Raw genomic sequence first — 57474 nt, forward strand, 5'->3', positions numbered from 1 at the left:
GGTCGATGGGGCGCTCGTTCAGGGTGGCGTGGACCCGCACATTCGCCTCGTCTGCCAACCAGTCACGGACGCGTCGGTTGGCAGCAGCACAATCGAGCAGCAGCCCCGTGCCCTTCATCCGGGTCAGCAACGGGTTGTAGAAGCTCTCGCGGAAGTAGCGATTGAAGCGCTCGACCTTGCCTTTGGTCTGGGCCCGATACGGGCGACACAGCCGGATCCGGAACCCCAGGTCATCGGCCAGTTGAAGCAAGCCGGGGTGAAAACGGTGCTTGCCGTCACCGTAGGCATCGCGTTCCAGCACCACGGTCTTCATGTTGTCGAACAACACCTCGCGGGGCACACCGCCCAGATAGTCAAAAGCCAGCAACAGGGAGTCCCGCACGGACTCGAAGGATTCGTCCGGTACGAAGGTGACAAACGTCATGCGGCTGTATCCCAGCGTGGCGACGAAGGCCGACATGGGGGATCTGGCCCGGCGCAAGACCACGAAATCAGCCTGCAACTGCCGTCCGGGCTCGGTCTCGAAACGGACGGCCGGACCTGCTTCGCGGCGGGCGGGCTTGAGCGTGGCGAGGAAGGCGCGCAATAACGAGAGACCGCCGCCATACCCTTGAGCGCGGATTTCCCGATTCAGGACGGTGGCAGGCAGCCAGATGGGGTGGGCCTGCTCGACCCGTTGCCGCAGATAAGATTCAAATGGCCCCAGTTTGGTGGGGCGTGGTTCACGGGGCTGGTATCGCGCTACCGACGGATCGCGGAGGTAGCGGCGCACGGTATTGCGCGAGACCCCCAACGTGCGGGCGATGTGCCGGATGGAGTGGCCCTGTCGGGCAAGAACTCTGATTTCCACGGTTTGCTCCTGGGTCAACATCGACGGCCTCGAAAAGGCCGCCAAACTAGCCCAGGTGGATCAGTTTTACTTCGCTGGGGTGGGTCAGTTTTACACTGCTGCTAACACGGAACCGCTGAAAATTCCGTCACTCCAGTTCCAGGCCTGCGACGATCGCATCGAGATCGATCGTCTTGCCGCTGCTTTGAAAGGTGTAGTGCCCGTTGAGCAGGATGTGCCGCCATGCCGCAGGCGAAATTTTTGTGATGAGTGCCAGCGCCTTGCTGTTGCCGGCCGCCTCGTACTTGGTCACCAGCCGCGACAAGATTGCCGAGTTGTAGAAAATGATCGTGTTGGCGATCAGCCGTGCGCACTGGTTGCTGATCTCGATTTCAATGTCGGTGCGACCGGTCAGTTCCTTCTTACCGCCGACCTGGGCAATGGCCGAGCGTAGCTGATGGTAGGACTCGAGGCGATTTTGCGAGCGGTGCACGTTGCGTTCCAGTTGCGGATCGCGCAGGTAGCGAAGCGTGTAGATGCTGCGGATGAGCTTGTCGAACTCGAAGATCGCGCGCCGCGTCGGGTTCGTCGTGGTGTAGGTGCACAGCTTGCGGATCAGCGTGCCCTGCGTCATTTCCTTCAGCCCGAGTGTGGCGACGATCCGGTCGATGTTCGGCTTCTCGCGATGGATGAGATCGCAGTCGATTTTCCCGACTGGCCGAATCAGGCACGCCTGATACTGTGCTGGATCGTCAGCGCAGTAGAGTTCTTTCAATTGCGCGTTGAGGTCGGTGAAGCGCGGCTCGAACCGCCGGCCAAACCAATGCAGGATGGCGAAGTTGGCCTTGTTGACGCTGTGCATGTCGCCGGTGATCGCGGTCGGCATGATGTCCGACGTGTTGCGATACCAGATGTCGAACACGTGGTGGGCCTCGTAGTCGTGCGCGCCGATCAGGTAGCCGTTGAGCGGGATGTGGTTGCACAGCAGCGTGTAGGCGACCACGCCCTTGCCGCGCCCGAAGTACTTGCGCGAATAGCGCGCCTTCACGGTCGGCCGTTCGACGCTGAATTTCTGCCCGTCGACGGCACCGTACAGCGTTTCGAGGTCGAACGAGTAGTATGGGAAGATCGGTAGCGTGGCGATGGCGTTGCTGATGCAGTCGTTGGCCGCGTGCAGCGTTGCCTGGCGCAGGTACTGCTGGTAGCCGCTATCCAGCACGTGGTACGGGATGTCGCTGGTGCGCGCCATGACGTGGTTGCCGTGGTTCATCGCTTGCGCGATGATGACCGCCATCAGGCTGTCAGCGTCGGCGACCTTCTTCGCGTAGCGCGGCTGCATGGGCGTGAACGCCGACAGAAACTTGCACTCGTCGTTGACGAAGCGAAACACGTCGGCCACGTCGCAGAACGGAAGCTTCTCGTAGAATGCCTTTTCGCGCGCTTTCTCATTCTCGCTCTTGGGCTTGCGCCAGGTCAGTTTCTGCGTGTCCTTGTTGTATTCGAGGTGCGTCAGCTTGCCCTGTTTCAGCTCGCGGTTGAACGCCAGCCACTGCGTGCGCAGTTCGGCAGTCAGCGCATCGAGTTGGGCATGGACGGGTTGCTGCAGGAAGGGGATCTCCATTTTTGCGAGCACATCGATCTTCCTGTCCATCTCAACCAGTTCATCTGAGAAGTGCCGGTGTTGCAGGCTGTCGTCGAGGTAGAGTTCACCCGATTGGAGACGCTTCCTGATCTGGCGGTACAGCCAGAACTCGTAGCGGTCAGCGTGCAGGCCGGTTGGTTTACCGTCGGCGTCGAAGGTCAGCAGGTACGGCCGCAAGCGTTTCGGAAGTGTCGCCGCGGGCCACTCGTCGAGTGGCCGTTGCGACAGCCGCTGCTGCTTGGCAAAAACACCTTTGGCCCAGGCCAGCGCGGCAAGCCATGGACTGTCTGGATTGGAGCCGGAGAGGTCGAGCGCAACGTACAGTGGACGAAGATGGCGGCGCATGCGGTCGGCCAGCCCGTCCACCGCCTGCCACTGCAAGGCCAGCTTGCTCGCCGGCTTCACGCTCATACGCTGCGCCGTGGTTTGCAGCGTATCGCGAGGCATGATCTTGTAGGCGCGCTGCCGCACCTCGCCGAAGGGCGTGGGATCGGCCACGCTATCATCAACGTAGAGTGACAGCAGGCGGCCTACCCGCGGCGTTTCCTGCTGACGGCGCACCTGCTCGTCGGCAAAGGATTGTTTGGCACCAGCGCTGCTTTCGTCCTCCAACTGCTTCATGTGGTACGCCATCGCATCGACCAGGTTGTCGGAGAGCTGCCGGTAGCGTACCCAGGCATAGCACAGCAGGTAGAGTTGGGTCTGATCGGCCTTCAGATTGCGCAGGTCGTGGACGGTGTAGAAGTTTGCCAGGCTCGCGTAGTACAGCAGGTTCTGCTGCGAGACGTCGAGTTTAGGCAGCAGTGTCTTGGCGATTGCGTGCAGCGGCTCCAGCGTGGCGCGCTTTTCGCGCTCGCGGACCATCTGGCGCCAGCCGAAATTCTTGGCGTCCTGCTTGAGCGCCGCCAGTTGCGACAGGGTGTCATCACGGACCAGAAGCTGGCTCAGCGCGGCCTTGGCAGATTCGTCCAACGCTTGCTCCAGCAGATTGCCCAGGCGCCGGCGCTCGGCGGATAGCGTTTCGCTGACCAACTCTTGCAAGGTCGTATAGCCGGGCCGGATAATCTTGTGCTCATTGAGCCAGACGATCAGCTCGGCGGCGACGAACCCCGGCGTTACGTCACGCCGCACGGTCCGTGCGGCCTGCTGCTCGAGCTGCGGCAGGAAGGCGGCCGACCACGGCCAGTAGCCGAATAGTTTGGCGATCTGCTCGCGCTGGGTGTAGCGTTCATGCTTGGTGATCGCCTTGGGTTCGAACACCTCGCCGTGGAAATAGCGGCTCAGCACGAAAGCGCAATCGTCCTCGACTTCGTCCCAGTCGAAACTGAAGAAGGCATGCTTGGCCTTGAAGTAGCCGATCTGCAAGAGGCAATAGACCTTGGCATGAAGACTGGGCCGGCTGTTGGCAAGCGCCAACTCGGTTTCTGTCACAGCCAGATATTCCAGCTGCTGCGCATCATCGAACTCCGGCAGGCCATACAAGGCCTCCTGTTCGGCGTCGGATAGGACGCTGAGTAGCTTGTTCTTCTTGCTCATGGCCCGTTCTTGCTATCTTGAGGTTTCGTAGAAACATGGGGCATTTTCGATTCTACTGAAATAATCGTTATTATCGCGTTACTCGCTTTTCGAATCGCAACCTGTCCATATGAAAACGGGCCAGACTACGGCTTCGAGTTCTACCCCAGTCGGCTTTCCCGATGCGGATTCGCTGGCTGCCTTGCGCGGCTGGTACGCGGGACTCAGCTCTCGCGCGGCCGTTGAACACTACCTGGCGGCACGCAAGGCCGCCGGTCAATCAGCGCGAGGGATGCTGGGGCATATCCGCCGCCAGCTCATCGTTTTCGCCAACAGCCGCCACCGGCCGGATCTGGCCGACGTGTTCCAGCACGCCCCCGAAGAGCGACAGGGGCGCGCGGGTGCCGTCGAACGCGCGATCCGGCTCTTGCCCACGCTGCCGGCGCCGAAGCCCCAGATCAGCGACAGCATCGACCAGTGGCTGTCTCCGAGGACCGTCAGGGCACTGCAGGCGTACGGTATCCACACCCTCTCGGCGCTGACCGTGCGCATTCCCCGCCGGCGTGGCTGGTGGAAAGCCATCGAGGGACTCGGCATGACAGGCGCCCGGCAGGTCGAGGCTTTCTTTGCCGCACATCCGCAGCTCACCGAGCGCGCCCGGGCCCTGATCCCGATTATTCAGCCCAGCGGCATCGTGCCGTGGGAGCAGTTGCGTCTGCCGAACGAAGTCGACGGCTCGCAGGGCAATTTCCGGGCCCCGCGCAACGCTTGCACGCTGAATGCGACCAACGACTACGAGGCCGTGCAGGCCTGGCTGGCGCTGCACGAGACTGTCGCCACACAGCGCGCCTATCGCAAGGAGGCTGCGCGGCTAATCCTGTGGGCCATCGTCGAACGCGGACGGGCGCTATCATCCCTGACCACGGACGATGCAATCGCGTACCGGGCCTTTGTCCGGCACCCGACCCCGCGCGAGCGTTGGGTGGGGCCACCTCGACCACGCGATTCGGTGGAATGGCGCCCCTTCTCGGGCGGCTTGTCCGCACGCTCGGCAGCGTATGCGCTGACGGTGCTCTCGGCGCTGTTCCGGTGGCTCATCGAGCAGCGCTATGTGCTGGCCAACCCTTTCGCCGGCGTCAAGGTACGCGGTCACGCCTTGCGGCCCGCACTGGATACGGCGCGAGGCTTTACCGAGGGAGAATGGCTACTGCTGCGCGCCATTGCAGACGGCCTGGAATGGTCCTACGGCTGGTCCGAGCCGGCAGCACAACGCCTGCGCTTCATGCTCGACTTCGGCTATGCCACGGGCCTGCGCGCTAGCGAACTGGTCGGCGCCGTCCTGGGTAATGTCCGCCTCGACGAGCACGGTGACCACTGGCTGCATTTGGTTGGCAAAGGTGGCAAACCAGGTAAGGTGGCCTTGCCGCCGCTCGCGTATACGGCGCTGGACCAATACTTGGCACAGCGTCAACTGCCAGTCAGCCGGGAACGGTGGAATCCGAAAACGCCCCTGGTGGGCAGTCTTGGGGAAGACGGTAATGCCGGCATCACCGGCCCTCACCTTTGGTGCGTGTTGCGAAGATTCTTTACGCAAGCCGCTGAGGCCATTGAGGCCGATCATCCGGTCGCCGCCGAAAAGCTGCGCCGTGCCACGCCTCATTGGATGCGTCACAGTCATGCCAGCCATGCGTTGGCCCGGGGAGCTCAGCTCACCGCGGTGCGCGACAACCTACGCCATGCGTCGATCGCCACGACGTCGATGTATTTGCATGGCGATGAGCTCGAGCGCGCCAGGCAGATGCGGCAGGCTTTTGGCGCTCGTCACGTCAAGCGAGGAGTCGACTGAATTTTCATCATACGGAATGACGGAATTTTCTGGGATTCCCGCTTAGAACCCCAGAACGTCCAATGCATCATCCAGCGCCAGCGTTTCCCATGCAAGGACAAAGGCAACCAGAACCGCCATCCTTTTCTGCGGTGACATCCTGGCAATATTGAACACCGAAGTCATACCAGCATAACGTGCGAGATTTTTCAGGCGCACAGCCGGGAGTGTACTCAGGTTTTCAGCATGCAGGCCAAAATCGTTCAGAGTTTTCCAGCGTTCAATTGCTTCATTAAACGCCGGACCACTGATGGTCACAGGGCCCTTTTTCAGTGATTCCAGTAAAGACAGGCGGCTGCAATCAGTTGGCCCCAGCAGCATCTCCAGCTGTGAACGCTGTTCGGCTGACGGTATCAGTGCCAGTTTGTTCCACAGGCGCAACGTCGCCTTTTCCCTTACCTCTGAAATCAACCGGGTCAGCGTAGTGGCTCCGGGGAGAATAATACGATGTTGCATAAGCCACCCTGTCGCCAGATCGAAAAGCAGGCCAGGACGTTCGTTGCTTATCCAGCTCCGGGTATATAAAAGACGGGTAAGGCGAAATGTCCAGGGCCAGGCAAATTCACGATACTGATAGTGCTGACGTATCAGCGCTGCATGCTCACGGCGGGTATTTTCCCTCTGACCGTATTCTGCAAGAACGGTGATATCACGAATCCCGAGCTGTCTGGCGGTAAAATGCCGGACGCCGGAAGGAATATGATTCATATCGGTGAGGAAGGTGCCCAGAAAACGGACACATCCAATTTGCAGGGCAATGCCCAGACGGTTGTGATCACCTCTGCTTTTTCCGATAAATTCCTTGTCTGCTTCATCAAGGTGAAAATATCGTGCCAGCTGAAGCTCATCCGGTTCACCGGTGAATCTGCCATAGCTTTCAGTCTGCTCAGTGGTCAGAAAGTCAACGGGCATATCGGCCTCCCTGCCTGACGGGCATTTAGTAACATTTTTCCAACCGTACGAAATGTTATAAATTATCAGACATAGTAAAACGGCTTCGTTTGAGTGTCCATTAAATCGTCATTTTGGCATAATAGACACATCGTGTCTGATATTCGATTTAAGGTACATTTTTATGCGAATTTTTGGTTATGCGCGGGTCTCAACCAGCCAGCAGTCCCTCGATATTCAGATCAGAGCGCTCAAAGATGCAGGGGTAAAAGCTAACCGCATCTTTACCGACAAGGCATCCGGCAGTTCAACAGATCGGGAAGGGCTGGATTTGCTGAGGATGAAGGTGGAGGAAGGTGATGTCATTCTGGTGAAGAAGCTCGACCGTCTTGGCCGCGACACCGCCGACATGATCCAACTGATAAAAGAGTTTGATGCTCAGGGTGTAGCGGTTCGGTTTATTGACGACGGGATCAGTACCGACGGTGATATGGGGCAAATGGTGGTCACCATCCTGTCGGCTGTGGCACAGGCTGAACGCCGGAGGATCCTAGAGCGCACGAATGAGGGCCGACAGGAAGCAAAGCTGAAAGGAATCAAATTTGGCCGCAGGCGTACCGTGGACAGGAACGTCGTGCTGACGCTTCATCAGAAGGGCACTGGTGCAACGGAAATTGCTCATCAGCTCAGTATTGCCCGCTCCACGGTTTATAAAATTCTTGAAGACGAAAGGGCCTCGTGATACGCCTATTTTTATAGGTTAATGTCATGATAATAATGGTTTCTTAGACGTCAGGTGGCACTTTTCGGGGAAATGTGCGCGGAACCCCTATTTGTTTATTTTTCTAAATACATTCAAATATGTATCCGCTCATGAGACAATAACCCTGATAAATGCTTCAATAATATTGAAAAAGGAAGAGTATGAGTATTCAACATTTCCAAACAAAGTTAGGCATCACAAAGTACAGCATCGTGACCAACAGCAACGATTCCGTCACACTGCGCCTCATGACTGAGCATGACCTTGCGATGCTCTATGAGTGGCTAAATCGATCTCATATCGTCGAGTGGTGGGGCGGAGAAGAAGCACGCCCGACACTTGCTGACGTACAGGAACAGTACTTGCCAAGCGTTTTAGCGCAAGAGTCCGTCACTCCATACATTGCAATGCTGAATGGAGAGCCGATTGGGTATGCCCAGTCGTACGTTGCTCTTGGAAGCGGGGACGGATGGTGGGAAGAAGAAACCGATCCAGGAGTACGCGGAATAGACCAGTCACTGGCGAATGCATCACAACTGGGCAAAGGCTTGGGAACCAAGCTGGTTCGAGCTCTGGTTGAGTTGCTGTTCAATGATCCCGAGGTCACCAAGATCCAAACGGACCCGTCGCCGAGCAACTTGCGAGCGATCCGATGCTACGAGAAAGCGGGGTTTGAGAGGCAAGGTACCGTAACCACCCCAGATGGTCCAGCCGTGTACATGGTTCAAACACGCCAGGCATTCGAGCGAACACGCAGTGTTGCCTAACCCTTCCATCGAGGGGGACGTCCAAGGGCTGGCGCCCTTGGCCGCCCCTCATGTCAAACGTTAAACATCATGAGGGAAGCGGTGATCGCCGAAGTATCGACTCAACTATCAGAGGTAGTTGGCGTCATCGAGCGCCATCTCGAACCGACGTTGCTGGCCGTACATTTGTACGGCTCCGCAGTGGATGGCGGCCTGAAGCCACACAGTGATATTGATTTGCTGGTTACGGTGACCGTAAGGCTTGATGAAACAACGCGGCGAGCTTTGATCAACGACCTTTTGGAAACTTCGGCTTCCCCTGGAGAGAGCGAGATTCTCCGCGCTGTAGAAGTCACCATTGTTGTGCACGACGACATCATTCCGTGGCGTTATCCAGCTAAGCGCGAACTGCAATTTGGAGAATGGCAGCGCAATGACATTCTTGCAGGTATCTTCGAGCCAGCCACGATCGACATTGATCTGGCTATCTTGCTGACAAAAGCAAGAGAACATAGCGTTGCCTTGGTAGGTCCAGCGGCGGAGGAACTCTTTGATCCGGTTCCTGAACAGGATCTATTTGAGGCGCTAAATGAAACCTTAACGCTATGGAACTCGCCGCCCGACTGGGCTGGCGATGAGCGAAATGTAGTGCTTACGTTGTCCCGCATTTGGTACAGCGCAGTAACCGGCAAAATCGCGCCGAAGGATGTCGCTGCCGACTGGGCAATGGAGCGCCTGCCGGCCCAGTATCAGCCCGTCATACTTGAAGCTAGGCAGGCTTATCTTGGACAAGAAGATCGCTTGGCCTCGCGCGCAGATCAGTTGGAAGAATTTGTTCACTACGTGAAAGGCGAGATCACCAAGGTAGTCGGCAAATAATGTCTAAAACAAAGTTATGCACCTATTAAGCGCACAGCGGAGCAATGAAGGATACCTTGATGAAAAAAATTTTGCTGCTGCATATGTTGGTGTTCGTTTCCGCCACTCTCCCAATCAGTTCCGTGGCTTCTGATGAGGTTGAAACGCTTAAATGCACCATCATCGCAGACGCCATTACCGGAAATACCTTATATGAGACCGGAGAATGTGCCCGTCGTGTGTCTCCGTGCTCGTCTTTTAAACTTCCATTGGCAATCATGGGGTTTGATAGTGGAATCTTGCAGTCGCCAAAATCACCTACGTGGGAATTGAAGCCGGAATACAACCCGTCTCCGAGAGATCGCACATACAAACAAGTCTATCCGGCGCTATGGCAAAGCGACTCTGTTGTCTGGTTCTCGCAGCAATTAACAAGCCGTCTGGGAGTTGATCGGTTCACGGAATACGTAAAGAAATTTGAGTACGGTAATCAAGATGTTTCCGGTGACTCGGGGAAGCATAACGGCTTGACCCAGTCATGGCTGATGTCGTCGCTCACCATATCTCCCAAGGAGCAAATTCAGTTTCTTCTACGCTTTGTCGCGCATAAGCTGCCTGTATCCGAAGCGGCTTATGACATGGCGTATGCCACAATCCCGCAGTACCAGGCAGCCGAAGGATGGGCTGTACATGGAAAAAGCGGCAGCGGCTGGCTTCGGGACAATAACGGCAAGATAAATGAAAGTCGTCCGCAGGGCTGGTTCGTGGGCTGGGCTGAAAAAAACGGACGGCAAGTTGTTTTCGCCCGATTGGAAATAGGAAAGGAAAAGTCCGATATTCCCGGCGGGTCTAAAGCACGAGAGGATATTCTCGTGGAATTACCCGTGTTGATGGGTAACAAATGATATGTGGCGTCATCGAGAGCAGATGCATAACCCTGCGCTCGAGCGGACCTCGCGCATAAAGCCGCGCGAGTCCGCTCACCTTGAACGTTAGATGCACTAAGCACATAATTGCTCACAGCCAAACTATCAGGTCAAGTCTGCTTTTATTATTTTTAAGCGTGCATAATAAGCCCTACACAAATTGGGAGATATATCATGAAAAGAGTTTGATGCTCAGGGTGTAGCGGTTCGGTTTATTGACGACGGGATCAGTACCGACGGTGATATGGGGCAAATGGTGGTCACCATCCTGTCGGCTGTGGCACAGGCTGAACGCCGGAGGATCCTAGAGCGCACGAATGAGGGCCGACAGGAAGCAAAGCTGAAAGGAATCAAATTTGGCCGCAGGCGTACCGTGGACAGGAACGTCGTGCTGACGCTTCATCAGAAGGGCACTGGTGCAACGGAAATTGCTCATCAGCTCAGTATTGCCCGCTCCACGGTTTATAAAATTCTTGAAGACGAAAGGGCCTCGTGATACGCCTATTTTTATAGGTTAATGTCATGATAATAATGGTTTCTTAGACGTCAGGTGGCACTTTTCGGGGAAATGTGCGCGGAACCCCTATTTGTTTATTTTTCTAAATACATTCAAATATGTATCCGCTCATGAGACAATAACCCTGATAAATGCTTCAATAATATTGAAAAAGGAAGAGTATGAGTATTCAACATTTCCGTGTCGCCCTTATTCCCTTTTTTGCGGCATTTTGCCTTCCTGTTTTTGCTCACCCAGAAACGCTGGTGAAAGTAAAAGATGCTGAAGATCAGTTGGGTGCACGAGTGGGTTACATCGAACTGGATCTCAACAGCGGTAAGATCCTTGAGAGTTTTCGCCCCGAAGAACGTTTTCCAATGATGAGCACTTTTAAAGTTCTGCTATGTGGCGCGGTATTATCCCGTGTTGACGCCGGGCAAGAGCAACTCGGTCGCCGCATACACTATTCTCAGAATGACTTGGTTGAGTACTCACCAGTCACAGAAAAGCATCTTACGGATGGCATGACAGTAAGAGAATTATGCAGTGCTGCCATAACCATGAGTGATAACACTGCGGCCAACTTACTTCTGACAACGATCGGAGGACCGAAGGAGCTAACCGCTTTTTTGCACAACATGGGGGATCATGTAACTCGCCTTGATCGTTGGGAACCGGAGCTGAATGAAGCCATACCAAACGACGAGCGTGACACCACGATGCCTGCAGCAATGGCAACAACGTTGCGCAAACTATTAACTGGCGAACTACTTACTCTAGCTTCCCGGCAACAATTAATAGACTGGATGGAGGCGGATAAAGTTGCAGGACCACTTCTGCGCTCGGCCCTTCCGGCTGGCTGGTTTATTGCTGATAAATCTGGAGCCGGTGAGCGTGGGTCTCGCGGTATCATTGCAGCACTGGGGCCAGATGGTAAGCCCTCCCGTATCGTAGTTATCTACACGACGGGGAGTCAGGCAACTATGGATGAACGAAATAGACAGATCGCTGAGATAGGTGCCTCACTGATTAAGCATTGGTAACTGTCAGACCAAGTTTACTCATATATACTTTAGATTGATTTAAAACTTCATTTTTAATTTAAAAGGATCTAGGTGAAGATCCTTTTTGATAATCTCATGACCAAAATCCCTTAACGTGAGTTTTCGTTCCACTGAGCGTCAGACCCCGACAAACAAGCCGGTCAGCGTGAGGGCTGCAATACCCCAGTGCTCCCCGATGAACGCGCCGGCCGTCGTGCCGGCTAGCACAATGGCGAGAATCGGCAAATGGCAGGGACAGGTGAGCACGGCCAGCGCGCCCCACAAGTAGCCGGTGATCGGTTTGTGCGTCTCAGACGGCAAGTGCTCTGGGCTGTTCATGGCAGACTCTCCGCGTGCTGTGCCGGTTCGGTTGGCATGGCGGCCAGTTGCATTTCGAGGCTGGCCAGGGCCTCGCGCCGACGCTCGACGAGTTGCCGCAACACGGCAAGCTGCGCAGACGCACCGTCACCGTCCGCAGCATCCAGCGCCCGGCACAGCCGCGCCAGTGCGTCCAGGCCGATACCCGCTTCGAAGGCAGCCCGTACAAAGCGCAGCCGTTGCAACGCGGTGTCATCGAACAAGCCGTAGCCGCCCGTGGTGTACGCGACCGGCCGTAGCAATCCGCGCAGCAGGTAGTCGCGCACGATATGCACGCTCACCCCGGCATCAAGGGCCAGCCGGGACACTGTGTAGGCGCTCATTGAACACCTCCTTTTCCTCATCCGGCGCAGCACGAAAGCTGCTTCACGTCCTTGCTGAAGGTCTGCGCCGCGAGCTTCAGCCCTTCGACCATGGTCAGGTAGGGGAACAATTGGTCGGCCAGTTCCTGCACGGTCATACGGTTGCGAATGGCGAGCACCGCCGTCTGGATCAGTTCACCCGCTTCCGGGGCCACCGCTTGCACGCCGATGAGCCGTCCGCTACCTTCCTCGATGACCAGCTTGATGAAGCCGCGTGTGTCGAAGTTGGCAAGCGCACGCGGCACGTTATCCAGTGTTAGCAGGCGACTGTCGGTCTCGATCCCGTCGTGATGTGCTTCCGCCTCGCTGTAGCCCACGGTGGCGACCTGCGGGTCGGTGAACACCACGGCCGGCATTGCGGTCAGGTCCAGGGCCGCATCGCCGCCAGTCATGTTGATCGCCGCACGAGTGCCGGCCGCTGCCGCCACATAGACGAACTGCGGCTGGTCGGTGCAGTCGCCGGCCGCGTAGATGTTCGGGCTACTGGTGCGCATGCCCTTGTCGATGACGATGGCCCCCTGCGCATTGACGGCTACCCCCGCCGCTTCCAATGCCAGGCTGCGCGTGTTCGGTGTCCGGCCGGTGGCGACCAGCAGCTTGTCGGCGCGCAATTCACCGTGCGTGGTGGTCAGCACGAATTCACCGTCCATATGGGCGACCTGGCTGGCTTGCGTGTGCTCCAGCACCTCGATGCCCTCGGCACGGAAAGCGGCTGTCACCGCCTCGCCGATGGCCGGGTCTTCACGGAAGAACAAGGTATTGCGCGCCAGGGCCGTGACCTTGCTGCCCAGCCGGGCAAAGGCTTGCGCCAGCTCCAGCGCCACCACCGACGAGCCGATTACGGCAAGGCGTTCGGGAATGGTGTCGCTCGCCAGGGCCTCGGTGGAAGTCCAGTAGGGTGACTCTTTCAAGCCCGGAATCGGCGGGACCGCCGGGCTGGCACCCGTGGCGACCAGGCAGCGGTCGAACATCACGACGCGCTCGCCACCCTCGTTCAAACTAACGATAAGGCTCTGGTCGTCCTTGAAACGCGCTTCACCGTGCAGAACGGTGATGGCTGAATTGCCGTCCAGGATGCCTTCGTACTTGGCATGACGGAGTTCTTCGACACGGGCCTGCTGCTGGGCCAGCAGCCGCTCGCGCAAGATCGTCGGCGGTGTGGGTGGCATGCCGCCGTCGAATGGGCTTTCCCGGCGCAGATGGGCGATGTGGGCGGCGCGGATCATGATCTTGGACGGCACACAACCGACGTTGACGCAGGTGCCGCCGATGGTGCCGCGCTCAATCAGCGTGACCTGCGCGCCTTGCTCGACGGCCTTCAGTGCTGCCGCCATCGCGGCTCCACCGCTACCAATGACGACGACCTGCAACGGGCGTTCGTTGCCACTGGGCTTATCAGCGGCCCCTATCCAGCCGCGCATCTTGTCGAGCAGGCCGGCGCGGTTGTCCGTCGGTGGCGCATCGGCAAGCGTTGCCTCGTAGCCCAGTCCGGCCACGGCGGTAGTCAGCGCATCCGATGACGTGCCCGCCTCAATGGCGAGTTGCGCTGTGCCCTTCGGATAGGACACCAGCGCCGATTGCACGCCGGGCACTTTCTCCAAGGCTTCCTTGACGTGAGCCGCGCACGAGTCGCAGGTCATCCCGGTGATTTTCAGGGTGGTCATGTATTTTTCCTTTTCTGTGGTGGCTACGGCTGTTGCCGTCAGCCACGTTGTTCTGGCAATTCACAGCTGTCCGGCCCGCAGCGGCGATGTGCTGGCGAGATGAAATCCCAGACCGACACCCCAACCATCAAGGCCAGGCCGACATAGAGCAGTCCACCGCTCTGCCAGCCGTAAGCCCGCATTAAAAACACCGCTGCCAGCACCAAGATCGGGCCTATCGTGCCGAGCGCCGTGCGTCGCCACTGTCGATGATTGAGCCAAGCGATAGCATTGGCGAGTAACGCGATGCCGGCGAACATCGGCAGCAGGATGCCAATGAATAGCCCCTCGTACTGGCTCAAGAAGCCCAGTCCGATGGCCGCGCCAAAGCTGGCGATGGCAGGAAAACAGGCGGCGCAGCCCATCGCGGAAACGACGCTGCCGAGCGCGCCGGTTTTGCCAGCGATGCGCGTGATGAGTCCCATGTGTCGCTCCCGAGTTCGGTTAACGGATCAGCGTTTGAGGCTGGACGGATAGCCCGCGTCCTCGGTCGCCTTGGTCAACTTCTGGACGTTGGTCTTGGCATCGTCGAAGGTGACGACGGCCTGGCGCTTGTCGAAACTTACGTCGGTCTTGCTCACGCCCTCAACCTTGGAAAGCGCGTGCTTGACAGTGATCGGGCAAGAGGCGCAGGTCATGCCAGGCACGGACAGCGTGACGGTCTGGGTGGCGGCCCACACGGGGGCAACAACGGCAGCGAGGGCGAGGGCGGCAAACAGTTTTTTCATGATGAACTCCTGTGATTAATAGAAAAATGGCATGACGTAGGGAAATCCGAGCGAGACCAGGACCAGCGCGGCCACGATCCAGAAAATGAGCTTGTAAGTAGCTCGCACTTGGGGAATCGCGCAGACCTCACCCGGTTTGCAGGCTTGCGCCGGGCGGTAGATGCGCCGCCAGGCGAAAAACAGCGCGACCAGCGCTGCGCCGATGAAGATCGGGCGATAGGGTTCCAGCACCGTCAGGTTGCCGATCCATGCCCCGCTGAACCCCAAGGCGATCAAAACCAGCGGCCCCAGGCAGCAGGCCGACGCAAGAATGGCGGCCAGCCCACCGGCGAAGAGCGCGCCGCGCCCGTTTTGTGGTTCAGACTTTTGTGGTTCAGACATACGCTTGTCCTTTCAAATTTGGTTTGGATAGCTTAAGCTTACTTCCGTAGTTATGTACGGAGTCAAGCGATATGCAAATTAATTTTGAGAATCTGACCATTGGCGTTTTTGCCAAGGCGGCCGGGGTCAATGTGGAGACCATCCGGTTCTACCAGCGCAAGGGCCTGCTGCCGGAGCCAGACAAGCCCTATGGCAGCATTCGCCGCTATGGCGAGGCGGATGTAACACGAGTGCGGTTCGTGAAATCGGCCCAGCGGCTGGGCTTTAGCCTGGACGAAATCGCCGAGCTACTGCGGCTGGAGGATGGCACCCATTGCGAGGAAGCCAGCGGCCTGGCCGAGCACAAGCTCAAGGATGTGCGCGAGAAGATGGCCGACTTGGCACGCATGGAGGCCGTGCTGTCTGAACTGGTGTGCGCCTGCCATGCGCGGAAAGGGAACGTTTCCTGCCCGCTGATTGCGTCACTGCAAGACGGAACGAAGCTCGCTGCATCGGCGCGGGGGAGTCACGGGGTGACTACGCCTTAGCGTGCTTTATTTTCCGAATTCTGAGACGACCCCTGCCAGACGGTGCTGAGACGACGCTTACACTGCTGGTACACGTAACCGGCTCCATTCTGATGACTGCCCTGGGTTTTTTTGTCGTCACATGGCTGCTGTGAGCGTGTGGCTGATGACGGATAAAAATGCCCCTGCCTGCGGCAGCTTTACAGGGCTTTACCTCTTCCGCCTGAAGCGGGCCGGACGTTATGATAAAATTAACGTCACGCTAATTCGTTAATTTATCAGCAATTAATTATCGTATTTTTTATATCTTCAGCGTAGCTCAGCCGGCTTATCCTCTGATAACCAGCGGTTGTATATCAGGGGAAGGCCTGTTTTTTTTGAATAAAGGGAGGGAGTGTGTCAGAAATCCCAGACAGAAATAAAAAGAGGATGTCAGAAGTGCCATCTGCATTTTTCAGCTCGCCCGCAGCCGGCGGCATCGTGCTCATCATCGCCTCAGCAGCCGCTATCATCGTGGCTAACTCTCCGCTCAGGGAGGGATATGAGGTATTCCTGAAATACAACGCCGCCGGCCTCTCCGTTGAGCACTGGATAAACGACGCCCTGATGGCCGTGTTCTTCATGATGGTCGGCCTGGAAATCAAGCGCGAGCTTCTCACCGGTCAGCTTGCCACCTGGGGCCAGCGCGCGCTGCCGGGATTTGCCGCGCTGGGCGGGATGGCCGTGCCTGCGGCCATTTACGTATGGTTTAATGCGGGCAGCGATGAAACCCTCGCTGGCTGGGCAATTCCTGCCGCCACGGACATTGCCTTTGCGCTCGGGGTACTGGCACTGCTGGGCAGTCGCGTACCTGCCTCGCTGAAAATTTTCCTGTCGGCGCTGGCTATTCTGGACGACATGGGCGCAGTGGCTATTATTGCGCTCTTCTATACCAGTAATATTTCGTTTCTGATGCTGGCCGGTGCGGCGGTCACGGTTGCTCTGCTGTTTATCATGAACCGTGCCGGGATTACCCGGCTGTTTCCCTATCTGCTGGCGGGGGGCGTGCTGTGGTTTTTCATGCTTCAGTCCGGGGTGCACGCCACCATCGCGGGTATCCTGCTGGCGCTCTTTATCCCGCTGCGGGTAACCGATCCGGATAAACAATCCCCTCTTGCCCGGCTGGAGCACGGCATCAATCCGTGGGTGACGTTTCTGATACTGCCGCTGTTTGGCTTCGCAAATGCGGGGGTCGCGCTCTCCGGTATGACGGCTGATGACCTGATGTCGCCGGTACCGGTCGGCGTTGCGCTGGGCCTGTTTGTTGGCAAGCAGGCGGGCATTTTCGGCCTGTCGCTGCTGGCCGTCAGCCTGGGCCTGGCAAAACGGCCTGAAAAAAGTACCTGGCTGCAGGTTTACGGCGTATCGGTCCTGTGCGGAATAGGGTTTACCATGAGCCTGTTTATCGGCAACCTGGCGTTTGCAGAAAGCCCCCTGTTGGTGGACGAGGTCAAGGTGGGGGTACTTGCCGGCTCTGTACTGGCAGCACTGGCGGGTATGCTGATACTGCGCTTTTCTCCTTCGCATCCTTCCCGGTAACGCATTCGGGTCCGGAAAATCCCCGTGATGACGGGGATTTTTATTTCCCTGCAAACTTATTAATCAACAGGGCCACCTTCATTACCGTCGGCATTTATTCAGGTGCTTATCATCACACTGGTGCCCGCATTTATAGTTTGCCGAAAAAATTCGCACCGTTAATCATGCAGGTACAAACAAAAAGCAGTCTTTTTGTCAATCATGGCAACTTTTCCTGGCCGCCCCCGGTTATGTCGGTTCTCTCGCCTGTTATTAATGTAGCGGGTAATGTCCCATTTCAAAAAGGGGAAAGGGAGAGGCATGCTGATGTCTAAAATCAGAATGCCCCCGGAGTTCTGTTTATGGATGAGAACCTACAGCTGCTTGTGTCCTGCCAGAATTTTCAGGCCAATGATACCCGCCAGAATCAGTCCGAAACAGGCAATGCGTAACAGGCCCTTATCTTCATTTAAGTAAATTATTCCGTACGCTGCTGTCCCTAAAGCACCAATCCCGACCCAGACCGCATAAGCGGTTCCTACAGGAATAGTCCGTGTTGCCAGGGACAAAAAGTACATGCTCACACCGATAAATGTCAGGCAAAAAATACTGGGGTAGATCCGGGTAAATCCCTCAGTCCGGAGCATTGACGCGGCATAAAAGACTTCGGCTATGCCGGCAATCACCAGATACATCCATCCATTCATAAAACTCCTTTAACGGCTCATCAAAACCAGCAATATTGTGGGCAATGTTAACTCTGTTTTTAAGCAGGGGATCATCAGCATCAACCGCGAAACCCTTTCCGGCACAGGAAAAAATCGCTGCCTGCGTCGGGTTAACTGCCTGGGCCCAGTTTTTTTAACCTGAAATAGGTGGCCCTGGATATGCCGGTTTTCTCCATCACCAGTTTAATGGGCGTTTCGTGCCGGATAAGCTCCAGTGCGGCGGCCGATTTGTGATGAGGTTTCCGTCCAAACCTGACGCCTGCCGCCATGGCGATGACCCGGCCTTCGTTTGTGCGCTCCAGGATCCGCTCCCGCTCAGCTTCAGCAACGGCAGCAAGGATCTGAATGACCATTTTACCCATCGTGCCTTCAGTACTCAGTCCATTCTCCAGAAACCGGATGGCTATTCCCTTTTTATAGCAGGCATCAACAATGTGGATCATATCCGCTGTGTTGCGGCCAAGCCGGTCCATTTTGGTACACATGATAATGTCATCTTTTTCGGCACGGGCAAGCAGCCGTTGTAACCCTTCACGTTCGTCCGTGGCGCCCGACATCATGTCAGTAAAAATCCGGTCATCTCTGACGCCTGAAGATTTCAGCTCCATGATCTGCGCCGTCAGTTTCTGATGGCTCGTTGATACCCTTGCATATCCCAGTAATGCCATATTGGTCTCACAAATCGATACTGATACTGCGTAGTATCATAAAGCATAAAACACGATTTTTGATACTCATGTAAGCACGCACTTTAAAAGGTCTCAAAACTTATAATATCTGATACCGCCAAAATAATACGGATCAATAAATAATGAAAGGATGCGTGATGGCTGCTGATTTTCTGACCGACAAACAGACACAGAACTACGGGCGTTATGCCGCAGAGCCAAACGAGATCCAACTGGCACGGTATTTTCATCTTGATGAGCGAGACCTTACTTTCATCAACCTACGTAGGGGCAGGCATAACCGGTTGGGGATTGCCCTTCAACTCACAACCGCCCGCTTTCTGGGAACCTTCTTGCCCGATCTCATGCAAATACCGCCCGGTGTCCAGTTTTATGTCGCAAGGCAACTTAACATCCGCTATCCAGAGATCATCTCCCGCTATGCTCAAAGGGAAAATACACGTTGGGAGCACCACGGGCTTATCAGGCAGCACTACAGCTATCATGATTTCGGTGATTTCCCGTGGTCGTTCAGACTGAAGCGATTGCTGTATACTCGTGCATGGCTCAGTAATGAACGCCCCGGACTGATGTTCGATTTTGCCACCGCGTGGTTGCTTCAAAATAAAGTGTTGTTGCCAGCCGCATCCACCCTTACGAGGGTCATTGGTGAAATCCGTGAGCGTGCGACCCGCCGCTTATGGCGAAAATTGGCCGCGCTGCCAAACCGTTGGCAGGCCGCACAACTGGCTGGGTTACTTGAAATCCCCGAAGGACAGCGACTCTCAGTGATGGAGCACCTAAAAAGAGGCCCTGTCACTATCAGCGGCCCCGCATTCACTGAAGCACTTGAACGTTACACTCGCCTGCGCAGCCTGGAATTTTCCTGCCTGAATTTCACTGGGCTGCCTGCCATACAGCTCCGCAACCTGGCACGCTATGCCGGAATGGCATCGGTGAAATATATCAGCAGAATGCCAGAAGAACGGCGGCTGGCTATCCTTACCGCGTTCGTGAAAGCGCAAGAAATCTCGGCGCTGGACGAGGCCGTTGACGTGCTGGATATGCTGATCCTCAATATTACCAGGGAGGCGAAGAAAACCGGGCAGAAAAAGCGACTTAGGACGCTCAAGGATCTTGACCGTGCGGCGTTGTTGCTGGCGCGGGCATGTGCACTTTTACTTGATGAAGATACTGGTGATGATTTGCTGCGAAAGACCATATTCAGCAGTGTACCTGTCGCCAGACTGGCAGAGTCAGTGGAAAAAGTGAATGAACTGGCCCGCCCCCAGGATACAAACTTTCAGGATGAAATGGTGGAGCAGTACGGACGGGTAAGGCGTTTTTTGCCCGCACTACTGCGCGATCTGCACTTCCGGGCGGCCCCAGACGGTGAACATACCCTCGCGGCCATCCATTACCTGGCAGAGCTAAACGGCTCGAAAAAACGGATCCTGGACGATGCACCTGAGCATATCATTTCAGGCCCTTGGAAACGCCTGGTGTACGATGCTGAAGGTCGGATACAGCGAGCGGGTTACTCGTTGTGTCTGCTGGAGCGACTTCAGGATGCGCTACGCCGTCGTGACATCTGGTTGGAAAACAGCGATCGTTGGGGTGATCCGCGCCAAAAACTTCTTCAGGGGGAGGAATGGCAGGCGCAGCGGGTTCCAGTGTGCCGGGCATTGGGTCACCCCACCAATGGCAGTAAAGCATCGGTGCAATTGGCAGCACGGTTGGATGAAACCTGGAAAACGGTGGCATCACGTTTTGACCGCAATACCGCCGTAGACATCTGCAATGAAGGTAAACATCCTTCGCTGACCATCAGCAGCCTGGATAAATTGGATGAGCCACCGGCGCTGATACGACTGAGCAGCCGAGTCAGACAATTGCTCCCACCCGTTGACCTGACAGAACTGTTGCTTGAGATTGACGCCAGAACGGGTTTCACCCGTGAATTCAGCCATGTCAGCGAGTCAGGTGCCCGCGCGCAGGATCTGCATATAAGCCTGTGTGCGGTGATGCTGGCTGAGGCCTGCAATATCGGACATGAGCCGCTGATCAAGCACAATATCCCTGCACTGACCCGCCATCGCCTGAGCTGGGTGAAACAGAACTACATCCGAGCAGAAACGCTGGTCAGCGCCAATGCGCGGCTGGTTGATTTTCAGTCCTCGTTAGCGTTGGCAGGATACTGGGGTGGCGGTGAGGTGGCCTCCGCTGATGGTATGCGTTTTGTCACACCAGTGAAAACGGTGAATTCTGGCCCCAACAGAAAATACTTTGGTTCAGGGCGCGGCATTACCTGGTACAACTTTGTCTCTGACCAATATTCGGGTTTTCATGGCATAGTGATCCCTGGAACGCTGCGGGATTCCATTTTTGTGCTGGAGGGACTACTTGAGCAACAAACGGGACTAAACCCGGTTGAAATCATGACGGACACAGCAGGTACCAGTGACATTATCTTTGGCTTGTTCTGGCTACTGGGATACCAATTTTCACCTCGTCTGGCGGATGCTGGTGAGGCGGTGTTCTGGCGGGCTGACAAAGCAGCGAATTACGGGGCGTTGGACGAACTGGCTCGGGGTTGTGTTGACCTTTCTAAAATCGAAAGCCACTGGGATGAGATGATGCGGGTTGCAGGTTCGCTGAAGCTGGGCACAATTCATGCGTCAGAACTCATTCGATCGCTATTGAGAAGTACCCGACCGTCAGGGCTTGCTCAGGCAATAATGGTGGTCGGAAGAGTTAACAAGACACTGTATCTTCTCAACTATATTGATGATGAGGACTATCGCCGCAGGATCCTAACACAGCTTAACCGGGGCGAAGGTCGCCATGCCGTGGCAAGAGCCATTTGCTACGGTCAGCGTGGTGAGATCAGAAAACGTTACCGCGAGGGGCAGGAAGATCAGTTGGGTGCGCTGGGTCTGGTGACAAACGCAGTGGTGCTGTGGAATACGCTTTATATGCAGGAAGCCTTGTCGCACCTGCGTAGCACTGGGGAAGGGCCAGAAGATGAACATATCGCGCGGCTTTCGCCTCTGATGCATGGTCATATCAACATGCTGGGACATTATACGTTCACACTACCGGAGGATATTATGAAGGGGGAATTGAGGCCGTTAAATCTCAATTTAAACAATGAATTACCTCCTTAGCGTGGTTTTTTACATCATTGGCCCTCAAACCCCTTTACCTACTCCTGCCAGGATATCGTCCTCAACCGCAGCGATATAAACTGGGGAGGCAGCGATCACGTAATCATCAGTAGGCCTGGCTTCCATTAACGTCCCTATGGAATTCTCCGATCTTTCCTTCCCGAATGTATTTGTTAATTCCCGCCACCAATGGCGGTGACTGAACGGTAAATTATGAAAGGTGGCTTCATATACGTCGACGAGGTCCCGACTATTCAAAAAACCCAACCCGGCAGAGATCACCCACAACTCCAGGTTTTCCGTCGTCCGTAAAATCTCTTTTGCCGTTGACCAGTGATTCCCAGTATAGAGCGATAGGGCGGGTACCGGTGATGCACTTTGCGACCGTCTTATGGTCGCTGCCCAACTGGCCATAGCCTCTTCAGGTGTCTCTCCGGCCCGGATGCTCAGTTCCGCACGGGAGCCGCACTGGAAGTGCTTACCTTTGGTACAGGACGTTATTAGGTGTGTAATTCGCGACGCCGTCATTTTGTTGCCCTTAGCCCAATGTGTGCAATCACTGTCTATCAGTCGTAACAGCCCCTCATCCGTGATAACGACCAAAGAGGAGGCCCGAACAACTATCCCATTATACATTTAGTCATGCCTTTACTAATAACTAGTTACCACAAAAAAACCTCGCGAGGTGACGGTGTCACGCTTATTGGCCTTTTTTAGCTCACTTTATGTACTATGGGATTTAATTATCGGTAAATCCCATCGTTCAAATAGCACCCCCCATAGTGTAATTGCGGCTAAAACCCTTATTAATCAGTCATGTAACGCAATGGTTGTGCATTCAGGGGATGCGATCGCCACTTAACGGGTTGCGGGTTGTTGGTCACCCGACATCTGTGTGTTAATCTTTTTCATCATTAGTCACTAGTAAAGGCTTCACTATATATGACGCTACGAGAATTTTTTTAACGAGAGAGGTGGATAGGCCAGTGAAAATCTCTCAGCCAAAACAGTGGGAAAAGGATCGTGAAATGAGCATGAATTCGCAGCCGGAACTGAAGTTGAGTACCCGTACCGAACAACTCGCCAGTAGTCGTGATGCCGCTATGCAAAAATTTCTGGACGGCATGACGCTGATTGCCGAAGCCTCAGCAATTTGCGGGTTTTCACTGTTTAACAGCAAAATTATGGCCCCTAATGCTTTTGGCCTTCCTGCGTCCCTGGCCGCAAGCATCGAGGAAGGGCGACAGCAAATAGACCGTAAGACATGGAACAATCTTTTTGAAGAAACGGGTATTGACCGATTCTGGAATCACAACCAGCGGGCAGAGTTCCGTGAGTCTCTCCGGAACGCTCCGCCAATTGCGTCGTTAACCGTAATCCGCAGTACATTGCGCCAGGCAGTTGCCATGCGCAGCATTACACTTGCTGAAGGGTTTGTTGATCTGCTATGCCAGCTTGATCGCCGGTATAAAACTAATGCCCAGCAATTTGTGATGCCAAAAAAACTGGTACTACGCGGCATTTTTCCCGACTCGAACATGATGAGATATAATGGCTTTTCTCAGGATAATCTCTTCTATTTAAACGACTTTGAGAATATCGTTTGCATCTGCTCCAATGCAGCAACACCGCCTGTCGGCAGTGGAATGAACATGTACGATCGGCTTGCTGTCTTACGGAAAACCGATTTTACGGGTGACATTACCGACCCGAAGGGCTGGAAGTGCCGATTGTTCGAAAATGGTAACGTCCATATCTCAGTTGAGTGTGAAAGCCTGCATAACGCACTGAATGACCTGATTAGCATTTATTTTGCCAACCAGATCCCGGCCAAAGGATAAGAATGATGACTGACAATGTAAATTTGATGAACGGGGATGAACAGACAGCGTCCAGTTTAAGTGAAGATACTCCAAAAACGCCCCCTCTAAGCCCCGAGTTACTGAAGAATTCCCCTTACTCGTCAATAGCTAAGGTTAAATATTTCACCGAGATTGAACAAATCTGCCTCGATAAGAGCATCAGCACCGAAAACCTCGACCAGTTTTTCAAAGCCCACTGGCTGCGGGATAAAATGGGGGGGTCTTTTGCCCGGGCTCAGGAGATGCTGGCGGCCTACAAGCAATACGTGGACGAGGTGCCCGAAGAAGCACGCGCGATTGAAATCCCTGACCAGATTAAAGATGCATTCAGTGATTTTACTGCGTTTATCACCTGGTACTTCCGCTTAAGCTATACGGCTATCCAGAGTGATAGCGTGAAAATTGCGAAGGCAGAAATTACTCAGTTACGGCACCGGAATGCTGAAATTCTGGAAGAACTGTCACAGTCGAAAGAACAGGCTACAGTCCTGAATAACGAAAAAGTTAACCTGATTAACCTGCTGGAGCAGCAGCGTGAACTCTCCAGTAAATTAGAAGATTCACTTCAGGAAGCAGAAGAAACTCTGGCAGGAACTCAAAGTGAATTACAGCATGCCCAAAACGAGATCCAGCTTTTACAGCAGACAGTAGGGACACTGAACCAGCAACTGAGTGAGCGCAAACAGGAACTGGCCTCGCAGCAGGAGTATCAGAAGCAGCTTAATGATGAAAATAAAGCGCAGCAGGTAGAGCTGACCGCCCTCAACAGCCAGAATGAAAACTTACAACGGACCGTGTCTGATTTAAAGTCCAGTGTCAGTCAGCTTGAACAGGACCTTTCTTCATCACAATCCCATGCCTCTGAATTGAGCTCATCTTTAGCCGAAAAGGACACGGCCCTGACGCTCGTCCGGTCGGAGCTCTCAACAGCTAAAGGGACGAATGAACAACTACGAGCTGAAGCACAACGCTTAGCTGATGAGAACCTGGTGTCCAAAAAGGTCCAAACAGATCTGACAGAAGAGCTTCAGCAGCTCAGGAATCAGATGATGTCCATGGAAGCGACACTCAATGCGGAAAAGACCATTGCAGAGTCTTTACGAGGAACAATCAAGCAGCTTACCGAAGCTATGACCGGCGTAGTTGCTATCAAACCTAAATCCCCAGGGGCATCAAAACCGCGAAACAAAAAGACGACATAACTGCTCCCGCCAGGAATTTGCTATAAACTTAAATTCCTGGCGCCCGTAGGCTCTTTATCCCGTCCGGAGGAGTTTACGTCCTTCCGATAGCATTTGGCTGATTTTCCCCGAGTCACTGATCTCAAGAGCATCAACCAGGCTAGTGATCCCGCCAACAGCTTGCTGCTGCGAAATAGCTCCCAGCTTATAGTCATCGAGTACTGCCGCCAAAAACGCTTTCAGTTTAACCTGTTCACTCATCGAAAGTATGTACGCCATTTTTAACCCCATTTTAAGGTTGTGATTCGGGTGAATTGTATTTTTTAGCTTCAGGGAAATGAGGGAGATCCTGGGATTCCGTCTTCTCCGTAGCATCCCAGTGCCACCATCCATAGGCCCCATATTCCTGGTTGTAATACGCCTTCTTAAGTTCCTTTCGCGCAAGATAGGCTGGTGTCGACATTCCGAAAACCTCCATCGGGAACGGCTTATCACTCCGGGTATCAAGTAAATAAAAATCGGGGAATACATCGCTCGCACTTGCGTCATACCGCATAGGCTTAACATAGTGCCGGTGTTCGGCATCCAGTTTACGGGATACAATCGCTTCGTATGAGGAGTCCAGAGGTATCCAGTTATCACTCACCAGCATAAGCACTATCTGATGAGCTCGTGCAGAGAGACCTCTAGTGGTCACAGATACGGGAGAGGTAAGTGCAAAAACAACAACTTTGCCACCATTTTTCCAGGCTGCATATTCCAGTGGGAATCGCCGCTTCACGCTATCCCAGTGCCCGTCTGAGTTAAAGAAGGTAAGGGGCATACCGCCGAAGTTACGCATAGGAAGAAACTTCAGTGGCTTCTCATGCTTTTCTGCGTCATAGCGCGGCAGTACTGATAGCAGCAGCAGTCGCTTGTCGCTCAGTTCTGCGGACGACAACAGCTTAACCTGCTCACTGGCCACTTTGCTTTTAGAGTCCGCCACCCCGATAAAGAGATGGTCGCCAATACACGCTCTACCTGATTTGACCTGCTTTGCGGCGTCCAACATCCGGTAGCGAACCAGCGAATCATTTCGCTTCCCGGCCATATTCGGATACCAGACATTAAGACCGGCTTCAGTCCACAACAGACTCAGAAGTCCGGACAGGGTCATTGAAGCCTGTCCACCTTCAGGTCGCTGGATTTGGGGCGGGGTAGGAACCTCTGACTTTTCCGGCGGATCTTTCTCCGTCATGCCTATTCCGAGGCGTATTGACATGGTCCCCTCATTGTTGATGCGTACAACATTGCTGGCATAACCCTTTAACCCCGTATGCCTGGCATCAAGGTCGAAAAACACGCACGATGGATCATGCTCAGTGCCGGTATTTGCAGCCTTAATCAATATGAAGGTATCACTGTTTGGTAGCGACCGGACGTACAGACGCTTTGCGCCTTTGCCCCGGCATCCGCAGGTGATCACAGATTTCTGCCCGGACGTGTGGTGTGCTTTCTTTAGGGCCGACTGCCATCCCTTTACATACTCGTTCTGCGTCTGAAATTCAGCCGAGTATCGTTTCGTGTTTGGTTCGTCATCGTAAGCAATAAATACTGCAAACTTCTGGCCCATGGGACCTCCTGAAATTTAAAAGACTAATAGCCCAGCCATCTCAATACATCCTGCGCGTTGTACTCTTCCTTCTCACCCAACTCGGAAAAAAACACGTTGATGTCGCTGGCCTCAACGCCATGTTTAGCAAGCTCTTGGAGAGCCCTTTGTTTTGTAATAGTAAGATCTTCAGCTGAATCAAAATACGTCATCAGTACCTCCTGATGAAGGCGATAACTGAAGCAGGCTTACTCTTCCTGCCCAGGTTTTATCTGCGTGAATGTTAATATTTTGTGAATTAAACCATTACGTTACCCTGTTAAATCACACAGAAGAATGACTATGATGCCGCTTCAAACTCTCCCTTGAGCCGAGCCGAAACGGCAGTCTCAATACGGCTCCGAAGCAAACTGGCCACGGCCGCAAATACGTCGACGATGACCGAATTCCCGAACTGGCGATAGGCCTGCGTATCAGAGACTGGAATGCGAAAAGTAACTTTTCCCGGTTGCTCGAACCCCATAAGGCGGGCACATTCTCGCGGGGTTAAACGGCGTGGGCGCCTTGCCAAATTGACAGGATCATTAAAGTGCTTTTCGCCTATGCTAAAATCCCATCCCCGGTCTAATAAAATTTCAGATCCATCCCGATAATAGCGTGCGCTGAGTGTTCTGCAAACCACTGTTTCTATTGATGAATCTACCAAACCATAGCCAAATCCATTGCCTTTTGCCTGGTGCTTTTTAGCGTAGTTATAAAGGTATTCCCAGAGCTTTGGAGAAAGGATGTAACGGCTATCGACCTCAGCGTCCAGCAGCTCCCTAAGGGTTGGCCGTCGTGAAGGATAAAGAGCGGATACACCACTTAGCGAAAAGCCATCATTGAGTTTCAGATCACGGCGGAAACCGACCAGCACGATACGTTCCCGGTGCTGAGGTCTGAAGTTCTTACCGTCAATTATTTTGGGGTCCTTTGCTCCGTGAGCATCGGAGTCGGCAACATCGTAGCCGAGCTCATCAAGCGCATTCATGATGATGCGGAACGTATTGCCTTTATCGTGACTCTTCAGATTTTTTACGTTCTCCAGAACGAAAATGGCAGGCTGTTTGGCTCGGATGATCCGGGCAACATCAAAAAAAAGGGTCCCCTGGGTGTCGCATTCAAAGCCGTGCTTTCGGCCAAGGGAGTTCTTTTTGCTGACACCGGCAATACTGAACGGCTGGCATGGGAAACCTGCGAGCAAAACATCATGGTCTGGGATGGATGCATCGATAGAAGCATAGGCCTGGTCATCCGAAACATCGGGAAGATTACTGAGTGTAATGTCCCGGATATCTGAGTTGAAATGGTGCTCAGTCTCGTCACAGTACCAGTTTGCACTGTAAGTCCGTCGGGAGAACTGATTCCACTCACTGGTGAACACACATTTTCCGCCGATGGCGTCAAAACCACTCCGGAGGCCACCGATCCCAGCAAACAAGTCAATAAATCGGAAAAACTTCTGGTCATAGTCCGCTGGCCGAGAGGGGAGCAACGTTCGAAGATAACGATATCCTTCCTGGGTGATTTGGCATTCATTAACTGCACCTTTAATCTGGCGAATAAGCGTTCCCCTCGACCATTCGCTGCCGGTTGCAGCATTAAGTTGCTCAGCCAAATCCTTCACGTCGTAGATGCTTGCAACCTGCACCAGTAATTTATGGATAGAGGAAGGTGTCTCATCATTAAGCAATGCTGTTATTGCAGGCTCAGTTCTATCGTTGTACATCCTTACTCCGTGAAATGTGATTAATTTAGGTTCTCAGACTACCACGCGGTGAAAATTCAATTTTTTGTTAAAGGCCTTTATTTTCATCTCCTGTATTAAAATTTTTACCCACTCAAATTGCCTCCGTTAACAGAAAATCGCCGAGTTTCTAATTGGTACAATAAGCGCGTCAAATCACACGACTTATTTGTTACTACGAACCATCTAATTCAGGGAGAACGTATGACTCTTTTGAAAAAGTTACTTTTGCCGACATTAATCGTCCTTTTCCCGGTGGCAACTCTTGCTACCCAATCATCATTTGAAGCGAAAGTGGTAAAAATTATCGACGGGGACACAATCACCGCGCTCGATGGTCAGAATACAAACATCAAAATCCGCTTGTACGGTATTGATGCCCCCGAAAGTAAGCAGGCCTTTGGACAAAAGGCTAAACAAGCGTTGAGCTCCGCGATTGCTGCACAGAATATTACGGTAATAGACCACGGACCTGATATTTACGGCAGGATGCTGGGAACCATTTGGCTTGATGGTTATGACATAAACGCCTCAATGGTAGACAGTGGCTATGCATGGGTATACCGGTTTGACGGTAATGCCATCGTCCCAAACTATCTGAAATTCGAAGCTTCAGCGCAGAAAGCAGTTAAAGGCCTCTGGGTAGATCCGAATCCCGTTGCCCCCTGGGAGTGGCGCCAGCAAAACCAGAAACCTCAAAAGACGAAAAGCAGGGGGTGACCGCGATGACAAGACAACATCCTTTATTGAAAATTGCGCTTAATAACGATGGACATCTTTCGTGGCCAATTTTACCCGGACAAACTCAGCGCTGCCCAACGTGTCTGCGAGACGTTATTCCGGGTCCGGATGGGGATTTAGTACATCAAGTGGAGGAGGGCGTTAACCCCTGCACGCCATCTGTAGATGTTGTCATTTCAAAGTCGATCATTGAACTCCTCAGCGCAGGTGAGCGCCTATATGTTAACCCAGTTAAGAACGCGAATAGAACACTGGCCCCATCGTTTATCTTTCTGCACAAAGACCAGCAACTTCGACCATTTATAAATACGGACTATCAACCAGCAGGGGCCACCTGGAGAAGTGATAAAGGGAACAGACTTGGTCTTTTCTATATGGATGAGCGAGCGTCTAAAATTAATAAGGACCAGTTCGATTTTATTGCTGTAATAGACCCATCTACTTTTCAAGCAGAATTTGAGACCTTATGGTCCATGGGCGAATTTGATAACCCCCTTACCGCGTTACAGCACTCACTGGTTTCAGAGAATATGTCATCTGTCTGGGTGAAATGGCCTGTTAAAAACCTGCAATCGAGGAAAGAATCGGTGAAGTCCGATTACTGGTATGACTATTATACACCTCACTACCCAGAGGAGCAGGCAGCTTGCACGGCAACCGTGATTGGAATAGACGGAAATGTATCCGGGGAAACTATTTACATGCTCCAGATCGCCCTAGACCGGTCGACAGTTGAGTACCAGCTTGTAAAATCGCTAGGGGTCATATTGCTACTGGATAATACGGGAAATTTCGTATCGGAGGCGCAGCCTCACTTTGATATAATCATCAAAGCTTGCATCTCGGGCGTCAGAGACTTTGTACGTCAAAATCCTCGAATGCGGAGTGTGGAGCATCAGATTACCAGTGCAATGCCTGGTTAGTTAAATCATGAAGGATTTCCAATGACATGCAGCCGGTTGAGTTCTGATTCGATTGACGGGTTCACCTTTTTCATTTCGCCTCACGGTCAGGGATGTAGACTGTCTGTCGAACCTGAATACCGCCGCAATGGAACACAAAATTTCGATGGCTGGTTCCCTCGATATTACACTAAGCCACAATACGCTAAAGCAGCATTGACACGGTTTCTTGGGGAACCTGTTAATTGGTTGGATTGTAATGACCATAATTAGGGCTTTCAGACAGTTAGCCAACAAAAAAATCTTTAACTCACCAACAATATTGAGAATTACCAAATGGAAAATCTGGATGTTGTATCAGCGGTAGATTTTTACTTAGAAAAAGCATTTTATTTATTTGGATTCATAATGTTAGGTATGGCATGGCTTACTTTCCGTGCTGGTTCAACTTATCAGCATTTTAAAAATGCTGATAAGTTAGTCAGTGAAGGTAGAGGATCTTTCTCAAGCGGTGAAGAACCTGAAATGATCCGGCGACTTAAGTTCCAAACATTGATCTGGTACATTGCTAATTGTGTGGTGTTAGCACTATCCACTATTGTTTTTGGGTATCTATTTTATCTACTTCACAGTTAATCAAACAAGGAGATATTTTTATGCACGAGAATCAGGCACATCAAATAATTGACGCACTAAGTAAAGATAAGTATATCTACATTGCCCTTATGATTTTAGTCATTCACCTCTTGATGAAGCAAGTGAATAAACATCACGATAAGCTTGTAACTTCAAGGCGTATTTATGATGACCATAAATCTGGCAAAGCACTCGATGAAACACCAGCCGAAACCTTGACCATGATGAAAAAAAGCTTTATTTCCATCGTAGTTAACTTATTTTCAATTATTAGCGTCACGGTACTGGCTGCATGTTTTTTCATCTATTTTTAGTTCAGTAATGGTACAGATAGTTCCGCTGGTACCTATGGCGGTCTATCTGTATGAGTTTAAAAAATTTTTCTAGTAACGAAGGACCTAAAATGATTAGGTAAGAACGGGGTAAGCCCGTCCTATGTCCTGGATGGTGATAATGCAGGTTGCCCACAGGAAAATCATCATGGAAATCCCAAATCCCAAATCCCGTGCCAGTGCGTAATCCAAGAAGTAAAACGTAACCCATTGATTTATATGTCAAAGCTAAGTAGAGATGTCCGGGGTGGGGCAAAGTTCAAATGTCCTTTGATAATATTGAATTCCTGGATAAAAATCGCATCTTAACCTCTTCGTTTGAGTACCTTGTTGGGTTGACCCCGTATTCGCTTTATTTGTAGTATTGGGCTGCTTTGAAGTGTTTCATGTTCAAACGCGACGTGTTCTGTAAGTTCTTCCTGACAACAGAGCCGACAATATATACACATCCGCTATGGAGAATCTGACAACCGCTATGCGTATTACGCCACCCTGAGTTTTTCCTTCCTCTGTCGTACTGAGCAAGCCTCAGCACGCACTCAATAACATCCCGTCTGCGGATGTGCTTTACCGTACGTAAAAATGTAGCCCTCCAGGGCTGACTGTATCTAAAAACTGAGAAATTACTATGTTGCTGTCCTCGACGCGTAAGGACTGGCTGGGTAACGTCCGTGGTGACGTTCTGGCCGGTATTGTTGTCGCGCTCGCACTCATTCCAGAAGCGATCGCCTTTTCCATTATCGCCGGTGTTGATCCCCAGGTGGGCCTCTACTCGGCGTTCTGTATTCCTCTCGTTATGGCCTTCTTTGGCGGACGTCCGGCGATGATTTCGTCCTCCACCGGTGCAATGGCTCTCCTGATGGTGACGCTGGTGAAAGATCATGGCTTACAGTATTTACTGGCTGCCTCCATACTGACCGGGGTATTCCAGCTGATAGCCGGATATCTGAAGCTTGGCGGGCTGATGCGTTTTGTTTCACGCTCAGTGGTCACGGGGTTTGTTAATGCACTGGCAATACTGATTTTTATGGCCCAGTTGCCTGAGCTGACCAATGTGACATGGCATGTTTATGCCATGACTGCGGCAGGGCTGGGGATCATCTATCTCTTCCCTTATATCAACAAAACCATTCCTTCACCGCTTGTGTGCATCGTGGTGCTGACTGGGATTGCCATGTGGCTGCATCTGGATGTGCGAACCGTCGGGGATATGGGGAAACTTCCCGACAGTCTGCCGGTCTTCCTGCTCCCGGACGTGCCTTTAAATCTTCAGACGCTGCTCATCATCCTGCCATATTCTGCGGGGCTTGCGGTGGTTGGCCTGCTTGAGTCGATGATGACCGCCACTATCGTGGATGACATGACCGACACGCCAAGCGACAAAAACAGGGAGTGCAAAGCTCAGGGCATCGCGAACATCTGCACATCCTTTATCGGAGGAATGGCAGGCTGCGCGATGATTGGGCAATCTGTTATCAACGTAAAATCCGGTGGACGCGGACGACTTTCAACCCTCACGGCGGGCGTGGTGCTGCTTTGCCTGATTGTGTTCCTGCGCAACTGGGTCTCCCAAATTCCGATGGCAGCGCTGGTCGCGGTGATGATTATGGTTTCCATCGGGACATTCTCCTGGCGCTCCATTGCCAACCTGCGGACACACCCCCTTTCAACCAGCGTGGTCATGCTTGCCACCGTAGCGGTTGTGGTGGCAACACATAATCTGGCCTTCGGTGTGCTGACCGGTGTACTGATTGCTTCGCTCAATTTTGCCACTAAAGTATCCCGGTTCATGCGTGTAACCTCAGTTCTGGAGGGGACGAGCCGGACGTATACCGTCACCGGCCAGGTATTCTTTGCATCAGCAGACCGCTTTACGAGCCACTTTGATTTCCGTGAAGCGATTGAGAATGTGGTGATAGACGTTTCACATGCCCATTTCTGGGACATCACGTCCGTCAGCGCCCTGGATAAGGTGGTCATTAAGTTCCGCAGAGAGGGCGCCGGGGTTGAAATACGTGGGATGAATGAAGCCACCCGCACCATCGTTGACCGGTTTGGTGTTCACGATAAACCTGAAGAAGTCGAAAAACTGATGGGCGGTCATTAACAGACTGGAGGGAAAACTATGAATAATACTGTTACAGCTTGTGTGGACGGTTCACTTTCAACGCGGTCAGTGTGTGAATATGCGGCGTGGGCAGCCCGCACTTTGCAATCACAGCTAGCACTGTTGCACGTTATCGAAAAAGACAGCACCCCGGTAGTGTCAGACCTGACCGGCACTCTCGGCATAGACAGTCAGCAATTGCTGACCGATGAGCTGGTAGAAATTGAAGGGCAACGTAATCGCCTGCTGATGGCCCAGGGGAAAGCAATACTGGAAAGTTGTGCTGAACTGCTTCAAAAACAGGGAAGCCCGGATGTGCTTTTGATGCAAAAACACGGTACACCGGATGAAGTTCTGGCAGAGCTGAGCGACCTTCGTCTCATGGTGCTGGGGCGTCGGGGTAGCCAGCATCCGGTAGGCTCTCATCTGGAAAGCGTTATTCGTCTGCAAAAGAAACCCCTACTGGTTGTTCCGGAGAACTACTCAGTGCCTTCCAGAGTCATGCTGGCTTATGATGGCAGTGAAGAAAGCAGGAGTAACCTGGAACGTCTGACGATGAGTCCCTTACTCAGGGGGCTGGAGTGCCACCTTGTCATGGTAAACGGTAAGAAGGAAGAGCTGCTGACCGCACAGCAAATTTTACGTGACGCGGATATAGAAAACAGCACAACACATCTTACCGGGCAATCAGTCGGGGACGCGCTTATTCGTTACGCCGAGGAAAATGCTGTCGATCTGATAGTGATGGGGGCCTACGGTCATTCCAGGTTGCGGCAGTTCTTTATCGGTAGTCATACCTCCGAAATGCTGCAAAAGACGCAACAACCGCTTCTTATCCTCCGTTAGCACTGATTATCTTAAATAAAAAAGGGCGAGTTCTCTCGCCCTTCGTCACAAGAACACGTTTAGTTCAGCCGGTTACCTTTTTCATCAACTACCTTCTCACCGTCCTCTTTCGTGAACGCGCTTTTCTGCGCATCGGGAAGAATATCCAGCACGACTTCAGAAGGGCGGCATAGCCGGGTACCCAGCGGCGTTACCACGATAGGGCGATTGATCAGAACAGGGTGCTGCAACATAAAATCGATTAACTGCTCGTCAGTAAAGCGGTCTTCCGCCAGCCCTAACGCTTCAAAAGGTTCGACATTCTTACGCAGCAGCGCTCGTACCGTGATCCCCATATCCGCAATGAGTTTTACCAGCTCAGCTCGTGATGGTGGGGTTTCAAGATAATGAATAACGGTCGGCTCTGTACCGCTGTTGCGGATCATTTCAAGGGTATTGCGTGACGTGCCGCAGGCCGGGTTGTGATAAATGGTAATGTTGCTCATATCAGTATCTCATTACAAAGTGAAAGACAGACGAAGCGCCAGTGCTGCAAGCGTGACAAACAGCACGGGGATTGTCATGACAATGCCCACCCGGAAGTAATATCCCCAGGTAATTTTGATATTTTTCTGCGACAGAACGTGCAGCCACAGTAACGTTGCCAGACTGCCGATAGGGGTAATTTTTGGCCCCAGGTCGCTGCCGATGACGTTGGCGTAAATCATCGCTTCTTTGATAACACCGGTCGCAGTGCTGCCATCAATCGACAGCGCCCCGACCAGCACGGTCGGCATATTGTTCATCACTGATGACAGGAAGGCCGTCAGGAAGCCCGTACCCAGCGTTGCCGCCCACAATCCCTGCTCTGCCAGCTGATTCAGCAAGGAAGAGAGATAGTGGGTCAGACCGGCATTTCGTAAGCCGTAGACCACCAGGTACATCCCCAGCGAGAAGATAACGATTTGCCAGGGCGCACCACGCAGCACCTTACCGGTGTTAATGGCATGCCCTTTTTTCGCAACAGCAAACAGAAGCAATGCACCAGCGGCTGCGACCAAACTGACCGGTACGCCCAGCGGCTCCAGTCCGAAGAATCCCACCAGAAGCAACACCAGAACCAGCCAGCCGGTTTTAAAGGTATTCACATCACGTATAGCGTCTTTCGGTTCTTTCAACAGAGAAACGTCGTAAACGGCGGGAATGTCCTTACGGAAAAACAGATGCAGCATCACCAGCGTAGCCGCAATCGCGGCCAGGTTAACCGGGACCATCACGGCGGCATATTCTGAGAAACCAAGCTTAAAGAAATCCGCCGAGACGATATTCACCAGGTTTGAGACAATCAGTGGCAGGCTTGCCGTGTCAGCGATAAACCCTGCGGCCATGATAAACGCTAAGGTTGCCCCCCGGCTGAATCCCAGCGCCAGCAGCATCGCGATAACGATAGGTGTCAGGATCAGTGCCGCACCGTCGTTGGCAAACAGTGCCGCAACCATCGCACCAAGCAGGACGATCCAGGTGAAGAGCAGCCGCCCCCGGCCATTCCCCCAACGGGCAACGTGCAGCGCGGCCCATTCAAAGAAGCCGGATTCGTCGAGCAGAAGACTGATGATGATCACGGCGATAAAGGTGGCGGTCGCATTCCACACTATCTGCCAGACCACCGGAATATCCCCCAGATGAACGACGCCAGTCAGCAATGCCAGAATTGCGCCCAGTGAGGCACTCCAGCCAATCCCCAGCCCTCTGGGTTGCCAGATAACCAGGACGAGCGTGAATAAAAAGATAGCACCAGCCAGTAACATCAGAAACTCCATTCACATTTGTTTATTCGGATATATATATCGCCATCAGCAGGAGACAGATGCCACGCTACTGAGCTTGTTGCGTATGTTTTCTCGTTCACAGTTCCAGGCTGTATCAATAATACCCGCAGCCCATGCTGGCATGTGTGGCGACAGTCGGTAATGCACCCATTTTCCTTCGCGACGGTCGATGACCAGCTCGGCTTCACGTAAAAGGGCCATATGGCGAGAAATTTTTGGCTGAGACTCTGCGGTTGCCGCACAGATGTCACAGACGCACATTTCACCGGACTCCCTGAGAAGCATCACGATAGTTGAACGGGTCTCGTCGGCGAGCAGTTTAAAAAGCTGAACAGGCTGTAGCATGCTTAACCTCGTAAAAAAATAACAATACATATGGTATTTCATATGTGATAACTTTTAAAGCATAGCTTATGAAATGGAGATTTTTTATGACCGACTTACCAGCAATCGAACCGGCTTATTTTGATGATGCGCTTGCCAGCAAACTTACGGGCAACAACGAAACCATGCCGCGAATTCTCATCCTGTACGGTTCAGTACGAGAGCGGTCCTACAGTCGTTTTGCAGCGGAAGAGGCCGGGCGGTTGCTGGCAAAGATGGGGGCTGAGGTGAAAATATTTAACCCATCCGGTCTGCCGTTACCCGATGATGCGCCCGAAAGTCACCCCAAAGTGCTTGAACTCCGCGAGCTGGTCAGGTGGTGTGACGGAATGGTCTGGAGTTCTCCGGAAAGACATGGCGCCATGAGCTCGGTGATGAAGGCCCAGATTGACTGGATACCCCTGAGTGAAGGTGCTGTTCGTCCTTCCCAGGGTAAAACGCTGGCCGTCATGCAGGTTTGTGGTGGTTCACAGTCGTTTAACACGGTCAATCAGATGCGGATACTTGGCCGCTGGATGCGGATGTTCACCATCCCCAATCAGTCGTCAGTGCCAAAGGCATGGCAGGAATTTGATGATGAAGGGCGCATGAAACCCTCACCCTGGTATGACAGGATTGTCGACGTTACCGAAGAGTTGTTCAAAATGACGTTACTCCTGAAAGGGCACACAGCCTACCTGTCCGACCGCTACAGCGAAAGGAAAGAGAGTCATCAGGAGCTCGCGGCACGGGTCAATCAGGCCAAAATCTGACAGCCAGGCATGCCCGGATGGATTACCGGGCTTTAAATCGGTTTCTTCCCAAATATCTCTTCAGAGCGTGACTGAAGTTTCACCAGGGCATTGAACATATCGTCCTGATCCAGGGAACGCTGGGATTTCTTCGTCGTGGGAGCTTTACGCCTGCGAGAAGGGCCGTCTCCGGATGGTACGGATTGCGACCGGTTATTATCCCGCTCGGCCTGGACCAGCTGCGCCATTTCCAGGGCCCGCCCCAGACGTTTGTTATCCACAATGGCCCCCTGATCGATTTCAGAAAGCTTGTCATAGGTGGAGTAGGGAAGTGATACGCCATTAAGCCGGAGCTCTTTATGTCCATCCGGGTAATGCCAGACATCGATGTATTTACCAATCGCCCGACGACTGAATTCGCTGTCTTCAATCAGATAAAGGACTTTGTCGTATTGCACTGTGAGTGATTTCGACACTTTACGAGCTTCACGCCAGTTAAATACCATATCAAGATCGTCATCGACATCCAGTTCCCGATGAACATCAAACTCCTGGCGAGGCGCTTTTGCGAAACGACGGTTGTAATCGTTCATGAACTCTTCGGCAAATGCGTTCGCAGCTTCCATGGAACTGATGCCCTGGAGCCTGAGCTCCTTGACCAGTCGGTCCTGAAGCGTCAGGTGCGCCCGTTCAACGCGGCCTTTGGCAGCACTGGTTTCTGCACAAATGGTCTGAATGTTCAGTTCATGCATCGCACGGCCAAACTGGGTATCGCCGTCGCCGCCGGTTGCATTTTTATTGTTGATCCTGAATACGCTGGCTTTGTCGCTGTACAGCGCAAGCGGTTTGCCATGTTTTTCAATATAGCCCCGGGTCGCTTCAAAATAGGTGAAAGTAGACTCAGATTTCACGAAAAGAAGCTGCATTAAACGACTGGTTGCGTCATCAACGTAAACCAGTGCCGTACACTTAGGTCCCCGATTTTCAAACCAGTGGTGGTCGCAGCCGTCGATTTGTATGAGTTCACCGGCACAGGCACGGCGGTAACGAGGTTGCTGAATTTTTGGCGCACGTTGCTTACGTGGGACCCACAGACTGGCCTGAGTCATCAGCTTACGGACGGTTTCTTTGGAAAGATGAACACCGTGCACCTCAGACAGTTTTTCACAGGCCAGCGTCGGACCGAAATCGTTATAGCGTTCGCGAATAATGTTCAGCGCGTATGCGGCCAGTCCCTGAGGCAACTGGTTGTTACTGGATTTACCACGACGGCGGCTGGTCATGCCAATCGGACCATCTTCACGATAACGCGCAAGCAGACGACGGCACTGACGGTCGGAGATACCAAGCCGCTGAGCTGCCATTTGTGTTGTCAGACGCCGGTCGATGACATCCTGAATGATTTTGAGTCGGTTAACTTCATCCAATGTGAAAAACTCCGCTGCGAGAGCCGTCATGGTAATCCTTACTTGATTATACACGCCGGACATCTTAACTTAGCCATTATCGGACATTACAACTTTGCTACTACATTATAAGTGCGTATAACGTGGATTATGTTAACCCAAAAACGTTTAATTGTAATGGATAGTCGAATTGGGTATACTTTCGGGAAGTACTTCAATTCATAATATACCCATGACTGAACTCGTTGAAAGTAAGCTGTGCCGAAAATGCAAGACTCTGAAGAGCTTGTTAGACTTCGGAATTGACCGTAAAAGTAAGGATGGCCATAAGACTCGCTGCCGCCAGTGCGTAGCTGGCGAAAACCGGTTGTATAAATTGAATAACCGCAATGTAGTCAATGCAGCCAAGAACCGGTATCGTCAACGCCATACCGCCGAAATGGCCGACTATATGCGTTTGTATCGTGCCAGGGTCCGTGGAAGCCAGCTGGCTGACCGCCACCGTCAGCACCTGGAGTTTCACAAAGAAGTGAATATTCAGCTTCAATTTAGGCTCGGAGCCATCATGGCCTCTCAGTTACTTCAGAATGACAAAACTATAGAGATTGAAAAGTTACTTTTAAAGTACCTTAAATCGCCTGAATCTGCTTCCGGAAGAAAGGCTCTTAATGAAGCTAGGGGAATCGCTTTCAGAGCGAAAATATCATATGAGGCGTTCAATACTCTTTTGAATACATTGAACAGATCACGAATTTAGATGCCCCGTTAGTATAAATCGTGTTTCTAAAGGCTTTCGTATGTTTAAAAAAGGAAAAAGCTTAATAGCTTTTAGTGATTAAAATTACTATGCAGGCGAAATAAATGAGCAGATTTTATGATTTCAATGCGTTAGAACTAATGGAAATGGCCCCCATATCTATCTTCAGTCGTAACAAAAATACTGAGATTTTCCTGGATGATCAATTATTAGAGCAGGAACGTCGCCATTGCCTGTCGGTTCATATTTTTTGCAGAAAGCTCGAAAGATTTGAAGAAGAATTTAACAGCAATAAAAGTTCCAGAAATCGCTTGGTTAAGTTCCTTGAATCACAAGAATGCGATTTTATCTATGATATAGCTAAAGAGTGGTCATCTTACAATTTCCAAAAAGTTCCTCAAAGCACAACTTATACGTACTTGAAAACACTTGTCGAACACATCAACGAACTCAAAAGTAAGTTTGGCATTATGAGTTATGCCACTTATCACAACAATTACATTCATAACTTAATTACGACAATCAATGAAAACCTCGTAAATATTAATTATGATTTATCCCTTATTACATCAACAAAGCGAAATTGGAATCTTTATCGAACTGAATTCGGACTAATTCTAGCGAACGGGATTAGGAAAGTATTACTTATTGATAAATTAGAACATTTGAAAAACAAAGATCTTAAGCCGGGACTTATTTTCTTCATTACAACGCCAGTGTCACAAGATGTCTTGCAGGATTTATTTTCACGTCACCAGCCTTACATTATGATTTATAGGAATGAAAAAGGCATTATAAAAACAGTTGAACCACTTCATCTGCTTACCGATGCTCTTTATGAAATCATTTCACTGGCTTCAAACATTAAAAATAAAGACTCAATGTTCTTTGAACCTAAAAATAAGTTAACCTCTATTATTGAAGAATTGTTTGAGCTCCAGAACCTTTTTGAAGAATACATGCGCCAGAGTTTTATGCAGGTCAGATTAAGTGAAAGAAACACACAATATATATATAATAAAATCAGATCACTTAAACATCAAGCCAATCATCTTGAGTTTGGAAATACAGAAAAAATACGGACGCTCGCTTTTAAACTAGGTGTATTAGCTGATTCATTTAATAATTACGATGTTAAAAGCAAGACAATCGACCTTCTGCCTAATACTATTTTCACTGGCATTCAGAACATTACCAGCAACAGTAATTTGTATCGTGTGAAAAACGACATTCTGTTTTATGAAAATAACCTTACAGCATCATTATTAACCTGGTTGAAAGCAAGCCTTGAACTTAAAAAGTTTATGGTGGTCCAGGAAGATCAGATCGCAAACGGGCGAAGTGATATTTCTATTTTCTCTTCAGGTGTGAGAGTTTGCATTATCGAATCCAAGTTAATACAAGAACATTCCACCGAAGTGCCAATAAAATCTGTAATAACAAAAGGAATATTTCAACTTTATACAAAGTATTCAGACTCTGTTGCTCAGTCATTTATCGTTCCGCCTGACCTATATCTGGTGTTATTCTGCTTTGACCATAAATTTGTGAATATTCGTAAACACACTGAATCAGCGCTTGAAGACTACCAAAAAGAAAACAGAAATATTAAACTTGAAATGATGCACAGCACCCATCATCAAACCATACGCTTTAGCTTGCGAGAGTCTGGCGGAATATTTGCGGATAAAGTCGTTTATATTAACTTAACTATAGCAAATCTCAGGACAAAGGATAAAAATTGAGAGACACAATGGTAACAGTGAATAACACACCTATACATCTCTCTGACCTTAATGATGCCTTTTTAGCGGTAGACAGTGCAAAGCTGGAATGCGATGGGCATACTTTAATGCTCAGCCATGCCTTGATGGAGGCTAAGATCCCACATCTTCGCTTCCTTGGGAAAGTTACCGTTAAGGGATGTGATTTTGTGCTCTCCCCCCACTTATGGTTGCAAATCGACGGCTTCACGGTGGACTACCGCCTCCGGATGTGGATTAACCTTTTCTGTGGCCCAGATAAAGCCTCAGGGGCGCCCCATGGCATTTTCAGCAGCCTTCATTACCCGAAGCATCATTATGAACCACTGAGGCCAGCACCGTGTAATCTACTAGCCCCAAATCTGCTCGATTTAATTACCGATGGATTCGCCTCAAAAATCTGCATCCCGGAATCTACGTTGGCATGGTATTCGACAGGACAAATGAAATAATGTTATCCGGTAAATAGTAGATAACTCCGGTCGTTAGGAAAATTGGCTTTGATAGGGTTACTTCAGTTCTTTTAGCCACGACTTTCTTTCAAAGGATGAATGTGAAAATATTCCCGTTTGAGGTTCAAAACTCTATAGCCGTTTTGAACCATCTCAGATTGTAATTTTACCATCGAGCTCTTACTGGCGAAGGTTCCAATGGTGAATGCGGTAAATCTGCTTAACGGAACCATTCCGGATGTCGCATACGATCAGCTTTAATAACTTGCGTGTTCAATTCAATGACTTCCGTCGGTGTTAAAATTAAGGCATCTGGATTCGAAATTAATGGTCGTAGAACCACCTCCCCTTTTTTATCATCTTTAGAACCGTAGATATTAATTAGAAAATGCATGCGTTGATTTAATTCTGATTGACTTACCCATTGCCTAAAAGTCATCGTTTGCTTTACATAATTAATAATAAGAGGGGCCAATTCAGTTTCTTCCGTTTGTGACAAAGCCTTTTTATTTGACATTTTCTTAAGGATTTTACCTAGCTTTGCCACACACATATGAATGCTTAACGATGTGGAAATTTTAGTGGTGTTAAAATCCTCCTGTGAAATGGAAATCAATCCAACATACTGTTTATAACAATCGTAGACATAAATAAAGTGTGATGTAAATGGGGTTGAATGATTAAAAACCCCCAAATTCCAGCCATATTGCTCTACTGTTAAAGAACTAAAATCTTTGTCGTTAATGCTCATTTATACTCCTAAGCGTCATAATTTGATTGAACTAGATTGTACGAAAGCTGAGTTCTAACCTTTGTTTTTATTTCCAAACAAATATACCACATCCTATATCCATCTCTAATAACCTCAACAACACAATTTCTGAGTTTAATTATTTTCATGAAATCAATAATTATGGTTTGTTACCTAGTAGTTAAAGATGGTTGGACGACTTCATGAAATTTTAGAAGCCTTCTGTCCGAACTGAAAACCCTTGCGACTCAGAATAGATTCATGTTAAAACTCGATAATGTACTTTCACAAATTTTCGTATTTTCCTTATTCGAAAGGTTTTTATTGATCTGTGTGAATCAAGTGCTTTGTTCAAGGTACTTGTTACCTGATACTAAAATTATTTTAAACGGGATTCTAGCCTTACCATTGTTCTGTTTACCGGAGACATTATTCGTGACTGACAAGACATCTATTTTAGTTCTTACGCCAATCCTGGAGCTTGCAGAAGAAGCCCATAAGTCCTTAAAAGAGAACCTTAAGGAAATTGGAACAAGTGACACAACCGGAACATGCATGTTCGCATGTATATTGGTTTGTAAATTTGCACGACTCAGAGGCATGGTCGCAAGTATACGCGGCGGGAATGGTACAGATAATGGAGGTCTTTTCAATGAGTATGGAGGACATGGCCACTACTGGTGTGAGCTGAGTGCTGGAGGAATGACTTTTTATATCGATATTGCTGCCGAGCAGTTTGGATACCCTTCTTTCATTGTCAAAAATGCCAATGACGTGTCGGACTTTCCGCGATATATCCCCGGCAACCAAGCTACAGTAGATGAACACGTGAGGCTTGCGTACACTGAAGGGATTCAATAGCCCTGCATTTTGTACCAGTTAATGTCAGTGCAATTCTTACTGTCCCATACAGTTTATGATGCCGCTGAACTTCCGCGCAAAGTTCCTCAAATGGATGAGCGGGATTGAAAATAAAGAGATTTAAAAGCGGGTAATTGAGTTATAAAGGAATGTTATTTATGCATTCTTGAACCAAATACACCGCTTCAGAATGGATCGCCGTAATCTTACATTGTAGGACTTTTCTTCCAGCTACCAATTTGTTCATGAATCTGTCTTTCAATTCTTTCCACGTGAGCATATAGCTCAGTGTAACCAGGCAGATTTTTGCCAATATCACCTTCCCACTGACGCGTTAGCAGGCTGACTTTATCTTTAAGCGTGGATAGCTGATTGAGTTGCTTTTTGGCAATCACAATCTCTTCCGAGTATAAATTTTTCTTAGCCATAACAGTACCATACTTCATAAAATTTAACTTAGGTAACGACGGCTATCTTTTAACACAATTCATCAGTATTGCAACATCTAAGTACATTTTAATCATATGCAAATTATGGATTGGCCAGTATCCAGCACTGTCCCCGTGATGTATTCATGTTAGCATATCTCCCGCTGCGCTTACTTACCTTTGGAAAGTTACTTTTTTCCGAAGCACCTGCTAATAAGATACCGTCATAGTGTTATGCATAAAGTTATATTTATTGTTCAGTATGATTTATTTATTTCCATACTGAACTTTTAGCTTAATGTTGCTCACTTAGCTTCGGGCTCTGATGACGTAACGCTTTACACCTTCAGGCGGTTCGGGCCAATCTGAATTTTCTCGGGACTGATAATTACGGTTTCTGTATTTGATAAATGCCTCAGCCTGCTCGATATTATCCAGCCTATACTGAAGGAATTTAAATGCGTCATGAGGCATATTCCCTGTAAGATCTTCAGCAGTATATGAATCACCCGTCACATCATACCAGTGACAAAGTACCACTTTCTTACCGTCTGCATCATAGATCGCGTTAAAATAATCACTCTCAAATTCATAGACATTGACGGGTTGATAACCGTCTCCGGGCTCCTGCCTTGTGACTTCATTAAAATTTGGTAGGCCATCATCATCCAGCAAATCCGGCGTCAGATAAACTTTATCATTCCGACTGACCATTGCCATGTGACATGCCCATTGATCATTCAGCATTGTCGGGAATTCCTTTAAATCACCGGCATGCCAGTTAACAATCTCTTCTGGCCGTTTGACAACAAACCGCTCCAGTTTCTTTGCCTTTCCTTCAAGCAACACAAACCTCAGACCTGAGTTTTTCTCTGCCATCGACAGGACCCTTGCTCGCGCTTTATCCGGGCATTCATACCAACTGGTATACAACTCCAGCAACAGCTCCCGTGTGTCATCATCCCCTGCCCGGGCATACATCCATTGCTCCGTTGAGCATGTCCCTAATGCAATTAGCTGTAATGAGTTTCGTGACTTAATCAAGCCAACCGGGAGGAACATATCCGGGGTTGTTACGTATTCCGCGCCAGAGTTGGAGTTGCATGCAATATAAGCATCTCCCCACATCTCAAAAAGATCGCTATATTCCTCATGTCCCGACTTGCCCATGGCCCCTTTCAGTAATTCCGCACCTTTTTCGCACATTTCAAATAGCTTTTGTTTTTCGGCCCACGAACTGAATACCGGTTTCATGGAGTACCATTTCCTAGACTGCTCCTCATCTTCCCAAAGGGTAATTTCGGATGCCGAACGCTCCGGCATAGAGACCCAGGATCTGCTGGTTTCCCGAATGTTTCGTTTTCCGGTTGCATAGACAACACGATGGACCCACGCATGAGCTTCAAGTCTGTTATCACACTCATAGGGTTTAGGCGCGATAAACGCGACGTAATTCCCTGACGAGTTGACCCCGGCCCGAAGCAGTTGCGATCCGGACGCAGTTACCTGCTCCTGAATGACCGATGCCATTTCGCTTGCACCCTGAGTGAGCCTGTAAAGTTGATTCAGCAGGGCCTGGCGCCCTTTTTCGAAACGCATTCCATCATCAAGCGAAACGCCACGGTTACCGGTCTTCCATGAAGCAATGCACTGATGAATCAGTTCATGAATGTTCACCGGCAGGCGCAACCCCGAATCCTGCATTGCAGTCAGCAGATATTGCCGGTGCGGCAATTCTCTTTCACGTTCCTGCTCCAGGAATTTGATTGCGGCCTTAAAAAATCGAATGTAAAAAAGGTGGTTACTCCGGAATTTGCGCTGCTGGATAAAACGGTTCAGTTCCTCCGGGCCCACTGCATCCAGGCACAGATATGCAAGCTCTGCTTCTCCCCGGCGCCACGGCCTGTAGCCAGAAACGTTTACCTTACAGTTAAACATCTTATCTGTTCTGTAGCGCTTCACCGCCACATCAACTGCCAGACTATCTCCCTGACGATACACAACCGCAGCAGAGACATTATTCTCTGGTTCAGCGATGAAGGAGTACCCTGAATAGCTGCTGTCCTCTTTGACGGCACCAGGTGCTGTTCTGGGGGTCATAAGCTCACGCCAGTTGCAGAGCAGCCGCGAGCCCGGTTGCATATAGGAGTTTTTTTCACTAATAAATTCATCGAGCGTCTGCGAGTCTGGTGATGCCAGCAGCCCTGTGCCGTCTTCATCGTGCAGAAAATGGAAGTACCGCTCCTGGAAGCTCAGATTCAGGAAATTAGCCTTTTCATGCTTGGGATAGAACTGACCAAAGAGAGCCAGCCGCTGGTCAAGACCAAACAGCATGATAAGCAGACGTCGGTAATGCAGAGCCATCAGGTCATGGGATTTGAGACGATCGGTATAGGCCACATCTTCAAATTTGATGGTGGTACCGTCAAACCCACGAAAGTGGCCCTGCTGCTCATCTTCAGACGGAAATAACCGTGATGCTCCAAGATGGCTTTCCACCGGGGAATAGATTTGTTTGATGTTTTGCCCGTTGCGGACCATCAGAAACACGATGCTGTTCTTTTCATTGTATTCTGAATTCGCCCAGGTATCACCATAGTCAATAAATCTGCGGGTGGTTACCATGACGAGTACACATCGCTCAGTCGGAAAAATTTGCTCCACCAGCCCAGGGTTATCTTTTAGCGCCTTGTGGAATGCGGAAAGACTCCTGAAATCAAAGTGTTCGTCGATGTCACACCAGGCTGAAAGTTCCTCATCCACTACGAGCTTCTTCTGACACAGCGTCAGCGGAATGCTGCTGTCAGCTGGCTCGCCTTCAGCAATATCGACTACCGTCACGTTTTTGCCGACGAATAATTCCAGCGTGAGAACACCGGCCTGAATTTTGTTAGCCTGCTCAATGCCCTCCTGCGTTCCGGCCAACTTGGCAGCGGCCAGCTCCGCATAATACGGATGCATTTTCTCCAGCGCCCGGGTAATAGCACCGGTACGCGACGTAATAATGTTAGCTACGGCACCGGCAATCTTCCCTTCCCGTTCCGCGACTTTCGCCATCAGAGAAACCTGAGCTTCGGAAATTCCCTGAGAAAGGGCATTCTGCACCGTACCCAGCGCCATGGTAACTGCGGCATCTTCTGCATTTCTGACGACCGGAAGCATTCTGTCGTCTGACTCGCCCCCCCTTTTACTGGCCTCTTCGTCTTCGATCCTTTTCATAGCCAGTTCCCGGAGATCTGAGGGATTTTTCAGTGTTTCGGTGAGACGCATTTGCAGGTCAGCAACCTCGTCCTGAATGCCTTTGAGCTCTGACTGACGGATCGATTCATGGTCGGGCTGATATTCAAACAAGGCGAGAAAATCGGCCGTCAGAAACCGATGTTCATTCAGTTTCTTGTCTTTCGTTGATTTTGAGCCGTTCTCAGCAACGACTTCAACGTTTACCCATTCCCCGTAGTGCCGAGGGTGGGCACGAAGGATGACGGTATGCAGATTGTCATCCACGTACCGCAACGAGTTGATGAGGAGTGTATCCCCGGCCGCAATCGCCTCTGCCGGAATATCGACGAGGGCGGACCAGTATTGCCCCGCCAGCAGAGAATGAAAACGTTCAAGGCGATCAATGTTAGTTTTGCTGACCAGGCCACCCATTCACTATACCCTCCGAATTTGTTTGTTATAAGCATCATACCAGATTGGATTGTCAGCCAAATAACCTGAAGTACGGGAAGAGGTAAAATAATTAAAATTGAGCCTGTCCAATTTATCAGTTTTGAACATGTGGATTAAACCTTCGTTAATTAAATCATCGGGGAATGACTTCATATATTACATAGGAAGGAGTTGAATAGCCCATTAAGTCATATATTTTAGAGACAGAAGCTTAACGGGCGAAATGTTTTTTTACAGTCAACCAACGTCAGATCATTTTTTGGACTGAACGATTTCCCAGTATCTCTCGTTAACACTGGTTTCACAGCGAGAAGGTATGTCAGACGGGGATCTTGATCGAGTAACAAATGCCTCGATTACATTTTTCCCTTCATCTGACACTTCGGCATCAGGTAATCTTCTAAGAGTCTCGTTTAGTATCTTAGTAGCCCCATCTCTCATCTTAACTGGATTAGTTTCTCCGAGAAGTTCACCACACATTTTTGAAACAGCTGTTGCGTGCCCAAAGACAGGTACTGGATCACTTTTTTTATTCTGTGTTTCGCTGGCATGAACAGAAAATACCAGTGAAAATATTCCTGCCAATACGATGCATTTAATTTTCATTTGTTTCTCCATGACTATCACCAAGTTAAAAACATAATTTTTATACCACAATATTTTCTCAACCATAAACAGCTATTTCTGGTTGTGGATCATAATTATTTCATCCCGGCGTTAAACTGACGCCGGGAACAGAATCCGGCCGGAATTTTCAAGGCATAGATAAATTGTTATCACGCCAATATTGATGCATGCCTGCAACCCATTGTTTCGAGATTGCCGACATCGTCTCTGCCAGGACACGCATACATTCAGGTGTGAATAACCGGACTGGCTCCCCCAAATCGTCACTCACAGTGATGATGTGCTCCAGGATGTTCCCGTGACATAAATTGTGACGAACCCTCACGATTTCCGCATAGGGCCTTTTCGGGGCACCTTCAGCAATCTTGGTCAGCAGATCCTGCTCCTCGGGAAACGCCAGCAGCGTCACCGGCATACCAGCCATGTGCGCCCTTCTCATTAGGGCATTACTGAGTGTGGCCATATCACTTAAATCCACCAGCGTTGCGGCTGGCTGCGAATGCGCCTGTGACTCCATCAGTTCAAGCGTCACCCTCAGTGAGGTTTCAATCCCGTTCAGGAAAGTTGTACAGGCAGCCAACCACAATTCAGCGTGAGTTGCCCGGGTAGCCTGGTCAAAAAAACAATCAATAACGGCTGTCGTGCTGTACGGCCAGTATGCTTCCAGGTCCCGTAACTGTGCCATGTGCTTCTCTAACGCCTCTGCAACCTCTACATCTACATCTACCGGATCGAAATCGTCGGTATCGATAGTCATAGGTAAATCCTGTTGTCAGTATCGTGAATGAAAATCCGCTGAACCATATCATACCCTTACATAAAATATGGCTTAGCGCCATTATATCTTTCCTAAATGCAGCGCCAGAGAGAACAGTTGCTAAACGCCAAATGAATCAGAACAACTGTTCCACGAACAGCCAGGTTGTGGGCCACAATTAGTTGACCACGGCATGGATAACAAGATGCAGTGTAAGACTGCGAGATCTTCATGGTCCAATCCAATTCTGACATGCTTTGAGTCACCCTCGTCAGATGATAAAATATGGAAAATTTATCTAATTCAAAAAGGGCTGCTTGTGGATAATTCATTTCGTGCAGAAATAAAGGTTCTTTCCGTTTTCGACTTTGATGGAACTCTTACCCGACATGACAGCTTTATCCCCTTTTTGCGCTTTGCCTTCGGTAACAGTGTCTTCACCCGCCGGTTGGTTAAACTCGCTCTTCCTACCCTGCGGTGTTTGAGTCGCAAACTAACTCGTGATGAACTCAAAGAAATTTTAATATCAACGTTTCTCACTGGTATCGAGGAAAAGTGGGTCAAGGAGAAAGCTGAAGCCTATTGCAACCTTTATTGGGGGCGTCTGATGAGAGCATCAGGCCTATTGGCCGTGGCAACGGAAGTTTCTAACAATGTTGAGGTGACACTCTGCTCAGCCTCACCGAGGCTTGTACTTGCTCCGTTTGCTGAACGACTGGGGATCAAGCTCATCGGTACAGAGCTGGAAAGCGTTAATGGTATCCTGACCGGGCGCATTACAGGGCACAATTGTCGTTGCATACAGAAAATTAACCGGCTGGAGTCTATTTACGGACCATTAGATCAGTATCATCTTCGAGCCTGGGGGGACACTCGGGGCGATTATGAATTGCTGGCAGCCGCCAAAGATGCCCACTGGCGGCACTTCCATCCTCGTTGGGACAGAAAAAAAGCTTTTATACACCGCTTAAAAAAGGAGTCGTTCAGGGTCTAAAATCGCACAACATGAACGTTTTAAATAATATACCGGGGCTAGCTTTCACAGTTGTCCATGACCAGTGTTTGGCCGTTGATACCTTTAAGACCCAGCTGGCTGGGTCTCTCGCCAGAGCCCTCTAATTAAGCTTTATCAGGAAGCAAGCTAAAGGATATTTAACCTTTTTGTTTCATCTATCCACGGTCTAAATTCTTCCAGTAAGTTATCGTATAATTTTTCATCGCTGATAGAGCCGAAGTCATCCATTGCAAAGAAATGGGTGTTATCAACGCGGCGGTCTGTAAAATCATCCAGGTTTTTCAGGATTCCGTAGCTAGATCCACCGAGGCCGACAAATTTCCAGAAGATCGGGAAGTTGGCTGAGCGCCGGATAGCATTCTTAATTGCTCCGGTCTTGCTTATCCCGCCATCGGTAATAAACACTATGTAAACCGGGATTTTTGAGTCTTTGAAGTAGTCGACAATTTCTTCCATTACCGGTGGTTCATTGTTAGTCCCACCAAGCCCCGGCAAATTTTCCCAGGCTGAACGCTTTCCGGATCCACGAATGGTCTGAATGTAATCGTCAAGGTTATCCAGAGTGACATTTGGATACTTCTTATGCTTCTCTCCAAAGCCCCAGACATCCATTTCGCCATCGTCATCGAACTGGGCGGCAAGGACGGCGATGCGATCCAGCACGGACTGAACGTTACCCTTACTGAACTGGCCACTCATTGAGCCGGACGCGTCAAGAACAAACGCAACTGCTGCCTCCAGGGTTTCCAGTTTATTTTTAGTGAGGCTGACTGAGGCCTTTTTAGCGAGACTTATAAGTCGCGGAGATTTTGTTTCGAGCTTCTTTTCCAGACTGATACGAGCAGGTTGTGCTGGCTGCGGAGCTGTCTGTGCAACATCAACACCATAACTCATCGCCAGGGGCTCAAGCCCACCGTTGAAACCGAGGCCAAGCGCCCGTAGCTTCCAACTGCCGTTATGGCGATACACCTCCGCCACGATAATAGCTTTCTCGCTGCGCCCTGCTGTTTCGGGATCAAACGATGCAATACCGGAGGCCTGCAAATTCAGATTCTGCAAGCCTGTAATAGTATCGCTTCCGTCTATCACGAGGGTTATGGCGATTTTCTGAACAGCCGAGGAAACGCGGTTAAGATCAATATGTACGCTTGATTGCTGCGTCCCTGCCGTCAGTTTTAAAGCCCCCTCCGGTGAACTCAGGTTATTGAAAAAGATGAAATCGTTATCACCGCTCACCTTACCTTGTGCGTTGAGCATGAAAACGCAGGTGTCGGGTTCGCCGTTAAAACCGGGACGTACCGGGTATCGCAAATTAAGAGTGACTGATGATGAAGATAGAAGGATATTTTGACCTGACTGTAATTGCATGACTCTGTTCCTTGTTTAGTAACCGTAGTCTCTGCCACCCTTTACCCGGGTTCTGGCCTGAAGTGCTGAAATACACTCATCGCGCTTTTGCTTGTTCGAAAAGTTGATGCGTCGGGATCCGAAATCACCATGGATATAGAAGTTGACACCTTTCTCGCGTGTGATATTCGATATTTTTCGAATCTCAATGCTGTCTTGCTCACCCATCCTGCTCAGAAACTTGAGACGAAGCCAGTCACCCAATCCCATATTGCCTAAATCTGCTGGAAGAATTATCGTTCTGTCATTGTCGTTAAAAATTATACCGAAATATTCTATGGCGATGCGTTCCGCCATTTTTTTCATTGGCCAGATCATTACAAGTGGATAGAGAACGAACATAACTCTTGCTATATAATGTGATATTTCTGGCGATACAAATTTGACGGGAAGCGCACTGAGTTGCAGAACGAGCACTGCTGAAACCACAATAACTGCGATAGAGGCACTTAACGTTTTAAAAATGACGCCAATATCATATACACGTTGAATGTTGGGGATAGCTGAATATTTTCTTTTTAGCTTTCGGTAGAAAAACATCCCGAATATCAGAAACGGCAGGAACACAAAAAAAGCCACAATAAAAAGTAGTATTACTGCTGAACCATCATCTTTTTTCTTTGCCATGTGCTAACACCTATAAAAAACCCCGGTGACAGCACCGGGGTTGAGTTTATTTTTATTATTAAATATTCACGCCGTGCTGGGTTGCCAGTGCAGATAACCCGCCAGCAAAGCCCTGGCCGACAGCTTTAAACTTCCATTCAGCGCCATGGCGGTACAGTTCGCCAAAGACCATTGCAGTTTCGGTTGAGGCGTCTTCAGACAGATCGAAACGAGCAATTTCCGCGCCGTTGTCGTTGTTGTACACGCGCATGAAGCTGTTGCTCACCATGCCGAAGTTTTGTTTACGCGCTTCTGCATCATAGATGGTAACGGCAAACACCAGTTTTTTGATGTCTGCTGAGACTTTGGTCAGATCGATTTTGACCTGCTCATCGTCGCCGTCGCCTTCACCGGTACGGTTGTCACCCTGGTGCTCTACCGCGCCATCAGGACTGGTTTTGTTATTGAAGAAAATGAAATGGGCATCTGACAGCACTTTACCGTCTTCGCCTACTGCAAATACGGAAGCGTCCAGGTCAAAACCCTGACCGTCGGTTACACGGGCATCCCAGCCCAGGCCAACCATAGCGACATTCATGGTTGGTGCTTCTTTGGTCAGAGATACGTTGCCGCCTTTTACGAGAGAAACTGCCATTTTAAGCTCCTGCAAACAGTTGAATTAGGGCTGAATAAACAGCCCCGGATAAGAAAAGTAACTTTTCGATCAGGACGCGTTAATACCGTACTGAGCACATACAGATGCCAGACCACCAGCATAACCCTGGCCTACTGCGCGGAATTTCCACTCACCATTGTGACGATACAGCTCGCCAAACAGCATGGCGGTTTCAGTGGACGCATCTTCGGTCAGATCGTAGCGAGCAACTTCAGTCTGGTTATCGTCATTTACCAGGCGAATAAACGCACCGGATACCTGACCAAAGCTCTGGCGACGAGCCTGAGCATCGTGGATAGTCACAACGAAAATGATCTTGTCAACTTCAGACGGGACGGCGTCCAGTTTAATTTTCAGCGATTCATCATCACCATCGCCCTCACCGGTGCGATTATCGCCGGTGTGCGTTACGGAACCGTCCGATGACGTCAGGTTGTTATAGAAGATGAAATCTGAATCGCCGCGCACTTTGCCATTTGCGGCCAGCAGGAAAGCTGAAGCATCCAGGTCAAAGTCCTGACCGTCTGTTGAACGCGCATCCCAGCCAAGGCCCACCAGGACGTTTTTCATTGACGGAGCTGCTTTACTCAGGGAGACGTTCCCGCCTTTGGAAAGAGAAACACTCATAAAATAACCTCTTCGATTAGTAATTGTTCAGGTTAACACTTCAGGGGATCAGCTCCCCTTTTCCTCAGATTCAGGTTTGCCCGGGAACATGACGCTTGCGAGAATGCCCAGCGCCAGAACACCCAGTACAACATACAGGCTGGTTGTGGCCGCGATGCTGTAACCATGATGCCAAATGTGATCGGTCGCATTCAGGCCCAGTTTTGCCGCGATGAAGAACAGCAGCACGATAACGGCCTTCTCCAGATGAACCAGGTACTGTTTCAGTGCTTCAAGGACAAAGTACAGAGTACGCAGGCCCAGGATAGCAAACATCATGGCACTATAGACGATAAGCGGTTCACGACTGACGGCAATGATTGCCGGTACCGAGTCAAACGCAAACATAACATCCGATAGTTCAACCACGGCCACACACAGGAACAGAGGGGTCGCATACAGCGCCGCCTTTTTACCACGGCCAATGGTGACATCGCTGTTTTCTGGTTTCGCCAGTTCGGCATCCACTTCCTTCTGGTTAAGCAGGAAAGCATGACCTCTGAGCTTCGGCCAGATAGGGAAGAAGCGTTTAACCATGCGGTAAGCCAGATGCTGGGAATAATCCTCAATTTCATCATCGTCATCACCGCTTTTAAGCATCATGACCGCCGTCCAGGCGACGATGATAGCGAAGACAACTTCAACATACGGCCCCAGACTCAGCAGGCTCGTACCGATGGCGACAAAGATGCCCCTGAAGACGATGGCACCAATGATCCCCCAGTAGAGAACACGGTGGCGGTAACGATCAGGAACGGCGAACCAGGAGAAGATGGCCATCATGACAAACAGGTTGTCGACCGACAGCACTTTCTCCAGCGCATAACCCGTTACAAACAGGCTGGCAACCTCAGCACCGTGGTGGATGTAGAGGAAACCGGCAAATGCCATCGCAACCACAACCCAGAATACGGACCAGAGCGCCGCACTCTTCAGGGAAATGGGCTTGTCATCACGGTGCATAAACAGGTCAATAAAGATGGCACCGACTGAAAGCGCAATGAAAACAATGACCGTTTCAGTCGGGAAGCCGATGTGTGTGGAAACCATATTTTACCCTTAGGGATGTGGATCAGAGGCCAAATTCAGCCGGGTCGAAGCCCAACGCGATAGCGATCTCGCGGGAGGCCAGTTTCTCGTCCTGATCGAAGTTACCGTCACTTTTCGCAACGGCAATACCAACACGTAAGGCCAGCTGAGCGGCCTCAGGCTGATCTTTCAGCGCCAGGATGTATTTCATGGTTTCGCCCTTGCCGATTTCAACATCGAAATCGAAGCTTGAAACCAGTTTATTGAAGAACTCGATCACCTCATTGGTATCGAAGACCTTCAGCTCTTCTGAAGACCGAAGAAAGCCCATCATTTTCTGCTTTTCTTCCGAACTCACGCCGTCACTCGATACGGCAATACGGGCACATACAGCAACGGTGCCGTGCATAAATTTTTTGTTTTTGAAACGACCAACCTGGCGGGTCAGTTCGTCCCGGCCAGAGTTTATGGCACCTTTTACCTTGTCGAAAAAGCTCATACCTGTTTCCTTTGTTGCTGTGTTATTTAGAACCGGCGCTCCAGCGAAATCCCCAGCCAAATGCCCGGTCCATTTCGTCCTGGCCTTTGAAGTACTGGTTGATACGCTCGACTTTAATCGCGCCGTTTTCATTTACGAGTCTGGCAATGGCGCACAATGTGCGACGGTTTTCACCTTCGGTGAGGCGGGTCTCAATGGGAGGCTGATCCGGCACATGAATGGTGACCACACCATCAGTCTTGTCCCAGCTGGGAATACCTTCATAAATAAAGGCGTAAATCAGCACTTCACGGATATGCTTCCATTCCCGGCCATTGATATGCAGCCACTCGCCGTCTGATACATCACCCGTCCGGTCATCGCCCTTGAGCTGAACATAAGGCTCATCGCGATAATTACCGAATGCATTACCCAGCGCCTGAATGACCGATTTATACCCGTCCTGAAGCTCAACAAATGCCCCAAGATCCAGGTCGATTCCTTTGGAGCCGAACATGCCTGCGAAACCCGATTTGCCGCTGCCCCGGTGCCAGTTCAGGTTGATCCGGATTTCACCGAAGTTATCCCGTTTGGTCAGGCTGATTGCTGGCTTCTCTTTTGTCAGAGATACCTTACTCAGGCTGATTTTTGTCTCAGCTGGCGGAGGGGTTGCAACCGGAGGGGTCGGGGCGGCGGGAGCAGGTTCGTCGGCAATATTTACGCCGAAATGCTCTGCCAGCGGTTTAAGACCACCGTTGAACCCCTGTGCAACGAAGCGGAATTTCCAGTCATTATTACGACGGTAAAACTCACCCAGAATTAAGGCTGCTTCCTGACGGCCGCTCAGTTCGACAATGCCGCTAACCAGGCCGGTAGCCCCCTGCTCCACGTCGATGGAAAGATTACGAAGACCGGACACCGTCTGCCCACCGTCACAGGTCACTGTGAACGCAATTTTCTGGACATCAGATTTCAGCCGGTTGAGCGCGACAGTAAAAGTTGAGTACTGGCCTTCACTGACCAGGCTGACGGTACCATCATCGTTGCGTGGCTGACCATAGAACACCATGTCCGCATCACCCTGCACCTTCCCGTCGGCATACAGGCGAAACGCCGAAGCATCCACCTGACCGCCCGAGGTGATCCGGACCCGCAACTCCTGGGCTGGAACGGGGGCATTGCCCCCCGGCGTCAGGTTCATTAGCGAATAACCGCTGAAACGATATCGGAGTGCATATCGTCAATTGTGCGGCCGCGACAGGCATGGCCAAGGGCGGTAAAGTCCCAGTTGCCGTTATTACGACGCAGCGAAGAAATAACGATCCCGGTATGTGAGCCCTGCTCAGTCAGCTTGTAGCGAGCCAGCTCTTTGCCGGTTTGATCGACCACGCGGCAGAATGCGTTTTCGACGTCATTGAACGACTGACCACGGAAGCTGTTAACCGTAAACGCCAGGTATTCAACGTTTGCAGGCAGACGGGAGAGGTTGACCTTAATCACTTCATCGTCGCCGTCACCCTCACCGGTCAGGTTATCGCCACTGTGCACAACAGCTTTGCAGGTGGATTCCAGTTTGCGGAACCAGATGGTGTCAATTGTTTTACCAGTGCTGTCCATTAATACGCAGCCAGCATCGAGATCGATTGAGTCGTTGCCACCTAACAGTCCGCCAAGAAAACCTTTTTTCTTAATCGGATCCCAACCGAGGCCGAATTGAAGCTGGCTTAATGCTGAAGATTCTTTGCTGAGTGATACCGTCTGGTTCTTACTTAATGAAACCATGTTTTATTCCTTAAAATGGTAATGACCGAGACAATCAAAGGGTTGTTTATTAACTGACGAAGAAAATCATATCATGATGAAGTTCTCTGACAAGGGAAATTTTGGTAGTTTTCTGTAAAAACACAAAATGAAATCCTTTTTAGGATGTCCTTATCTCTAGACTTGTATTAAATATCAATACTTTAACAGGGAACACAAAAACACTGGCACACTCCATAACCTCAGGAGTTATTAATCATATTATGATTGACATGTTGCGTAGACACTCATAGACTCACTTCTCAATCATAAATTTGCATGGCGTTCCGGATAATTAAAAAAAATGAACAAAAAAATTTGGTTTATGGAAGGTTTGTCCTCCCAGCGAGATATTATTCAGGGGGTAAAATCATTTGCACAAAAAAATAATTTTGCCATTACCGTTTTTGCCTCCCACCGTAACGAAAGAAATGAAATCCTTTCCGTTGCCGATTATTCTTTGACTGAACCTGAAGATCCTCAAAAACGTCTCCAGTTTATTCAGGAAACCATTCAGACCTACGGCATCCACCATATTCATACTGGCCGTAACAGCCAGTGGTTTGAAGAACACCGTTCAGCCATTGAATCGACCGGTGCCACCCTTACTACCGGTGCAACGGGCGTCGACTGGTTAACTCTGGCTGACGAAAAAGTTACTTTTGCTCAGTTTATGGAGCAAAAGGGTCTCCCGGTCGTACCATCCTGGCGGGTGAATACGCTGGCAGAATTAAAGACACACCTCGCGGCCCCGCCGTTCACTGACAGCCCGGTATGCGTGAAGCCGGTGACGGGTATCTATGGCATGGGATTCTGGCGCTTTGATGACAGTGCTTCGCCTATGGCCGTCTTTAATCATCCCGAACATCGTCTGGTCAGTCCGCAACAGTATATTGCAGCAGCATCAGCTGCTGAGTCGTTTAAACCCCTTGTTTTGATGCCGTACCTGCCAGGCCCGGAATTTTCCGTCGATATCCTCGCGGATAAGGGCGAAATACTCGCAGCCGTGGGACGCCGTAAGGAAGGGGCTATCCAGTATCTGGTAAACGAAGGAAGCGCCTGGGAACTGGCGTGTGACTGCGCCCGTGTTATGAAGGCCGACGGGCTGGTGAATGTTCAGACGCGAAACGATGTGAATGGCAACCCGGTGCTGCTTGAAACCAACATGCGTCCGTCAGGGGGGGTGGGTTATACCCTTCACAGCGGGGTGAACCTTCCTGGGTTATTTGCTGCCTTTAAGCTCGGTCTGATGTCTGAAGATATGGTGCGCCAGAGCGCTAAAAACACCTTTTCTCCGGTTGCGGTGAGATCCATTACGGATGTAATTGCATACCCGGAATCACTCTCTAACCTTCTGAATTAAGGCGTATTTATGTCTGACATCCTCGAAGATATGATTTATCGCCGTACCCTCTCATGCGGTACGATTCAGGTAACCCGCGACCAGGGTGAAGTTTCGCTCGATGACCTGTTTGATATCGCTGAAAGACGTAACCCGAAACGCGCCTTTCTGTTTGTCAGCAAAGTACTCGGCAGACACATTCCCGTGCCACCCTCAGTCATGCGGCAGGCCTATAGACAGCTTGCCAGCCAGTTCCCCGCAACGCTGACAGGGCCCGTACTCTTTATCGGTATGGCTGAAAC

At 50.7% G+C, this 57474-nt stretch carries 56 protein-coding genes and 2 pseudogenes (2 of these 58 running past the window's edge); 25 read left to right on the forward strand and 33 right to left on the reverse strand.

What is annotated here, in order from left to right:
- Window positions 1-871: the 5' portion of an IS21 family transposase gene (gene istA, locus SK35_RS24920; protein WP_004199214.1), read on the reverse strand. Its footprint begins 155 nt before the window's first position; only the first 871 of its 1026 coding nucleotides appear in the window; it begins with the start codon at window positions 869-871; its stop codon lies off the left edge, out of view.
- Between the two features lie 106 nt (window positions 872-977).
- The gene (tnpA, locus tag SK35_RS24925) at window positions 978-4007 is read right to left on the reverse strand and encodes a Tn3-like element Tn4401 family transposase (protein ID WP_004152392.1); all 3030 of its coding nucleotides are present in this window, start codon (window positions 4005-4007) and stop codon (window positions 978-980) included.
- A gap of 109 nt (window positions 4008-4116) precedes the next feature.
- Between tnpA and tnpR the strand changes: the two genes are divergently transcribed.
- Window positions 4117-5832, forward strand: a complete 1716-nt coding sequence (tnpR, locus tag SK35_RS24930) for a Tn3-like element Tn4401 family resolvase TnpR (protein WP_004152391.1) — start codon at window positions 4117-4119, stop codon at window positions 5830-5832.
- Window positions 5833-5883: 51 nt separating this feature from the next.
- Here tnpR and SK35_RS24935 read toward each other — a convergent pair.
- Window positions 5884-6783: pseudogene (locus SK35_RS24935) on the reverse strand (DUF4158 domain-containing protein); the annotation flags it as partial.
- Between the two features lie 163 nt (window positions 6784-6946).
- Here SK35_RS24935 and SK35_RS24940 point away from each other — a divergent pair.
- The 6 genes and pseudogenes from SK35_RS24940 (at window position 6947) to SK35_RS24965 (ending at window position 11594) form a co-directional block, all read left to right on the forward strand.
- On the forward strand, window positions 6947-7504 hold the full coding sequence (locus SK35_RS24940; protein ID WP_001217881.1) for a recombinase family protein: 558 nt from the start codon (window positions 6947-6949) through the stop codon (window positions 7502-7504).
- A 233-nt stretch (window positions 7505-7737) separates the two neighbouring features.
- Window positions 7738-8292, forward strand: coding sequence for an aminoglycoside N-acetyltransferase AAC(6')-Ib' (locus SK35_RS24945; protein ID WP_014454105.1), 555 nt, complete (start codon window positions 7738-7740; stop codon window positions 8290-8292).
- Window positions 8293-8361: 69 nt separating this feature from the next.
- Window positions 8362-9150, forward strand: a complete 789-nt coding sequence (aadA1, locus tag SK35_RS24950) for an ANT(3'')-Ia family aminoglycoside nucleotidyltransferase AadA1 (RefSeq protein ID WP_001206315.1) — start codon at window positions 8362-8364, stop codon at window positions 9148-9150.
- A gap of 59 nt (window positions 9151-9209) precedes the next feature.
- A complete protein-coding gene (locus SK35_RS24955) occupies window positions 9210-10034 on the forward strand; it encodes an oxacillin-hydrolyzing class D beta-lactamase OXA-9 (RefSeq protein WP_000722315.1) in 825 nt (274 codons plus the stop codon).
- A 199-nt stretch (window positions 10035-10233) separates the two neighbouring features.
- Window positions 10234-10551 (forward strand): annotated as a pseudogene (locus tag SK35_RS24960) (recombinase family protein); the annotation flags it as partial.
- A gap of 182 nt (window positions 10552-10733) precedes the next feature.
- Window positions 10734-11594 (forward strand): broad-spectrum class A beta-lactamase TEM-1, encoded by an 861-nt coding sequence (locus SK35_RS24965; RefSeq protein ID WP_000027057.1) that lies wholly within the window; start codon window positions 10734-10736, stop codon window positions 11592-11594.
- 138 nt (window positions 11595-11732) lie between these two features.
- On the opposite strand, the gene merE is transcribed toward SK35_RS24965, so the two are convergent.
- The 6 genes from merE to merT are packed head-to-tail and all read right to left on the reverse strand — an operon-like array spanning window position 11733 to window position 15146.
- Window positions 11733-11933: a broad-spectrum mercury transporter MerE gene (gene merE, locus SK35_RS24970; RefSeq protein WP_022652206.1), complete on the reverse strand. Its 201-nt coding sequence runs from the start codon at window positions 11931-11933 to the stop codon at window positions 11733-11735.
- Entirely contained in the window at window positions 11930-12295 is a 366-nt protein-coding gene (gene merD / locus SK35_RS24975; RefSeq protein ID WP_001277466.1) for a mercury resistance co-regulator MerD, read from the reverse strand. Before merD ends, merE begins: the two co-directional genes overlap by 4 nt.
- Window positions 12296-12312: 17 nt before the next feature.
- Entirely contained in the window at window positions 12313-13998 is a 1686-nt protein-coding gene (gene merA / locus SK35_RS24980; RefSeq protein WP_000209296.1) for a mercury(II) reductase, read from the reverse strand.
- A 38-nt stretch (window positions 13999-14036) separates the two neighbouring features.
- The gene (gene merC, locus SK35_RS24985) at window positions 14037-14462 is read right to left on the reverse strand and encodes an organomercurial transporter MerC (protein ID WP_000522996.1); all 426 of its coding nucleotides are present in this window, start codon (window positions 14460-14462) and stop codon (window positions 14037-14039) included.
- 27 nt (window positions 14463-14489) lie between these two features.
- Complete coding sequence (gene merP / locus SK35_RS24990; protein WP_000732275.1) at window positions 14490-14765, reverse strand: mercury resistance system periplasmic binding protein MerP; 276 nt, start codon at window positions 14763-14765, stop codon at window positions 14490-14492.
- Between the two features lie 15 nt (window positions 14766-14780).
- Complete coding sequence (merT, locus tag SK35_RS24995; protein WP_001294656.1) at window positions 14781-15146, reverse strand: mercuric ion transporter MerT; 366 nt, start codon at window positions 15144-15146, stop codon at window positions 14781-14783.
- A gap of 71 nt (window positions 15147-15217) precedes the next feature.
- On the opposite strand from merT, the gene merR reads away from it, so the two are divergent.
- Both merR and nhaA read left to right on the forward strand, forming a co-directional pair.
- Window positions 15218-15673 carry an Hg(II)-responsive transcriptional regulator gene (merR, locus tag SK35_RS25000; protein WP_001166628.1) on the forward strand — a complete coding sequence of 152 codons (456 nt, stop codon included), beginning with the start codon at window positions 15218-15220 and terminating at the stop codon, window positions 15671-15673.
- A gap of 408 nt (window positions 15674-16081) precedes the next feature.
- Window positions 16082-17230, forward strand: a complete 1149-nt coding sequence (gene nhaA, locus SK35_RS25005; RefSeq protein WP_011977829.1) for a Na+/H+ antiporter NhaA — start codon at window positions 16082-16084, stop codon at window positions 17228-17230.
- 353 nt (window positions 17231-17583) lie between these two features.
- Here the strand turns inward: nhaA and SK35_RS25010 are convergent, their stop codons facing one another.
- Both SK35_RS25010 and SK35_RS25015 read right to left on the reverse strand, forming a co-directional pair.
- The gene (locus SK35_RS25010) at window positions 17584-17916 is read right to left on the reverse strand and encodes a DMT family transporter (RefSeq protein ID WP_004118538.1); all 333 of its coding nucleotides are present in this window, start codon (window positions 17914-17916) and stop codon (window positions 17584-17586) included.
- Between the two features lie 131 nt (window positions 17917-18047).
- Window positions 18048-18605, reverse strand: coding sequence for a recombinase family protein (locus SK35_RS25015; protein ID WP_004118540.1), 558 nt, complete (start codon window positions 18603-18605; stop codon window positions 18048-18050).
- 158 nt (window positions 18606-18763) lie between these two features.
- Here SK35_RS25015 and SK35_RS25020 point away from each other — a divergent pair, with 158 nt between their 5' ends.
- The 3 genes from SK35_RS25020 to SK35_RS25030 all read left to right on the forward strand — a co-directional run bounded on the left by SK35_RS25020 (window position 18764) and on the right by SK35_RS25030 (window position 24836).
- On the forward strand, window positions 18764-21772 hold the full coding sequence (locus SK35_RS25020) for a Tn3 family transposase (RefSeq protein ID WP_032432540.1): 3009 nt from the start codon (window positions 18764-18766) through the stop codon (window positions 21770-21772).
- A gap of 1028 nt (window positions 21773-22800) precedes the next feature.
- Window positions 22801-23613, forward strand: coding sequence for a DUF4942 domain-containing protein (locus tag SK35_RS25025; RefSeq protein WP_015062955.1), 813 nt, complete (start codon window positions 22801-22803; stop codon window positions 23611-23613).
- Between the two features lie 2 nt (window positions 23614-23615).
- Window positions 23616-24836: a hypothetical protein gene (locus SK35_RS25030; protein ID WP_032610436.1), complete on the forward strand. Its 1221-nt coding sequence runs from the start codon at window positions 23616-23618 to the stop codon at window positions 24834-24836.
- Window positions 24837-24890: 54 nt separating this feature from the next.
- On the opposite strand, the gene SK35_RS25035 is transcribed toward SK35_RS25030, so the two are convergent.
- From SK35_RS25035 to SK35_RS25050, 4 genes are all read right to left on the reverse strand, one after another.
- Window positions 24891-25094 (reverse strand): hypothetical protein, encoded by a 204-nt coding sequence (locus tag SK35_RS25035; RefSeq protein ID WP_024191726.1) that lies wholly within the window; start codon window positions 25092-25094, stop codon window positions 24891-24893.
- Between the two features lie 13 nt (window positions 25095-25107).
- Window positions 25108-26427, reverse strand: a complete 1320-nt coding sequence (locus SK35_RS25040) for a DUF1173 family protein (RefSeq protein WP_032610439.1) — start codon at window positions 26425-26427, stop codon at window positions 25108-25110.
- 23 nt (window positions 26428-26450) lie between these two features.
- Window positions 26451-26618, reverse strand: a complete 168-nt coding sequence (locus SK35_RS25045; protein WP_016246550.1) for a hypothetical protein — start codon at window positions 26616-26618, stop codon at window positions 26451-26453.
- Window positions 26619-26746: 128 nt separating this feature from the next.
- Window positions 26747-28174, reverse strand: coding sequence for a DNA cytosine methyltransferase (locus SK35_RS25050; RefSeq protein WP_015062959.1), 1428 nt, complete (start codon window positions 28172-28174; stop codon window positions 26747-26749).
- A gap of 222 nt (window positions 28175-28396) precedes the next feature.
- Between SK35_RS25050 and SK35_RS25055 the strand changes: the two genes are divergently transcribed.
- The 6 genes from SK35_RS25055 to SK35_RS25080 all read left to right on the forward strand — a co-directional run bounded on the left by SK35_RS25055 (window position 28397) and on the right by SK35_RS25080 (window position 33756).
- Window positions 28397-28912, forward strand: coding sequence for a thermonuclease family protein (locus SK35_RS25055; protein ID WP_015062960.1), 516 nt, complete (start codon window positions 28397-28399; stop codon window positions 28910-28912).
- A 5-nt stretch (window positions 28913-28917) separates the two neighbouring features.
- Complete coding sequence (locus tag SK35_RS25060) at window positions 28918-29856, forward strand: hypothetical protein (protein ID WP_032610440.1); 939 nt, start codon at window positions 28918-28920, stop codon at window positions 29854-29856.
- Between the two features lie 315 nt (window positions 29857-30171).
- Window positions 30172-30471, forward strand: a complete 300-nt coding sequence (locus SK35_RS25065) for a hypothetical protein (RefSeq protein ID WP_016246547.1) — start codon at window positions 30172-30174, stop codon at window positions 30469-30471.
- Between the two features lie 20 nt (window positions 30472-30491).
- Window positions 30492-30785, forward strand: a complete 294-nt coding sequence (locus SK35_RS25070; RefSeq protein WP_016246546.1) for a hypothetical protein — start codon at window positions 30492-30494, stop codon at window positions 30783-30785.
- Window positions 30786-31431: 646 nt separating this feature from the next.
- Window positions 31432-32910 (forward strand): SulP family inorganic anion transporter, encoded by a 1479-nt coding sequence (locus tag SK35_RS25075; protein WP_000927306.1) that lies wholly within the window; start codon window positions 31432-31434, stop codon window positions 32908-32910.
- Between the two features lie 18 nt (window positions 32911-32928).
- The gene (locus tag SK35_RS25080; protein ID WP_001066652.1) at window positions 32929-33756 is read left to right on the forward strand and encodes a universal stress protein; all 828 of its coding nucleotides are present in this window, start codon (window positions 32929-32931) and stop codon (window positions 33754-33756) included.
- A gap of 59 nt (window positions 33757-33815) precedes the next feature.
- Here the strand turns inward: SK35_RS25080 and arsC are convergent, their stop codons facing one another.
- Genes arsC through SK35_RS25095 form a run of 3 tightly spaced genes read right to left on the reverse strand, consistent with a single transcriptional unit; the run spans window position 33816 to window position 35909 of the window.
- Window positions 33816-34241, reverse strand: coding sequence for a glutaredoxin-dependent arsenate reductase (arsC, locus tag SK35_RS25085; RefSeq protein WP_000065802.1), 426 nt, complete (start codon window positions 34239-34241; stop codon window positions 33816-33818).
- A gap of 12 nt (window positions 34242-34253) precedes the next feature.
- Complete coding sequence (locus SK35_RS25090) at window positions 34254-35543, reverse strand: arsenic transporter (protein WP_000922628.1); 1290 nt, start codon at window positions 35541-35543, stop codon at window positions 34254-34256.
- 45 nt (window positions 35544-35588) lie between these two features.
- On the reverse strand, window positions 35589-35909 hold the full coding sequence (locus SK35_RS25095; RefSeq protein ID WP_000941305.1) for a transcriptional regulator: 321 nt from the start codon (window positions 35907-35909) through the stop codon (window positions 35589-35591).
- Window positions 35910-35995: 86 nt separating this feature from the next.
- On the opposite strand from SK35_RS25095, the gene arsH reads away from it, so the two are divergent.
- Window positions 35996-36700, forward strand: coding sequence for an arsenical resistance protein ArsH (gene arsH / locus SK35_RS25100; RefSeq protein ID WP_000130816.1), 705 nt, complete (start codon window positions 35996-35998; stop codon window positions 36698-36700).
- Window positions 36701-36732: 32 nt separating this feature from the next.
- Here the strand turns inward: arsH and SK35_RS25105 are convergent, their stop codons facing one another.
- Window positions 36733-38136 carry an ISNCY family transposase gene (locus tag SK35_RS25105; RefSeq protein WP_011152984.1) on the reverse strand — a complete coding sequence of 468 codons (1404 nt, stop codon included), beginning with the start codon at window positions 38134-38136 and terminating at the stop codon, window positions 36733-36735.
- A 238-nt stretch (window positions 38137-38374) separates the two neighbouring features.
- Window positions 38375-38632, reverse strand: a complete 258-nt coding sequence (locus SK35_RS25110; RefSeq protein ID WP_103216141.1) for a hypothetical protein — start codon at window positions 38630-38632, stop codon at window positions 38375-38377.
- Between the two features lie 314 nt (window positions 38633-38946).
- On the opposite strand from SK35_RS25110, the gene SK35_RS25115 reads away from it, so the two are divergent.
- Both SK35_RS25115 and SK35_RS25120 read left to right on the forward strand, forming a co-directional pair.
- Window positions 38947-40587: a hypothetical protein gene (locus SK35_RS25115; protein ID WP_032610443.1), complete on the forward strand. Its 1641-nt coding sequence runs from the start codon at window positions 38947-38949 to the stop codon at window positions 40585-40587.
- Window positions 40588-40595: 8 nt separating this feature from the next.
- On the forward strand, window positions 40596-41057 hold the full coding sequence (locus tag SK35_RS25120) for a hypothetical protein (RefSeq protein WP_015062966.1): 462 nt from the start codon (window positions 40596-40598) through the stop codon (window positions 41055-41057).
- Between the two features lie 220 nt (window positions 41058-41277).
- On the opposite strand, the gene SK35_RS25125 is transcribed toward SK35_RS25120, so the two are convergent.
- Window positions 41278-41808 carry a hypothetical protein gene (locus SK35_RS25125; protein ID WP_032610444.1) on the reverse strand — a complete coding sequence of 177 codons (531 nt, stop codon included), beginning with the start codon at window positions 41806-41808 and terminating at the stop codon, window positions 41278-41280.
- A gap of 261 nt (window positions 41809-42069) precedes the next feature.
- On the opposite strand from SK35_RS25125, the gene SK35_RS25130 reads away from it, so the two are divergent.
- Window positions 42070-42669, forward strand: a complete 600-nt coding sequence (locus SK35_RS25130; RefSeq protein ID WP_015062969.1) for a hypothetical protein — start codon at window positions 42070-42072, stop codon at window positions 42667-42669.
- A 206-nt stretch (window positions 42670-42875) separates the two neighbouring features.
- On the opposite strand, the gene SK35_RS25135 is transcribed toward SK35_RS25130, so the two are convergent.
- The 4 genes from SK35_RS25135 to SK35_RS25150 form a co-directional block, all read right to left on the reverse strand.
- Window positions 42876-43097, reverse strand: a complete 222-nt coding sequence (locus SK35_RS25135; protein ID WP_032610446.1) for a hypothetical protein — start codon at window positions 43095-43097, stop codon at window positions 42876-42878.
- A gap of 309 nt (window positions 43098-43406) precedes the next feature.
- The gene (locus SK35_RS25140; RefSeq protein ID WP_032610447.1) at window positions 43407-46748 is read right to left on the reverse strand and encodes a hypothetical protein; all 3342 of its coding nucleotides are present in this window, start codon (window positions 46746-46748) and stop codon (window positions 43407-43409) included.
- Between the two features lie 273 nt (window positions 46749-47021).
- On the reverse strand, window positions 47022-47441 hold the full coding sequence (locus SK35_RS25145) for a hypothetical protein (protein ID WP_015062971.1): 420 nt from the start codon (window positions 47439-47441) through the stop codon (window positions 47022-47024).
- A gap of 82 nt (window positions 47442-47523) precedes the next feature.
- Window positions 47524-48153 carry a hypothetical protein gene (locus SK35_RS25150; protein ID WP_032610449.1) on the reverse strand — a complete coding sequence of 210 codons (630 nt, stop codon included), beginning with the start codon at window positions 48151-48153 and terminating at the stop codon, window positions 47524-47526.
- A gap of 313 nt (window positions 48154-48466) precedes the next feature.
- On the opposite strand from SK35_RS25150, the gene SK35_RS25155 reads away from it, so the two are divergent.
- Entirely contained in the window at window positions 48467-49147 is a 681-nt protein-coding gene (locus SK35_RS25155; RefSeq protein WP_032610522.1) for an HAD family hydrolase, read from the forward strand.
- A gap of 147 nt (window positions 49148-49294) precedes the next feature.
- On the opposite strand, the gene SK35_RS25160 is transcribed toward SK35_RS25155, so the two are convergent.
- From SK35_RS25160 to SK35_RS25195, 8 genes are all read right to left on the reverse strand, one after another.
- Window positions 49295-50536 (reverse strand): vWA domain-containing protein, encoded by a 1242-nt coding sequence (locus SK35_RS25160; RefSeq protein ID WP_032610451.1) that lies wholly within the window; start codon window positions 50534-50536, stop codon window positions 49295-49297.
- Window positions 50537-50551: 15 nt separating this feature from the next.
- On the reverse strand, window positions 50552-51202 hold the full coding sequence (locus SK35_RS25165; protein ID WP_032610453.1) for a hypothetical protein: 651 nt from the start codon (window positions 51200-51202) through the stop codon (window positions 50552-50554).
- A 58-nt stretch (window positions 51203-51260) separates the two neighbouring features.
- Complete coding sequence (locus tag SK35_RS25170; RefSeq protein ID WP_015062975.1) at window positions 51261-51836, reverse strand: TerD family protein; 576 nt, start codon at window positions 51834-51836, stop codon at window positions 51261-51263.
- Window positions 51837-51905: 69 nt separating this feature from the next.
- The gene (gene terD, locus SK35_RS25175; RefSeq protein WP_015062976.1) at window positions 51906-52484 is read right to left on the reverse strand and encodes a tellurium resistance membrane protein TerD; all 579 of its coding nucleotides are present in this window, start codon (window positions 52482-52484) and stop codon (window positions 51906-51908) included.
- Between the two features lie 48 nt (window positions 52485-52532).
- On the reverse strand, window positions 52533-53573 hold the full coding sequence (gene terC / locus SK35_RS25180; RefSeq protein WP_000255079.1) for a tellurium resistance membrane protein TerC: 1041 nt from the start codon (window positions 53571-53573) through the stop codon (window positions 52533-52535).
- A 22-nt stretch (window positions 53574-53595) separates the two neighbouring features.
- Complete coding sequence (locus tag SK35_RS25185; protein WP_000007448.1) at window positions 53596-54051, reverse strand: tellurite resistance TerB family protein; 456 nt, start codon at window positions 54049-54051, stop codon at window positions 53596-53598.
- Window positions 54052-54073: 22 nt separating this feature from the next.
- Window positions 54074-55231 carry a TerD family protein gene (locus SK35_RS25190; RefSeq protein WP_015062978.1) on the reverse strand — a complete coding sequence of 386 codons (1158 nt, stop codon included), beginning with the start codon at window positions 55229-55231 and terminating at the stop codon, window positions 54074-54076.
- Window positions 55231-55812: a TerD family protein gene (locus SK35_RS25195; protein ID WP_015062979.1), complete on the reverse strand. Its 582-nt coding sequence runs from the start codon at window positions 55810-55812 to the stop codon at window positions 55231-55233. Before SK35_RS25195 ends, SK35_RS25190 begins: the two co-directional genes overlap by 1 nt.
- Window positions 55813-56134: 322 nt before the next feature.
- Here SK35_RS25195 and SK35_RS25200 point away from each other — a divergent pair, with 322 nt between their 5' ends.
- Both SK35_RS25200 and SK35_RS25205 read left to right on the forward strand, forming a co-directional pair.
- Window positions 56135-57193, forward strand: coding sequence for an ATP-grasp domain-containing protein (locus SK35_RS25200; protein ID WP_015062980.1), 1059 nt, complete (start codon window positions 56135-56137; stop codon window positions 57191-57193).
- Window positions 57194-57202: 9 nt separating this feature from the next.
- Window positions 57203-57474 carry the beginning of a phosphoribosyltransferase domain-containing protein gene (locus SK35_RS25205; RefSeq protein WP_032610455.1) on the forward strand. 871 nt of this gene lie beyond the right edge of the window, so only the first 272 of its 1143 coding nucleotides appear in the window; its start codon is at window positions 57203-57205; its stop codon lies off the right edge, out of view.

The organism is Citrobacter sp. MGH105 (assembly GCF_001037485.2).
Lineage (GTDB): Bacteria > Pseudomonadota > Gammaproteobacteria > Enterobacterales > Enterobacteriaceae > Citrobacter > Citrobacter portucalensis.

Excerpts from the sequence above, each read along its gene's own strand:
- tnpA (WP_004152392.1), bottom strand. The coding sequence starts at position 4,007 with ATGAGCAAGAAGAACAAGCTACTCAGCGTCCTATCCGACGCCGAACAG.
- tnpR (WP_004152391.1), top strand. The coding sequence starts at position 4,117 with ATGAAAACGGGCCAGACTACGGCTTCGAGTTCTACCCCAGTCGGCTTT.
- SK35_RS24940 (WP_001217881.1), top strand. The coding sequence starts at position 6,947 with ATGCGAATTTTTGGTTATGCGCGGGTCTCAACCAGCCAGCAGTCCCTC.
- aadA1 (WP_001206315.1), top strand. The coding sequence starts at position 8,362 with ATGAGGGAAGCGGTGATCGCCGAAGTATCGACTCAACTATCAGAGGTA.
- SK35_RS24955 (WP_000722315.1), top strand. The coding sequence starts at position 9,210 with ATGAAAAAAATTTTGCTGCTGCATATGTTGGTGTTCGTTTCCGCCACT.
- SK35_RS24965 (WP_000027057.1), top strand. The coding sequence starts at position 10,734 with ATGAGTATTCAACATTTCCGTGTCGCCCTTATTCCCTTTTTTGCGGCA.
- merE (WP_022652206.1), bottom strand. The coding sequence starts at position 11,933 with ATGAACAGCCCAGAGCACTTGCCGTCTGAGACGCACAAACCGATCACC.
- merD (WP_001277466.1), bottom strand. The coding sequence starts at position 12,295 with ATGAGCGCCTACACAGTGTCCCGGCTGGCCCTTGATGCCGGGGTGAGC.
- merA (WP_000209296.1), bottom strand. The coding sequence starts at position 13,998 with ATGACCACCCTGAAAATCACCGGGATGACCTGCGACTCGTGCGCGGCT.
- merC (WP_000522996.1), bottom strand. The coding sequence starts at position 14,462 with ATGGGACTCATCACGCGCATCGCTGGCAAAACCGGCGCGCTCGGCAGC.
- merP (WP_000732275.1), bottom strand. The coding sequence starts at position 14,765 with ATGAAAAAACTGTTTGCCGCCCTCGCCCTCGCTGCCGTTGTTGCCCCC.
- merT (WP_001294656.1), bottom strand. The coding sequence starts at position 15,146 with ATGTCTGAACCACAAAAGTCTGAACCACAAAACGGGCGCGGCGCGCTC.
- merR (WP_001166628.1), top strand. The coding sequence starts at position 15,218 with ATGCAAATTAATTTTGAGAATCTGACCATTGGCGTTTTTGCCAAGGCG.
- nhaA (WP_011977829.1), top strand. The coding sequence starts at position 16,082 with ATGTCAGAAGTGCCATCTGCATTTTTCAGCTCGCCCGCAGCCGGCGGC.
- SK35_RS25010 (WP_004118538.1), bottom strand. The coding sequence starts at position 17,916 with ATGAATGGATGGATGTATCTGGTGATTGCCGGCATAGCCGAAGTCTTT.
- SK35_RS25015 (WP_004118540.1), bottom strand. The coding sequence starts at position 18,605 with ATGGCATTACTGGGATATGCAAGGGTATCAACGAGCCATCAGAAACTG.
- SK35_RS25020 (WP_032432540.1), top strand. The coding sequence starts at position 18,764 with ATGGCTGCTGATTTTCTGACCGACAAACAGACACAGAACTACGGGCGT.
- SK35_RS25025 (WP_015062955.1), top strand. The coding sequence starts at position 22,801 with ATGAGCATGAATTCGCAGCCGGAACTGAAGTTGAGTACCCGTACCGAA.
- SK35_RS25030 (WP_032610436.1), top strand. The coding sequence starts at position 23,616 with ATGATGACTGACAATGTAAATTTGATGAACGGGGATGAACAGACAGCG.
- SK35_RS25035 (WP_024191726.1), bottom strand. The coding sequence starts at position 25,094 with ATGGCGTACATACTTTCGATGAGTGAACAGGTTAAACTGAAAGCGTTT.
- SK35_RS25040 (WP_032610439.1), bottom strand. The coding sequence starts at position 26,427 with ATGGGCCAGAAGTTTGCAGTATTTATTGCTTACGATGACGAACCAAAC.
- SK35_RS25045 (WP_016246550.1), bottom strand. The coding sequence starts at position 26,618 with ATGACGTATTTTGATTCAGCTGAAGATCTTACTATTACAAAACAAAGG.
- SK35_RS25050 (WP_015062959.1), bottom strand. The coding sequence starts at position 28,174 with ATGTACAACGATAGAACTGAGCCTGCAATAACAGCATTGCTTAATGAT.
- SK35_RS25055 (WP_015062960.1), top strand. The coding sequence starts at position 28,397 with ATGACTCTTTTGAAAAAGTTACTTTTGCCGACATTAATCGTCCTTTTC.
- SK35_RS25060 (WP_032610440.1), top strand. The coding sequence starts at position 28,918 with ATGACAAGACAACATCCTTTATTGAAAATTGCGCTTAATAACGATGGA.
- SK35_RS25065 (WP_016246547.1), top strand. The coding sequence starts at position 30,172 with ATGGAAAATCTGGATGTTGTATCAGCGGTAGATTTTTACTTAGAAAAA.
- SK35_RS25070 (WP_016246546.1), top strand. The coding sequence starts at position 30,492 with ATGCACGAGAATCAGGCACATCAAATAATTGACGCACTAAGTAAAGAT.
- SK35_RS25075 (WP_000927306.1), top strand. The coding sequence starts at position 31,432 with ATGTTGCTGTCCTCGACGCGTAAGGACTGGCTGGGTAACGTCCGTGGT.
- SK35_RS25080 (WP_001066652.1), top strand. The coding sequence starts at position 32,929 with ATGAATAATACTGTTACAGCTTGTGTGGACGGTTCACTTTCAACGCGG.
- arsC (WP_000065802.1), bottom strand. The coding sequence starts at position 34,241 with ATGAGCAACATTACCATTTATCACAACCCGGCCTGCGGCACGTCACGC.
- SK35_RS25090 (WP_000922628.1), bottom strand. The coding sequence starts at position 35,543 with ATGTTACTGGCTGGTGCTATCTTTTTATTCACGCTCGTCCTGGTTATC.
- SK35_RS25095 (WP_000941305.1), bottom strand. The coding sequence starts at position 35,909 with ATGCTACAGCCTGTTCAGCTTTTTAAACTGCTCGCCGACGAGACCCGT.
- arsH (WP_000130816.1), top strand. The coding sequence starts at position 35,996 with ATGACCGACTTACCAGCAATCGAACCGGCTTATTTTGATGATGCGCTT.
- SK35_RS25105 (WP_011152984.1), bottom strand. The coding sequence starts at position 38,136 with ATGACGGCTCTCGCAGCGGAGTTTTTCACATTGGATGAAGTTAACCGA.
- SK35_RS25115 (WP_032610443.1), top strand. The coding sequence starts at position 38,947 with ATGAGCAGATTTTATGATTTCAATGCGTTAGAACTAATGGAAATGGCC.
- SK35_RS25120 (WP_015062966.1), top strand. The coding sequence starts at position 40,596 with ATGGTAACAGTGAATAACACACCTATACATCTCTCTGACCTTAATGAT.
- SK35_RS25125 (WP_032610444.1), bottom strand. The coding sequence starts at position 41,808 with ATGAGCATTAACGACAAAGATTTTAGTTCTTTAACAGTAGAGCAATAT.
- SK35_RS25130 (WP_015062969.1), top strand. The coding sequence starts at position 42,070 with ATGTTAAAACTCGATAATGTACTTTCACAAATTTTCGTATTTTCCTTA.
- SK35_RS25135 (WP_032610446.1), bottom strand. The coding sequence starts at position 43,097 with ATGGCTAAGAAAAATTTATACTCGGAAGAGATTGTGATTGCCAAAAAG.
- SK35_RS25140 (WP_032610447.1), bottom strand. The coding sequence starts at position 46,748 with ATGGGTGGCCTGGTCAGCAAAACTAACATTGATCGCCTTGAACGTTTT.
- SK35_RS25145 (WP_015062971.1), bottom strand. The coding sequence starts at position 47,441 with ATGGTTGAGAAAATATTGTGGTATAAAAATTATGTTTTTAACTTGGTG.
- SK35_RS25150 (WP_032610449.1), bottom strand. The coding sequence starts at position 48,153 with ATGACTATCGATACCGACGATTTCGATCCGGTAGATGTAGATGTAGAG.
- SK35_RS25160 (WP_032610451.1), bottom strand. The coding sequence starts at position 50,536 with ATGCAATTACAGTCAGGTCAAAATATCCTTCTATCTTCATCATCAGTC.
- SK35_RS25165 (WP_032610453.1), bottom strand. The coding sequence starts at position 51,202 with ATGGCAAAGAAAAAAGATGATGGTTCAGCAGTAATACTACTTTTTATT.
- SK35_RS25170 (WP_015062975.1), bottom strand. The coding sequence starts at position 51,836 with ATGGCAGTTTCTCTCGTAAAAGGCGGCAACGTATCTCTGACCAAAGAA.
- terD (WP_015062976.1), bottom strand. The coding sequence starts at position 52,484 with ATGAGTGTTTCTCTTTCCAAAGGCGGGAACGTCTCCCTGAGTAAAGCA.
- terC (WP_000255079.1), bottom strand. The coding sequence starts at position 53,573 with ATGGTTTCCACACACATCGGCTTCCCGACTGAAACGGTCATTGTTTTC.
- SK35_RS25185 (WP_000007448.1), bottom strand. The coding sequence starts at position 54,051 with ATGAGCTTTTTCGACAAGGTAAAAGGTGCCATAAACTCTGGCCGGGAC.
- SK35_RS25190 (WP_015062978.1), bottom strand. The coding sequence starts at position 55,231 with ATGAACCTGACGCCGGGGGGCAATGCCCCCGTTCCAGCCCAGGAGTTG.
- SK35_RS25195 (WP_015062979.1), bottom strand. The coding sequence starts at position 55,812 with ATGGTTTCATTAAGTAAGAACCAGACGGTATCACTCAGCAAAGAATCT.
- SK35_RS25200 (WP_015062980.1), top strand. The coding sequence starts at position 56,135 with ATGAACAAAAAAATTTGGTTTATGGAAGGTTTGTCCTCCCAGCGAGAT.